This is a genomic window from Enterobacter sp. PL_is514, from assembly GCF_055816715.1.
This window is the reverse complement of the sequence record NZ_JBVPGN010000033.1, coordinates 1-57,671: the sequence shown is the minus strand read 5'-3', so window position 1 is coordinate 57,671 and position 57,671 is coordinate 1. Positions and strand designations below refer to the sequence as shown.

At 55.3% G+C, this 57,671-nt stretch carries 52 protein-coding genes (1 of these 52 running past the window's edge); 36 read left to right on the top strand and 16 right to left on the bottom strand.

The window, feature by feature from the left end; all coding sequences use genetic code 11:
- From AC0TNG_RS13335 to fhuB, 7 genes are all read left to right on the top strand, one after another.
- Positions 1–127: the final stretch of a fimbrial biogenesis chaperone gene (locus AC0TNG_RS13335; protein ID WP_417927856.1), read on the top strand. It extends 587 nt beyond the left edge of the window; only the last 127 of its 714 coding nucleotides appear in the window; its start codon lies beyond the left edge, outside the window; its stop codon occupies positions 125–127.
- 20 nt (positions 128–147) lie between these two features.
- Positions 148–2,625 (top strand): fimbria/pilus outer membrane usher protein, encoded by a 2,478-nt coding sequence (locus tag AC0TNG_RS13330; RefSeq protein WP_024907506.1) that lies wholly within the window; start codon positions 148–150, stop codon positions 2,623–2,625.
- A 12-nt stretch (positions 2,626–2,637) separates the two neighbouring features.
- Positions 2,638–3,642: a fimbrial protein gene (locus tag AC0TNG_RS13325; protein WP_473712518.1), complete on the top strand. Its 1,005-nt coding sequence runs from the start codon at positions 2,638–2,640 to the stop codon at positions 3,640–3,642.
- 205 nt (positions 3,643–3,847) lie between these two features.
- Entirely contained in the window at positions 3,848–6,097 is a 2,250-nt protein-coding gene (fhuA, locus tag AC0TNG_RS13320; protein WP_032649743.1) for a ferrichrome porin FhuA, read from the top strand.
- Positions 6,098–6,147: 50 nt separating this feature from the next.
- Entirely contained in the window at positions 6,148–6,945 is a 798-nt protein-coding gene (gene fhuC, locus AC0TNG_RS13315) for a Fe3+-hydroxamate ABC transporter ATP-binding protein FhuC (RefSeq protein WP_024907509.1), read from the top strand.
- Positions 6,945–7,835 carry a Fe(3+)-hydroxamate ABC transporter substrate-binding protein FhuD gene (gene fhuD / locus AC0TNG_RS13310; RefSeq protein WP_157188625.1) on the top strand — a complete coding sequence of 297 codons (891 nt, stop codon included), beginning with the start codon at positions 6,945–6,947 and terminating at the stop codon, positions 7,833–7,835. Before fhuC ends, fhuD begins: the two co-directional genes overlap by 1 nt.
- Positions 7,832–9,814 (top strand): Fe(3+)-hydroxamate ABC transporter permease FhuB, encoded by a 1,983-nt coding sequence (fhuB, locus tag AC0TNG_RS13305; RefSeq protein ID WP_473712517.1) that lies wholly within the window; start codon positions 7,832–7,834, stop codon positions 9,812–9,814. Before fhuD ends, fhuB begins: the two co-directional genes overlap by 4 nt.
- A 96-nt stretch (positions 9,815–9,910) precedes the next feature.
- Here the strand turns inward: fhuB and hemL are convergent, their stop codons facing one another.
- Positions 9,911–11,191, bottom strand: a complete 1,281-nt coding sequence (gene hemL, locus AC0TNG_RS13300) for a glutamate-1-semialdehyde 2,1-aminomutase (RefSeq protein ID WP_473712516.1) — start codon at positions 11,189–11,191, stop codon at positions 9,911–9,913.
- 177 nt (positions 11,192–11,368) lie between these two features.
- Between hemL and clcA the strand changes: the two genes are divergently transcribed.
- Both clcA and erpA read left to right on the top strand, forming a co-directional pair.
- Positions 11,369–12,769 carry a H(+)/Cl(-) exchange transporter ClcA gene (gene clcA, locus AC0TNG_RS13295; RefSeq protein WP_473712515.1) on the top strand — a complete coding sequence of 467 codons (1,401 nt, stop codon included), beginning with the start codon at positions 11,369–11,371 and terminating at the stop codon, positions 12,767–12,769.
- 85 nt (positions 12,770–12,854) lie between these two features.
- Positions 12,855–13,199 (top strand): iron-sulfur cluster insertion protein ErpA, encoded by a 345-nt coding sequence (erpA, locus tag AC0TNG_RS13290; protein ID WP_013095643.1) that lies wholly within the window; start codon positions 12,855–12,857, stop codon positions 13,197–13,199.
- Positions 13,200–13,292: 93 nt separating this feature from the next.
- Here the strand turns inward: erpA and AC0TNG_RS13285 are convergent, their stop codons facing one another.
- The 3 genes from AC0TNG_RS13285 to mtnN are packed head-to-tail and all read right to left on the bottom strand — an operon-like array spanning position 13,293 to position 15,429.
- Entirely contained in the window at positions 13,293–13,910 is a 618-nt protein-coding gene (locus AC0TNG_RS13285) for a TRIC cation channel family protein (RefSeq protein ID WP_024907514.1), read from the bottom strand.
- Positions 13,911–13,937: 27 nt separating this feature from the next.
- Complete coding sequence (btuF, locus tag AC0TNG_RS13280) at positions 13,938–14,738, bottom strand: vitamin B12 ABC transporter substrate-binding protein BtuF (protein WP_267217239.1); 801 nt, start codon at positions 14,736–14,738, stop codon at positions 13,938–13,940.
- Positions 14,731–15,429, bottom strand: coding sequence for a 5'-methylthioadenosine/S-adenosylhomocysteine nucleosidase (gene mtnN / locus AC0TNG_RS13275; RefSeq protein WP_024907516.1), 699 nt, complete (start codon positions 15,427–15,429; stop codon positions 14,731–14,733). The genes btuF and mtnN overlap by 8 nt, the downstream gene beginning before the upstream one ends.
- An 82-nt stretch (positions 15,430–15,511) precedes the next feature.
- On the opposite strand from mtnN, the gene dgt reads away from it, so the two are divergent.
- The 3 genes from dgt (at position 15,512) to cdaR (ending at position 19,898) form a co-directional block, all read left to right on the top strand.
- Positions 15,512–17,026, top strand: coding sequence for a dGTPase (dgt, locus tag AC0TNG_RS13270; RefSeq protein ID WP_024907517.1), 1,515 nt, complete (start codon positions 15,512–15,514; stop codon positions 17,024–17,026).
- Between the two features lie 131 nt (positions 17,027–17,157).
- Positions 17,158–18,594, top strand: a complete 1,437-nt coding sequence (gene degP, locus AC0TNG_RS13265; protein ID WP_024907518.1) for a serine endoprotease DegP — start codon at positions 17,158–17,160, stop codon at positions 18,592–18,594.
- 146 nt (positions 18,595–18,740) lie between these two features.
- A complete protein-coding gene (gene cdaR, locus AC0TNG_RS13260) occupies positions 18,741–19,898 on the top strand; it encodes a DNA-binding transcriptional regulator CdaR (protein WP_023334570.1) in 1,158 nt (385 codons plus the stop codon).
- Positions 19,899–19,957: 59 nt separating this feature from the next.
- On the opposite strand, the gene AC0TNG_RS13255 is transcribed toward cdaR, so the two are convergent.
- The 4 genes from AC0TNG_RS13255 to map form a co-directional block, all read right to left on the bottom strand.
- A complete protein-coding gene (locus AC0TNG_RS13255; RefSeq protein ID WP_008501916.1) occupies positions 19,958–20,347 on the bottom strand; it encodes a DUF3461 family protein in 390 nt (129 codons plus the stop codon).
- Between the two features lie 111 nt (positions 20,348–20,458).
- Complete coding sequence (dapD, locus tag AC0TNG_RS13250; protein WP_008501915.1) at positions 20,459–21,283, bottom strand: 2,3,4,5-tetrahydropyridine-2,6-dicarboxylate N-succinyltransferase; 825 nt, start codon at positions 21,281–21,283, stop codon at positions 20,459–20,461.
- A gap of 32 nt (positions 21,284–21,315) precedes the next feature.
- Positions 21,316–23,991 (bottom strand): bifunctional uridylyltransferase/uridylyl-removing protein GlnD, encoded by a 2,676-nt coding sequence (glnD, locus tag AC0TNG_RS13245; RefSeq protein WP_024907520.1) that lies wholly within the window; start codon positions 23,989–23,991, stop codon positions 21,316–21,318.
- A 63-nt stretch (positions 23,992–24,054) separates the two neighbouring features.
- On the bottom strand, positions 24,055–24,849 hold the full coding sequence (gene map / locus AC0TNG_RS13240; RefSeq protein WP_023310454.1) for a type I methionyl aminopeptidase: 795 nt from the start codon (positions 24,847–24,849) through the stop codon (positions 24,055–24,057).
- Between the two features lie 321 nt (positions 24,850–25,170).
- Here map and rpsB point away from each other — a divergent pair, with 321 nt between their 5' ends.
- The 20 genes from rpsB (at position 25,171) to tilS (ending at position 48,653) form a co-directional block, all read left to right on the top strand.
- Complete coding sequence (rpsB, locus tag AC0TNG_RS13235) at positions 25,171–25,896, top strand: 30S ribosomal protein S2 (RefSeq protein WP_003856207.1); 726 nt, start codon at positions 25,171–25,173, stop codon at positions 25,894–25,896.
- A 117-nt stretch (positions 25,897–26,013) separates the two neighbouring features.
- Positions 26,014–26,865: a translation elongation factor Ts gene (gene tsf / locus AC0TNG_RS13230; RefSeq protein ID WP_014830708.1), complete on the top strand. Its 852-nt coding sequence runs from the start codon at positions 26,014–26,016 to the stop codon at positions 26,863–26,865.
- A gap of 150 nt (positions 26,866–27,015) precedes the next feature.
- Positions 27,016–27,741, top strand: coding sequence for a UMP kinase (gene pyrH / locus AC0TNG_RS13225; RefSeq protein WP_008501910.1), 726 nt, complete (start codon positions 27,016–27,018; stop codon positions 27,739–27,741).
- 167 nt (positions 27,742–27,908) lie between these two features.
- Positions 27,909–28,466 carry a ribosome recycling factor gene (gene frr / locus AC0TNG_RS13220; RefSeq protein WP_014882629.1) on the top strand — a complete coding sequence of 186 codons (558 nt, stop codon included), beginning with the start codon at positions 27,909–27,911 and terminating at the stop codon, positions 28,464–28,466.
- A 95-nt stretch (positions 28,467–28,561) separates the two neighbouring features.
- Positions 28,562–29,761 carry a 1-deoxy-D-xylulose-5-phosphate reductoisomerase gene (gene ispC / locus AC0TNG_RS13215; protein WP_473712514.1) on the top strand — a complete coding sequence of 400 codons (1,200 nt, stop codon included), beginning with the start codon at positions 28,562–28,564 and terminating at the stop codon, positions 29,759–29,761.
- A 186-nt stretch (positions 29,762–29,947) separates the two neighbouring features.
- Positions 29,948–30,706 (top strand): (2E,6E)-farnesyl-diphosphate-specific ditrans,polycis-undecaprenyl-diphosphate synthase, encoded by a 759-nt coding sequence (ispU, locus tag AC0TNG_RS13210; protein ID WP_473712513.1) that lies wholly within the window; start codon positions 29,948–29,950, stop codon positions 30,704–30,706.
- Positions 30,707–30,718: 12 nt separating this feature from the next.
- Complete coding sequence (cdsA, locus tag AC0TNG_RS13205; protein WP_024907523.1) at positions 30,719–31,576, top strand: phosphatidate cytidylyltransferase; 858 nt, start codon at positions 30,719–30,721, stop codon at positions 31,574–31,576.
- 11 nt (positions 31,577–31,587) lie between these two features.
- Entirely contained in the window at positions 31,588–32,940 is a 1,353-nt protein-coding gene (gene rseP, locus AC0TNG_RS13200) for a sigma E protease regulator RseP (protein WP_024907524.1), read from the top strand.
- Positions 32,941–32,969: 29 nt separating this feature from the next.
- The gene (bamA, locus tag AC0TNG_RS13195) at positions 32,970–35,387 is read left to right on the top strand and encodes an outer membrane protein assembly factor BamA (protein ID WP_024907525.1); all 2,418 of its coding nucleotides are present in this window, start codon (positions 32,970–32,972) and stop codon (positions 35,385–35,387) included.
- A gap of 122 nt (positions 35,388–35,509) precedes the next feature.
- On the top strand, positions 35,510–36,004 hold the full coding sequence (skp, locus tag AC0TNG_RS13190; RefSeq protein WP_008501902.1) for a molecular chaperone Skp: 495 nt from the start codon (positions 35,510–35,512) through the stop codon (positions 36,002–36,004).
- 3 nt (positions 36,005–36,007) lie between these two features.
- Entirely contained in the window at positions 36,008–37,033 is a 1,026-nt protein-coding gene (gene lpxD / locus AC0TNG_RS13185) for a UDP-3-O-(3-hydroxymyristoyl)glucosamine N-acyltransferase (protein ID WP_032644136.1), read from the top strand.
- A gap of 102 nt (positions 37,034–37,135) precedes the next feature.
- A complete protein-coding gene (gene fabZ, locus AC0TNG_RS13180) occupies positions 37,136–37,591 on the top strand; it encodes a 3-hydroxyacyl-ACP dehydratase FabZ (RefSeq protein WP_010426706.1) in 456 nt (151 codons plus the stop codon).
- Between the two features lie 3 nt (positions 37,592–37,594).
- Entirely contained in the window at positions 37,595–38,383 is a 789-nt protein-coding gene (lpxA, locus tag AC0TNG_RS13175; protein ID WP_248166041.1) for an acyl-ACP--UDP-N-acetylglucosamine O-acyltransferase, read from the top strand.
- Entirely contained in the window at positions 38,383–39,531 is a 1,149-nt protein-coding gene (lpxB, locus tag AC0TNG_RS13170; protein ID WP_473712512.1) for a lipid-A-disaccharide synthase, read from the top strand. Before lpxA ends, lpxB begins: the two co-directional genes overlap by 1 nt.
- A complete protein-coding gene (gene rnhB, locus AC0TNG_RS13165) occupies positions 39,528–40,124 on the top strand; it encodes a ribonuclease HII (protein WP_473712511.1) in 597 nt (198 codons plus the stop codon). Before lpxB ends, rnhB begins: the two co-directional genes overlap by 4 nt.
- A 38-nt stretch (positions 40,125–40,162) precedes the next feature.
- Positions 40,163–43,645: a DNA polymerase III subunit alpha gene (dnaE, locus tag AC0TNG_RS13160; protein WP_024907529.1), complete on the top strand. Its 3,483-nt coding sequence runs from the start codon at positions 40,163–40,165 to the stop codon at positions 43,643–43,645.
- A gap of 12 nt (positions 43,646–43,657) precedes the next feature.
- On the top strand, positions 43,658–44,617 hold the full coding sequence (gene accA, locus AC0TNG_RS13155; RefSeq protein ID WP_008501895.1) for an acetyl-CoA carboxylase carboxyl transferase subunit alpha: 960 nt from the start codon (positions 43,658–43,660) through the stop codon (positions 44,615–44,617).
- A 100-nt stretch (positions 44,618–44,717) separates the two neighbouring features.
- On the top strand, positions 44,718–46,850 hold the full coding sequence (locus AC0TNG_RS13150) for a lysine decarboxylase LdcC (RefSeq protein ID WP_473712510.1): 2,133 nt from the start codon (positions 44,718–44,720) through the stop codon (positions 46,848–46,850).
- Between the two features lie 65 nt (positions 46,851–46,915).
- Positions 46,916–47,305: a VOC family protein gene (locus tag AC0TNG_RS13145; RefSeq protein ID WP_032649725.1), complete on the top strand. Its 390-nt coding sequence runs from the start codon at positions 46,916–46,918 to the stop codon at positions 47,303–47,305.
- Positions 47,306–47,363: 58 nt separating this feature from the next.
- Positions 47,364–48,653 (top strand): tRNA lysidine(34) synthetase TilS, encoded by a 1,290-nt coding sequence (gene tilS / locus AC0TNG_RS13140; protein ID WP_048990385.1) that lies wholly within the window; start codon positions 47,364–47,366, stop codon positions 48,651–48,653.
- Positions 48,654–48,681: 28 nt separating this feature from the next.
- On the opposite strand, the gene rof is transcribed toward tilS, so the two are convergent.
- Both rof and AC0TNG_RS13130 read right to left on the bottom strand, forming a co-directional pair.
- Positions 48,682–48,942 carry a Rho-binding antiterminator gene (rof, locus tag AC0TNG_RS13135; RefSeq protein ID WP_024907532.1) on the bottom strand — a complete coding sequence of 87 codons (261 nt, stop codon included), beginning with the start codon at positions 48,940–48,942 and terminating at the stop codon, positions 48,682–48,684.
- The gene (locus AC0TNG_RS13130) at positions 48,929–49,129 is read right to left on the bottom strand and encodes a YaeP family protein (RefSeq protein WP_008501889.1); all 201 of its coding nucleotides are present in this window, start codon (positions 49,127–49,129) and stop codon (positions 48,929–48,931) included. Before AC0TNG_RS13130 ends, rof begins: the two co-directional genes overlap by 14 nt.
- Positions 49,130–49,325: 196 nt before the next feature.
- Between AC0TNG_RS13130 and AC0TNG_RS13125 the strand changes: the two genes are divergently transcribed.
- From AC0TNG_RS13125 to nlpE, 3 genes are read left to right on the top strand one after another with little or no spacing between them, the layout of a single operon-like run.
- Positions 49,326–49,871 carry a YaeQ family protein gene (locus AC0TNG_RS13125; protein ID WP_473712509.1) on the top strand — a complete coding sequence of 182 codons (546 nt, stop codon included), beginning with the start codon at positions 49,326–49,328 and terminating at the stop codon, positions 49,869–49,871.
- On the top strand, positions 49,868–50,290 hold the full coding sequence (arfB, locus tag AC0TNG_RS13120; protein WP_024907534.1) for an alternative ribosome rescue aminoacyl-tRNA hydrolase ArfB: 423 nt from the start codon (positions 49,868–49,870) through the stop codon (positions 50,288–50,290). Before AC0TNG_RS13125 ends, arfB begins: the two co-directional genes overlap by 4 nt.
- A 34-nt stretch (positions 50,291–50,324) precedes the next feature.
- Complete coding sequence (nlpE, locus tag AC0TNG_RS13115) at positions 50,325–51,023, top strand: envelope stress response activation lipoprotein NlpE (protein WP_248166050.1); 699 nt, start codon at positions 50,325–50,327, stop codon at positions 51,021–51,023.
- A gap of 47 nt (positions 51,024–51,070) precedes the next feature.
- On the opposite strand, the gene proS is transcribed toward nlpE, so the two are convergent.
- From proS to metN, 6 genes are all read right to left on the bottom strand, one after another.
- Positions 51,071–52,789 carry a proline--tRNA ligase gene (proS, locus tag AC0TNG_RS13110; RefSeq protein ID WP_111963984.1) on the bottom strand — a complete coding sequence of 573 codons (1,719 nt, stop codon included), beginning with the start codon at positions 52,787–52,789 and terminating at the stop codon, positions 51,071–51,073.
- A gap of 112 nt (positions 52,790–52,901) precedes the next feature.
- Positions 52,902–53,609, bottom strand: coding sequence for a tRNA (N6-threonylcarbamoyladenosine(37)-N6)-methyltransferase TrmO (gene tsaA, locus AC0TNG_RS13105; RefSeq protein ID WP_032649713.1), 708 nt, complete (start codon positions 53,607–53,609; stop codon positions 52,902–52,904).
- Positions 53,606–54,010, bottom strand: a complete 405-nt coding sequence (rcsF, locus tag AC0TNG_RS13100; protein ID WP_032649711.1) for an Rcs stress response system protein RcsF — start codon at positions 54,008–54,010, stop codon at positions 53,606–53,608. The genes tsaA and rcsF overlap by 4 nt, the downstream gene beginning before the upstream one ends.
- A gap of 106 nt (positions 54,011–54,116) precedes the next feature.
- Positions 54,117–54,932, bottom strand: coding sequence for a methionine ABC transporter substrate-binding lipoprotein MetQ (metQ, locus tag AC0TNG_RS13095; RefSeq protein WP_014168729.1), 816 nt, complete (start codon positions 54,930–54,932; stop codon positions 54,117–54,119).
- Positions 54,933–54,972: 40 nt separating this feature from the next.
- Positions 54,973–55,626, bottom strand: a complete 654-nt coding sequence (locus AC0TNG_RS13090) for a methionine ABC transporter permease MetI (RefSeq protein WP_014168730.1) — start codon at positions 55,624–55,626, stop codon at positions 54,973–54,975.
- Positions 55,619–56,650 (bottom strand): methionine ABC transporter ATP-binding protein MetN, encoded by a 1,032-nt coding sequence (gene metN / locus AC0TNG_RS13085; protein WP_048990396.1) that lies wholly within the window; start codon positions 56,648–56,650, stop codon positions 55,619–55,621. The genes AC0TNG_RS13090 and metN overlap by 8 nt, the downstream gene beginning before the upstream one ends.
- Before the next feature lie 188 nt (positions 56,651–56,838).
- Between metN and gmhB the strand changes: the two genes are divergently transcribed.
- A complete protein-coding gene (gene gmhB, locus AC0TNG_RS13080; protein ID WP_473712508.1) occupies positions 56,839–57,405 on the top strand; it encodes a D-glycero-beta-D-manno-heptose 1,7-bisphosphate 7-phosphatase in 567 nt (188 codons plus the stop codon).
- Positions 57,406–57,671: the final 266 nt, after the last annotated feature.

The following is a 57,671-nucleotide window of genomic DNA, read 5'->3' as shown; positions in this document are numbered from 1 at the left end:
TTCAATGATGGTTGCACCGTTTAGCAAGCAGAGTTTCGCGCTACCAAAAGCGGCAAATGGCGCGGTGACCTGGACGGCTATTAATGATTTCGGCGCCCAGACTCCTCTACGCAAGCAGGCTCTTTAAATCGATCATGTTGGTAAGTTATGTCGTCATCTTTACTTCACAAACAGGTACTGTCCGGGATCGCGCTGGCGCTGCTCGCCGCGATCCAGCCTGCAAGTGCGGATGACGAATTCAACCTGCGGATCCTTGAACTGGATACCCCTCTCGAAAATACCTCCACGCTCAAAAAATTCATCAATGATAATGGCTTACTTGCGGGGAGCTACCCCACGACGATTATGTGGGATCGGGACGTGCTGGATACACGTACGCTCACCTATGTGCTTTCTGACGACAAACAGCATCTGCTGCCGGAGCTGACCAAAGCGGACCTGCGCGAATACGGCGTGAAAGTTGACACGATCCCTGACTTAAAGGGTCTTGACGACGAGGCTTACGTTCGGGACATCTCTCATTTTATTGAAAATGCACGCTACGATTACGATCAGGATAACCAGACCCTGAAGCTGGTCATTCCGCAGATCTATCGCGATCGCGCCGCCGCCGGAGCGATTAACCCGAAATTCTGGGATGACGGCGCGCCTGCCGCCTGGACAAGCTATCAGCTCAGCGGCTCTCAGCAACACTATAGCTCGGGCAAAGCCTCTTCAACCTGGCTGGGTCTGGAGTCGGGGATGAATCTTGGCGCGTGGCGACTGCGTAATAACAGCACCTGGAGCGATGCTTCCGGCTGGGAGGCTATCGCCAGCACTTTACAGCGTGACATCAAAGCGTTGAAAAGCCAGCTTGAGATGGGGCAGACGTATACCAATGGCGAGCTTTTTGACAGCGTCCAGATGACCGGCGTGAAGCTGGAAACGGACACCGCTATGCTGCCCGTCAGCCAGCAAGGCTTTGCGCCCGTTGTGCGAGGTATTGCGAATAGCGACGCGAAAGTCACCATCAAGCAAAACGGCTATACCATCTATCAGACAAACGTCTCGCCAGGGCCTTTTGAGATCCGCGACTTGAGCCAGGTGACTTCCGGAGCCGATCTGGAAGTGACCGTCGAAGAGGCGGATGGCAGCGAGCATAGCTTCATTCAGGCCAGCGCGTCGGTGCCGGTGTTACAGCGAGAAGGCGGTTTTAAGTACTCGCTGGCAGCAGGGCGCTATCGCGGTAATGAAGGTGAAGATGAACCCATCTTTGCGCAAGGTACGGCTATCTATGGTCTGCCTTACGGCGTCACGGCCTATACCGGCGCGCTGGGGGCGTCACTGTATCATGCGCTGCTGCTGGGGCTTGGTGCCGACCTGGGGCACTTCGGCTCCGCATCTGTCGACTTCACCGCCGCGCGTACCGCGTTTGATGACGGGCTTGACGATGCCAGCGGTTTATCGTGGCGGGCCCAGTACTCCAAAGATATCCCTGACACGGATACGACCGTCACGCTTGCCAGCTACCGCTACTCTACCTCGGGGTTTTATACCTTTCAGGAAGCTATCGATCGGCGTGACGGCGAGATCGATGACGGCATTTATACCTATCGCAGAACCAACAACCGCCGTAGCCGCATGCAGCTAAACCTTTCCCAGCGTATTTCAGACTGGGGCTCGGCTTATCTCAACGGCTATCAGCAGGATTACTGGGATATGGACGGCCATGAGCGCAGCGTCAGCGCGGGGCTGAGCTCCAGCTGGCGCAATATCACCTGGTCGATAAGCTACAACCTGACCCGCACCCCGGACGCCAATACCGACCGGCAGATGGCGTTGACGGTCAACATTCCGTTCTCAAAGTGGCTGCCTGACTCCTGGGCAACCTACAGCGCTAACACCGCCAGCGGTGGGTTTGTTTCACATCAGGTCGGGCTCGGCGGCACCGCGCTGGAGGACAATAAGCTGAGCTACAACCTCCAGCAGAGCTATGCCAATCAAAATACCGGCTACGGCGGCAGCCTGTCCGGGCGTTACCGTGGCGCTTCCGGTGAGGTCGGGATGAGCTACAGCTACAGCGGTGATAATAGACAGTGGAACTACAGCGCGCAGGGGTCGATCGTTGCCCACGAGCATGGCGTGACGCTGGGGCAACCCGTACGCGACGCTTTTGCCATTGTGCACATTAAGGATGGCGATAACATCAAAGTGCAAAACGGGCGCGGCATCTCTACAGACCGTTTTGGTAACGCCATAGTGCCCTCTATGACGGCCTATCGGCACAACGTCATCACCGTAAATACACAGGATCGGGAAGATATTGATATCGATGCGGCAACGCTCGATCTCGTGCCGACGAAAGGGGCGGCTCTGCACGCGACCTTCGATGCTCGCGTTGGACGACGCGCGCTGGTGACCTTGCTCTACGCAGGTAAGCCCGTTCCGTTTGGGGCTGTGGTAGCGCTGGAGAGTACCACCGCCATCGTCGGGGATGACGGTGAGGTTTACCTCACGGGGCTGTCCGGCAAAACAACGTTTAGCGTGCAGTGGGGGGAAGAACACGTTCATCAGTGTCATGGAGAGCTGGATCTTCCCTCCCAGGGCTCTGCAGGGATCGTGAAAGCCACGGTCAACTGTCATTAAAAGAGGTATTTCATGAATCTACACTTTTCCATGAAAACGTTTTTCTTACCCGTGCTGATGTTGCTGGCGACCGCCTTTTTCCATTCAGCTCGAGCAGACTGTACTTTTAACGGCAGCTCTGGCGTGGATGCTGTGGTGACGTTTCAACTTCCGCCGGTGATTATTGTTGCTCCTGATACCCCGAAAGGCACAATCATTTACGATGACAGCGTTGAAAGTAAAGAAGTGGCCATAGACTGCATCGGTGAAGCGCAAATACGGCGAGGCTATCTCTCCTTGACGGAAAGCGATGCGCGTGAAGATGTTATGCCTGGCGTTTATCAAACTAATGTCCCGGGGATTGGAATTCGGGCCGCTTCCTCGAATGAGCAGTTACCAAACTATAATGACGAGGATCTTGTCAGGCCAATGCACTATATTGGCTCAACACATGGCTATTCGCATGGAGTATCTACCTTTCGCGCCACTGCGCAGCTGGTGGTAACGGGCGATATTCAGGAAGGATATCTCGATACCTCACGATTAACCTCAATGGATATCCTGGGGAACGCGGTGATCGGTGAAATGCGCTTTTCGCCCACCAGCGTTCGCATTACGACCAACACCTGTAACCTGGTCGACCGTAACATTTATGTGCCTCTTAAAACGGTTAACGTTCAGGATTTTGACGGGCAATACTCAGAGATACTTACCGACAGCAGTTTTAAGATTGAAATCACCGACTGTTCTGCGGGGACAAAGATCGATTATCAGTTCACCAGCGCAGGCTCAACGGGCGTGAAGAACGGCAATATCCTCGGCATCGCTGCCGGAGATTCCGCCGCCGCGGGTGTCGGCATCCAAATTCTTGATAAGAATAATACGGTGCTGCAGTTTGATCAGAACTACACGGCGATAACCAGTACGCAGGACAAGATCCCAGTTGAAATCCCTCTCAAGGCGCGCTACGTCAAAACGGGGGAGGTTAAAGCGGGCAAAGTCGATTCCGTCGCCACGTTCGAGGTATTTTACCGTTAACCCTCTCTGCCCGTTTTGGCGGGCTTTAGCGATCATTTCGCTATCCTTATTAACCCACTCTTTTCATCTGGTTAATTCTTAAACCCTTAAATCTTGTAGGGCTGCTTACTGCTTGCTATGCAACCCGCGTTTCGCATATTATTCTGGCGCTCATAATAATAATTCTCGTTTACGTTATCATTCACTTTTCCATCAGAGAAACATCATGGCGCTTTCCAATACTGCTCAGCCAATGAACACGTCGCTGCGTAAACTCGCGGTCGTCGTCGCCACAGCGGTTGCCGGCATGTCCGCGTATGCTCATGCGGCCGAAACCCCGAAAAAAGAAGAAACTATCACGGTAACCGCAGCACCTGCGGCACAGGAAAGTGCCTGGGGACCGGCGGCGACCATCGCTGCACGGCAATCGGCGACCGGGACCAAAACGGATACTCCGATTCAAAAGGTTCCACAGTCTATTTCCGTGGTGACCGCTGAAGAGATGGCGCTGCACCAGCCACGCTCGGTGAAAGAAGCCCTGAGCTACACGCCGGGTGTTGCGGTGGGTACGCGTGGCGCGTCCAACACCTATGACTACCTGGTCATTCGCGGTTTCGCGGCCGACGGTCAGACCCAAAATAACTACCTCGACGGTATGAAGATGCAAGGCAACTTCTATAACGACGCGGTGATTGACCCTTATATGCTGGAGCGCGCCGAGATCATGCGCGGCCCGGTTTCCGTTCTGTACGGAAAAAGCAGCCCTGGCGGCTTGCTGAACATGGTCAGCAAGCGCCCAACCACCGAGCCGCTGAAAGAAGTTCAGTTCAAAATGGGCACTGACAGCCTGTTCCAGACCGGCTTTGACTTCAGCGATGCGATCGACGATGACGGCGTTTACTCTTACCGCTTAACGGGCGTTGCACGTTCGAACAACTCGCAGCAGGAAGGCAAAGGTGAGCAGCGTTATGCCATCGCGCCTTCTTTCTCCTGGCGTCCGGATGATAAAACCACCTTCACGTTCCTCTCATACTTCCAGAACGAGCCTGAGACAGGCTACTACGGCTGGCTGCCAAAAGAGGGAACGGTTGATCCGCTGCCAAATGGCGATCGTCTTCCGACGAACTTCAACGAAGGCGCGAAGAACAACACCTACTCCCGTAACCAGAAAATGGTGGGATACAGCTTCGACCACGCCTTCAACGATACCTTTACCGTGCGCCAGAATCTGCGCTTTGCTGAGAACAAAACCTCGCAAAACAGCGTATACGGCTATGGTGTCTGTACCGACCCGGCGAACAGCGGCAACAAGCAGTGCGCGGCGCTAGCGCCATCGGATAAAGGCCATTATCTGGCGCGTAAATACGTTGTCGATAATGAAAAACTGCAGAACTTCACCGTTGATACTCAGCTGCAGAGCAAATTCGCTACGGGTGAGGTGGACCACATCCTGCTGACCGGCGTTGACTTTATGCGTATGCGTAACGACATCAACTCCTGGTTTGGCTATGACGACTCTGTTCCGCTGCTGGATCTCTACCATCCGGTGAACAGCGATTTTGATTTTGGTGCAAAAGACCCAGCAAACTCCGGCCCGTATCAGATCCTTAACCGTCAGAAACAGACGGGACTCTACGTTCAGGATCAGGCGCAGTGGGATAAGGTCCTGGTAACCCTGGGCGGCCGTTATGACTGGGCCGATCAGGAATCCTACAACCGCGTGACGAACACCACTTCCAAACGTGATGACACCCAGTTCACCTGGCGCGGCGGCGTTAACTACCTGTTTGATAACGGTGTCACCCCGTACTTTAGCTACAGCGAATCGTTTGAACCGGCTTCGCAGACCGATGCCCAGGGTAAACTGTTCTCGCCTTCCAAAGGCAAACAGTACGAAGCGGGCGTGAAATACGTACCGAACGATCGTCCGATCGTTGTTACCGGTGCGGTATACCAGCTGACCAAAACCAACAACCTGATGGCGGACCCGGCGGGCTCCTTCTTCTCCGTTGAAGGCGGTGAAATCCGCGCGCGTGGCGTAGAGCTGGAAGCGAAAGCGGCCCTCTCTGCAAGCGTGAACGTCGTCGGCTCCTATACCTATACCGATGCGGAATACACCACCGATACGAACTACAAAGGCAACACGCCAGCTCAGGTGCCAAAACACATGGCATCCGTTTGGGGTGATTACACGATGTTTGATGGCCCACTGTCTGGCCTGACGCTGGGTACCGGCGTGCGTTACACGGGTTCCAGCTATGGCGATCCGGCGAACTCCTTCAAGGTGGGCAGCTACACCGTTGTCGATGCGCTGGTCAGATACGATCTGGCACGCGTTGGCATGGCAGGCTCGAACGTGGCGCTGCACGTGAACAACCTGTTCGATCGTGAGTACGTTGCCAGCTGCTTCAACACCTACGGCTGCTTCTGGGGTGCTGAACGTCAGGTTGTTGCTACCGCGACCTTCCGCTTCTAATCTCTGTCCGGGCACGGTTCGCCGTGCCCTTTTTATTTAAGTTGGCTGATATGCAGGATAATCAAACGCAACCCGACACCACCTTCACGCTCAACCATCTCTCCTTTCGCGTACCCGGGCGCACCTTGCTGCATCCGCTCTCTCTGACGTTCCCCGCCGGTAAAGTCACTGGCCTGATTGGTCACAACGGTTCCGGTAAGTCCACGCTGCTCAAGATGCTGGGGCGCCATCAGCCGCCTTCAGAAGGCGATATTCTGCTGGATGACCAACCGCTGGAGAGCTGGAGCAGTAAAGCCTTTGCGCGCAAAGTGGCCTATCTGCCGCAGCAGCTGCCGCAGGCGGAAGGAATGACGGTGCGTGAGCTGGTGGCGATTGGGCGTTATCCGTGGCACGGGGCGCTTGGACGATTTGGCGTGGCCGACAGAGAGAAGGTGGAAGAGGCGATTGCGCTGGTCGGGCTAAAACCGCTGGCGCACCGTCTGGTGGATAGCCTGTCCGGAGGCGAACGTCAGCGCGCGTGGATTGCGATGCTGGTGGCGCAGGACAGCCGCTGCCTGCTGCTGGATGAACCGACCTCTGCGCTGGATATTGCGCATCAGGTCGACGTCCTGGCGCTGGTGCATCGCTTGAGCCAGCAGCGCGGTCTGACGGTCATTGCGGTTCTGCACGATATCAACATGGCCGCGCGTTATTGTGACTACCTCGTCGCGCTGCGCGGGGGCGAGATGATTGCCCAGGGTACACCCGCAGAGCTGATGCGCAGCGAAACGCTGGAACATATTTACGGTATTCCAATGGGTATTCTGCCTCACCCGGCCGGGGCTGCACCGGTGAGCTTTGTCTACTGATGCTCGATAACACACGCATTAGCCGCCGTCGCCTGCTGACGGCGATGGCGCTCTCACCGCTGCTGTTAAAAATGAATACGGCGCGTGCTGCCGCCGTCGATCCGCACCGCATTGTCGCTCTGGAGTGGCTGCCGGTCGAGCTGATGATGGCGCTCGGCGTCACGCCCTACGGCGTGGCGGACATTCCTAACTATAACCTCTGGGTGAACGAGCCGAAGCTGCCGGACTCGGTGATCGACATCGGCCTGCGGACGGAGCCAAACCTCGAGCTGCTCACCCAGATGAAACCCTCGTTCATGTTCTGGTCAGCGGGTTACGGTCCGTCAGAGGAGACCATGGCGCGCATCGCGCCCGGACGTGGATTCGCCTTCAGTGACGGTAAAAAACCGCTGGCCATGGCGAAAAACTCGGTTAACGAGATGGCGCGTTTCCTCAACCGCGAGGTCGAGGCCAAAAAACATCTCGACGAATTTGATACCCTGATTGACTCCCTGAAGCCCCGCTTTGCTCACCGGGGCGATCGTCCGCTGCTGATGGTGACGCTGCTGGATGCCCGCCATATGCTGGTTTTCGGTAAAAACTGCCTCTTCCAGGAAGTGCTCGACAGCTTCGGCATTCGTAATGCCTGGGAAGGGGAGATGACGTTCTGGGGCAGTACCGCCGTGGGTATCGATCGTCTCGCGGCGTTTCGCGACGTGGATGTACTGTGCTTCGATCACGGCAACGAGCGCGCCATGCAGACCCTGATGGCTACGCCGCTCTGGCAGGCGATGCCGTTTGTGCGTGAGCAGCGCTTCCAGCGCGCCCCGGCGGTCTGGTTCTACGGCGCGACGCTGTCGGCCATGCATTTTGCCCGCGTGCTGGATAACGCGCTGGGAGGTAAAGCATGAGTACGCGTATCGCCCGCTTCCCGGCGCTGCTGCTATCCCTGCTTTTTCTGGTTGCGCTGGTATTAACCGGGTTCAACCTCTCGACGGCGTTACCCCGCACGCAGTGGGGGGCCGCGCTGGCCTCGCCGGATATCGATAATATTCAGCAGATGCTGTTCCACTACAGCCTGCTGCCGCGTCTGGCGATCTCCCTGTTAGTCGGCGCCGGTTTAGGGCTGGTGGGCGTGCTGTTCCAGCAGGTTTTGCGTAACCCGCTGGCAGAGCCAACCACGCTCGGCGTCGCGACCGGCGCACAGCTTGGGATCACCATTACCACGCTGTGGGCGCTGCCGGGTGCGTTAACCTCGCAGTTTGCGGCACTCGCGGGGGCGTGCGTGGTAGGTGCGCTGGTCTTTGGCGTGGCCTGGGGCAAGCGTCTTTCGCCGGTAACGCTTATCCTGGCCGGGCTGGTGGTGAGCCTCTACAGTGGGGCGATCAACCAACTGCTGGTGCTGTTCCACCACGATCAGCTGCAAAGCATGTTCCTGTGGAGCACCGGCACGCTGACCCAGACCGACTGGAGCGTGGTGCAGCGCCTCTGGCCGCAGCTGGCTGGCGGTGTTGTGCTGACGCTGCTGCTCCTGCGTCCTCTTACGCTCATGGGGCTGGATGATGGCGTGGCGCGTAACCTGGGGCTGGCGCTGTCGCTGGCTCGCCTGGCGGCGCTGACGCTGGCAATTGTATTGAGCGCCCTGCTGGTGAACGCGGTCGGCATCATCGGGTTTATCGGCCTGTTTGCGCCGCTGCTGGCGAAAATGCTCGGGGCGCGTCGTTTACTGACGCGTCTGATGCTGGCGCCGCTGATTGGGGCGCTGATCCTCTGGCTTTCCGATCAGCTTATTCTCTGGCTGGCGCAGGTCTGGCGGGAAGTCTCCACCGGCTCTGTGACCGCGCTTATCGGGGCGCCGCTGCTGCTGTGGCTGCTCCCGCGGCTGCGCAGCATGAGTGCACCGGCGATGGACGCGGGCGATAAAGTCTACGCTGAACGTCGGTCGGTGCTGTGGTTTAGCCTTGCCGGTCTGGCGGTGCTGATTATCGCCTCGTTCGCGGCGCTCTCATTTGGACGCGATGCCGCGGGCTGGCACTGGGCAACGGGTGATTTGCTCAATGAACTGCTGCAGTGGCGCTGGCCGCGTATCGTCGCTGCGCTGATCGCCGGGGTGATGCTGGCGGTGGCGGGGTGCATTATTCAGCGTCTGACCGGCAACCCGATGGCGAGCCCGGAAGTGCTTGGGATCAGCTCTGGCGCCGCCTTTGGCGTGGTGCTGATGCTGTTCTTCGTGCCGGGCAATGCGTTTGGCTGGCTGATGCCTGCCGGCAGTATCGGCGCGGCAGCCACGCTGATGATTATCCTGATAGCCGCCGGTCGCGGCGGCTTTTCGCCGCACCGCATGCTGCTGGCCGGGATGGCGCTCAGCACCGCGTTTACGATGCTGCTGATGATGCTGCAGGCAAGCGGCGATCCGCGTATGGCGAAGATCCTGACCTGGATTTCCGGCTCGACCTACAACGCCACCGGAAGCCAGGTGGTCTGGTCCGGGATGGTGATGCTCGTGCTGCTGGCGATGGTGCCGCTGTGCCGCCGCTGGATGACCATTCTGCCGCTCGGCGGCGAAACCGCGCGTGCGGTGGGGATGGCGCTGACGCCAGCGCGCGTGGCCTTGCTGCTGCTGGCAGCGTGCCTGACGGCGACGGCAACCCTGACGATTGGACCGCTGAGTTTTGTGGGGTTAATGGCGCCGCACATTGCCAGAATGATGGGGTTCCGCCGGACGATGCCGCATATCGTCATGTCGGCCCTGACGGGCGGGGTGATGCTGGTGTTCGCAGACTGGTGCGGAAGAATGGTGCTGTTCCCGTACCAGATCCCGGCGGGTCTGCTGTCGACCTTTATCGGTGCGCCGTACTTTATTTATCTGTTGAGAAAGCAGAGCCGGTAGTCAGGTGCGACATGATGCTCTCACCCCAGCCCTCTCCCACAGGGAGAGGGAGAACATCGTAGGCCGGGTAGGCGTTAGCGCCACCCGGCAATGACCTTAGAGCTTCGCAAACACCTTACGCGCCGCGTCGATGGTGTTATTGATATCTTCTTCGCTGTGCGCCACGGACATAAAGCCCGCTTCGAACGCTGACGGTGCCAGGTACACGCCTTCTTCCAGCATCAGGTGGAAGAAGCGCTTGAAGCGCTCAACGTCGCACTTCACCACGTCCTGATAGCAGGTCACGGTTTTCGCATCGGTGAAGAAGATCCCGAACATGCCGCCCACGTGGTTAACCACCAGCGGAATACCGGCTTCCTCTGCCGCTTCAAGCAGCCCGCTTGCCAGCTGCGTCGTCAGGTCGGTCAGGGTCTCGTGAATGCCAGGCTGGGCCACTTCGGTCAGGCAGGCAAAGCCCGCCGCCATGGCGATAGGGTTACCCGAGAGCGTTCCCGCCTGGTAAACCGGGCCGGTTGGCGCCAGGGCTTCCATCACGTCCTTACGACCACCGAATGCGCCGACCGGCATGCCGCCGCCGATGATTTTACCGAGGCAGGTCAGGTCCGGCTCAACGCCGTAGTAAGACTGGGCACCCGCCAGCGCTACGCGGAAGCCGGTCATCACTTCATCGATGATCAGCAGCGCACCGAACTCATCGCACAGGGCGCGCAGGCCCGGCAGGAACTCAGGCTGCGGTGGGATGCAGTTCATGTTGCCCGCTACCGGCTCAACGATGATGCAGGCGATCTCCTGCGGATACTGCTCGAACGCCGCGCGAACGGTAGCAAGATCGTTGTAGGTGCAGGTCAGGGTGTGCTTCGCGAAATCGGCCGGTACGCCAGGTGAGTTTGGCTGGCCGAGCGTCAGCGCGCCGGAACCGGCTTTCACCAGCAGGCAGTCCGCATGGCCGTGGTAGCAGCCTTCGAATTTGATGATTTTATCGCGACCGGTAAAACCGCGCGCCAGGCGGATGGCGCTCATAGTGGCTTCGGTACCGGAGTTCACCATACGCACCATGTCCATGGTCGGCACCAGTTCGGTCACCAGCTCCGCCATTTTCACTTCCATTTCGGTTGGCGCGCCGAAACTCAGGCCGCGCTGGGCAGCTTCAATCACCGCATTACGAATAGCCGGGTGGTTGTGCCCCAGCACCATCGGGCCCCAGGAGCCGACATAATCGATATAGGCTTTGCCATCGACATCATACAGATACGCGCCGTCAGCACGTTCGATAAACAGCGGCGTACCGCCCACGCCGGTGAAGGCGCGCACAGGTGAGTTCACGCCACCCGGAATAAGCTCGCGGGCTGCACTGTAGAGGTTTTCAGACTTGCTCATGGCGTCGTTCCTGGTTCGTATAAAATGATTAAGCCCACTATTCTAAGTGATTCGGGGAAGGTTATGAAATTTTTAGCCGGGTAATGCTTTAAGATTTGTTAAGTAATTTTCAGGAGACGGTGGGGCAGTCTCTGGTAAAATCCTCGCGGCTTTTTGTATGACGAATAAGAACAGGACATGAAATCAGATTCTCCGTCTTTTGAAGAACAACAGTTTACGCGCGCCCGGCACCGGGTCAGTATTCGGCGGCTGCTCAATCGCGATAAAACGCCGCTGGCGATCCTGCTGGCCGCTGCCGTGGTGGGGACTCTCGCGGGGCTGATTGGCGTGGCGTTTGAAAAAGCGGTTAATGCCGTACTCAACTGGCGAGTGGGCACTGTGGCCGGTTTCGCCGATAGCGAATGGCTGGTCTGGGTTTGGGCATTTGGGCTGTCTGCGCTGTTTGCCTTGGTGGGGTATTTTCTGGTGCGTAAATTCGCGCCGGAGGCGGGTGGGTCGGGCATTCCGGAAATTGAAGGTGCGCTGGAGGAGCTGCGTCCGGTGCGCTGGTGGCGGGTGATTCCGGTTAAATTCATCGGCGGCATGGGTACGCTGGGCGCAGGCATGGTACTTGGCCGGGAAGGGCCCACGGTACAGCTGGGGGGGAACGTCGGCCGCATGGTGGGCGATCTGTTTCGGATGCGCAGCGCCGAAGCGCGCCATACGCTGCTGGCTACCGGTGCGGCGGCGGGGTTGTCGGCGGCGTTTAACGCGCCGCTGGCGGGCATTTTGTTCATTATCGAAGAGATGCGCGCGCAGTTTCGCTACAACCTGATCTCCATTAAAGCGGTGTTTACCGGCGTCATTATGTCGAGCATCGTCTTTCGCCTCTTTAACGGCGAAGGGGCGGTCATTGAGGTGGGTAAACTGACCAACGCGCCGGTCAACACCCTGTGGCTTTACCTGATCCTCGGCATGATTTTTGGCGTGGTGGGGCCGCTGTTTAACACCTTTATCCTGCGCGCTCAGGATATGTTCCAGCGCATTCACGGCGGGAACACCACGAAATGGGTGCTGATGGGCGGTCTGCTGGGCGGAATGTGTGGCGTGCTCGGGTTTATCGAGCCGAATGCCGCAGGCGGCGGGTTCGGGCTGATTCCCATTGCGGCGGCGGGGAATTTCAGCGTGGGTCTGCTGCTGTTTATGTTTATCTCCCGCGTCATCACGACGGTACTCTGTTTTTCCTCCGGCGCGCCCGGCGGGATATTTGCCCCGATGCTGGCGCTGGGGACCTTGCTGGGCACCGCGTTTGGTATGGCGGCTGAAGTGGGTTTTCCCGCCTATCATCTTGACGCCGGGACCTTTGCCATCGCCGGAATGGGAGCGCTGCTGGCCGCATCCCTGCGTGCGCCGTTGACCGGGATCGTGCTGGTGCTGGAGATGACGGACAATTACCAGCTCATTTTGCCAATGATCATTACCTGTCTCGGCGCGACACTATTAGCCCAGTTCCTGGGTGGAAAGCCGCTATACTCCACCATCCTTGCGCGTACTCTGGCAAAACAAGAGGCTGAACGGGCCGCAGTGCAGAATACTTGAATGAATTACCAGGGTATTAGATAATGACACAAAGAATTGGGTGAATTTTACCCAATCGCAGTAGCAGTATTCATGGGAGCATATGATGAGTGATGATGTAGCGTTGCCGCTGGAATTTACCGAAGCAGCAGCCAACAAAGTGAAAACCCTGATTGCAGACGAAGACAATCCGGATCTGAAACTGCGCGTCTATATTACCGGTGGCGGCTGCAGCGGCTTCCAGTATGGTTTTACCTTTGACGATCAGGTTAACGATGGCGATATGACTATCGAGAAACAGGGCGTCGCGCTGGTGGTTGACCCGATGAGCCTGCAATATCTGGTGGGCGGTTCGGTGGATTACACCGAAGGTCTGGAAGGTTCACGCTTTGTGGTGACCAACCCGAACGCAACAAGCACCTGCGGGTGTGGTTCTTCGTTCAGTATTTAAGAGGGTGCGGGCTGTTGCCCTCACCCCGGCCCTCTCCCACAGGGAGAGGGAGAAAAGACTAAAAACGGTAACCGTCAGGTTACCGTTTTGCTTTTACCGGTCATCCAGCGCAAACGTCGGCAGCTTCAGGTGCCAGCGTATCGCCGCTAAACGTATCACCAGCGTCACGACCATCCCCAGCATCGCAGCGTTTTCCAGCGGAAGTGCAAACGTGTAGTACGCGGTCGCGTGGACAATGCCCCCCGCGATACAGGCCGTTGCGTAAATTTCAGTACGCAGGATCATTGGTACTTCACGCGCCAGAATGTCGCGAATGATCCCACCGCCCACACCGGTTAATACGCCCATACAGATTGCCACCATTGGACCGGTACCCGCATTAAACGCCTTATTGACGCCAATACCGACAAACACGGCCAGACCGACGGCATCCAGTACCGGCAATATCCATTTGGGTAATCTGCGGGGCTGGCGAACCAGCACAATGGTTAACAGACAGGTGACCATCGCGACCACCAGATCGGTAGGATCTTTCACCCAAAACACCGGGCCATTCGCCAGCGCCATATCGCGGATTGTCCCGCCACCGACGGCGGTCACGACCCCAAGCACCAGCACGCCAAACGGATCCATGCGTAGTTTTCCGGCGAGCAGGACGCCGGAGATAGCAAAAACGGCTGTGCCAAGAATATCCAGCCAATAAACGAGCATCGTTAAATCCTCGAAAAGGGTCTTATGTTAGTGACTCTCTGCCAGCGCGGCACAGAGCTGTTTTGCGGCGAGGATAATACGCGGGCTGGCGCGTTCAAACCAGTCGCTGTTAAGGGGAATTACCGGTATTTTTAGCTGCCGTTGCCAGAATTGTTCAATTTTGGGAATTTCGCTCGCATTTCCGACCACGACGATAGCCTGCGGCTGGCGCGCCAGGACCTGTTCACGGCTAACCTGGGGCCACGGCACCCGGCTGGCTGCAAAGATGTTTTCACCGCCACAGACTTCCAGCACCTGGTTCTGAATCGACCCTTTTCCGGTGGTGAACAGCGGCTGGCTGCCAAACTGCAGGAAGATGCGCTTTTTAACAGGGGTATCGTATCGGGATTTCAGCGCGGCATAGTCGCTCAGCATCTGTTTCGCCACCGCCTCGGCTTTTTTGGGCGTAGGGCTATAGGGTGCCAGGGCGCGTAGCGCCTGAGCGACTTGCTCAATGCTGACGGCATCAATCCACATCACTTTTATGCCAAGCGAGGTGAGCTGGTTGACCTGCCGCTCGGCGTTACCGCCGCGCCAGGCCAGCACGAGATCCGGTTTAAGCGCCACGATGCGCTCAAGGTTCATCCCTTGCCAGGTGGCGACTTGTTCAATTCCCGCGGCCTGCGGCGGATAATCCGAATAGCTACTCACGCCAACGGGCGTGATCCCGGCGGCAAACGCCAGTTCCGTATTTGCGGGAGAGAGTGTAATCACGCGCGGTACAGCATAGAGCCACAGCGGTGCGAGAAGAAGCAGGGCGGCCAGCGCCCTGACGGTATGTTTAGCCACGTGCCAGATTCTGCACCAGGCGTTCCACCATCACGGTGGACTGTTTTGCCGCAACGGTCAGGAACTCGTCGAAGCTGATGTGGGACTGCTGGTCTGCCACGTCAGAGATGGCGCGAACCACCACGAACGGTACGCTGAAGTTATGGCAAACGTGCGCAATCGCGGTCGCTTCCATCTCAACGGCAACCGCCTGAGGGAAGTTATGACGGATTTTCGCCAGCCCAACGGAGCCGTTGATGAACGCATCACCGCTGACAATCAGACCGCGTACCGCGTTGAGGTTGAGTTCTGCGATGCAGGTCTCCGCCGCCGCAATCAGTTTGTCGTCAGCTTTAAAAGCAGCAGGGCAGCCCGGGAGCTGACCGTACTCGTAACCGAACGCGGTGACGTCAGCATCGTGGTAACGCGCTTCGTCGGAGACAACGATATCACCCACCTTCAGCGTCGGCGCCAGGCCGCCCGCAGAGCCGGTATTCACGATCACATCCGGCTTGCAGCGCTCAAGCAGCAGGGTAGCACCCAGCGCAGCTGCCACTTTACCGATGCCTGATTTCAGCAGAGCCACGTCAACACCGTTCAGCTGGCCGGTATAGATCTCACAACCACCAAGAGAGAGGGTCTGACGGTTCTCAATTTTGTCACGCAGCAGCGTAACTTCTTCTTCCATTGCACCAATAATGCCGATTTTCATAGATTTACTCGCGATGTGCCTTGTTAAGATGCATAGTCTATCATGCGGTTAAGGGGAAACGCATTCTCACGCGGGGGAGCACATGGCACCAATCGATTTTCGCACCAAAATTAACTGGCACCGACGTTTCCGTTCGCCGCAGGGCGACAAGAGCGAACATGAGATCCTGCGTATCTTCGAAAGCGATCGCGGGCGGATCATTAACTCGCCAGCCATCCGCCGTCTGCAGCAAAAGACCCAGGTCTTTCCGCTTGAGCGTAACGCCGCGGTGCGCACGCGCTTAACCCACTCCATGGAGGTGCAGCAGGTCGGGCGCTACATTGCCAAAGAGATTTTAAGCCGTCTCAAAGAGCAGCGCTTACTGGAAACCTATGGTCTGGACGAGCTGACGGGGCCTTTTGAGAGCATCGTTGAGATGGCCTGCCTGATGCATGACATCGGCAACCCGCCTTTTGGCCACTTTGGTGAGGCGGCGATCAATGACTGGTTTAAGCAGCGGCTTTACCCTTCGGATGCGGTAAGCCAGCCGCTGAGCGACGACCGCTGCATCGTACGCGATTTACGCCTGCGTGAAGGCGAAGAGGGGCTGAACGATCTGCGTCGCAAAGTGCGCCAGGATTTGTGTCACTTCGAGGGCAACGCGCAGGGGATCCGGCTGGTCCACTCCCTGATGCGCATGAACCTGACCTGGGCACAGGTCGGCTGCATTCTGAAATATACCCGCCCCGCGTGGTGGATGGGAGATACGCCCGCGTCCCACAGCTATTTAATGAAAAAACCGGGCTATTACCTTTCCGAAGAGGCCTATATTGAACGGCTACGTAAAGAACTTTCATTGACGCCAAACGGCCGCTTTCCATTGACCTGGATTATGGAAGCCGCCGATGATATTTCCTATTGCGTGGCCGATCTGGAAGATGCCGTTGAGAAAAGAATCTTCAGTGTTGAGGAGCTTTATCAGCATCTTTATGCGGCCTGGGGTACTCATGAAAAAGGCTCGCTGTTTGCGCAGGTTGTCGAAAATGCCTGGGAAAAATCGCGCTCAAATACATTAAGCCGTAGTACAGAAGACCAGTTCTTTATGTATTTGCGGGTCAATACATTAAATAAACTGGTGCCGTATGCGGCGTCGCGCTTTATTGATAATTTACCGCTTATCTTCAGCGGGGAATTCAACCACGCGCTGCTGGAAGATGACAGCAGTTTCAGCCAACTCCTTGAGCTTTATAAACATGTGGCGATGCGGCATGTATTTAGCCATCCGGATGTCGAGCAGTTAGAGCTGCAGGGTTATCGGGTAATCAGTGGGTTACTGGAAATTTATTCCCCGTTGCTCCAGCTGTCGGTCGACGAGTTCAGCGAGCTGGTGGAACACGAGCGCGTGCGCAGAATACCTATCGAATCGCGGCTTTATCAGAAACTCTCTACCCGGCATCGTCTGGCGTATGTCGAAGCGATTGGCAAGCTGGATCGCCACTCTTCCCAATGGCCGGTGATGGAATATTATTATCGCAGCCGTCTAATCCAGGACTATATCAGCGGCATGACGGATTTGTATGCCTGGGATGAATACCGCAAGCTTATGGCGGTGGAATAATCCCGGAGTTTTGTAAAGACGGCCAATAAATTTTTACCTTTTCCATAAACTTATCGCCGGAACTAAGCGGTATAAAACGAATCTGAGTTACACAGCAATTTTGCGTTACCTGTAAATCGAGATTGAGAAACATGAAAAAAACCACATTAGCAATGAGTGCACTGGCTCTGAGTTTAGGTTTAGCGCTGTCTCCTCTGACTGCTACTGCAGCCGAGACCGCGTCGTCGGCAGCAACCGCGCAGCAGATGCCAAGCCTGGCACCGATGCTCGAAAAAGTGATGCCATCGGTGGTGAGTATTAACGTTGAGGGCAGTACGACCGTCAATACGCCGCGTATGCCGCGTAACTTCCAGCAGTTCTTCGGTGACAACTCGCCGTTCTGCCAGGACGGTTCGCCATTCCAGAGCTCTCCGTTCTGTCAGGGCGGTGGTGCCGGGGATGACAGCCAGGGCGGCGGCCAGCAGCAGAAATTCATGGCGCTTGGCTCGGGGGTAATCATTGATGCAGCGAAAGGCTATGTCGTCACAAACAACCACGTTGTTGATAACGCGAACAGCATTAAGGTTCAGCTGAGCGATGGCCGTAAGTTCGACGCCAAAGTGGTGGGTAAAGACCCGCGCTCCGACATCGCGCTGATCCAGATCCAGGATCCGAAAAACCTGACGGCGATTAAAATTGCCGACTCTGACGCGCTACGCGTGGGCGACTATACCGTGGCGATCGGTAACCCGTTCGGCCTGGGTGAAACCGTGACCTCGGGTATCGTCTCTGCGCTGGGTCGTAGCGGCCTGAACGCGGAAAACTACGAAAACTTCATCCAGACGGATGCGGCGATCAACCGCGGTAACTCCGGCGGTGCGCTGGTGAACCTGAACGGTGAGCTGATCGGTATCAACACCGCGATTCTGGCACCGGACGGCGGCAACATCGGGATCGGCTTTGCTATCCCAAGCAACATGGTGAAAAACCTGACCGCGCAGATGGTGCAGTATGGCCAGGTGAAACGCGGCGAGCTGGGTATCCTCGGGACCGAGCTGAACTCCGAACTGGCTAAGGCGATGAAAGTTGACGCCCAGCGCGGGGCATTTGTCAGCCAGGTGATGCCGAACTCCTCCGCGGCGAAAGCGGGTATTAAAGCGGGTGATGTCATCACCTCCCTGAACGGTAAGCCGATCAGCAGCTTTGCCGCCCTGCGTGCCGAAGTGGGCTCTATGCCGATTGGCAGCAAAGTGACCCTCGGCCTGCTGCGCGACGGTAAGCCGGTTAACGTGAGCCTGGAGCTGCAGCAGAGCAGCCAGAATCAGGTGGATTCCAGCACCATCTTTAGCGGTATTGAAGGTGCCGAGATGAGCAATAAAGGCGCAGACAAAGGCGTGGTGGTGAACAACGTGAAAGCGAATTCACCGGCAGCCCGTATCGGCCTCAAAAAAGGCGATGTGATCATGGGCGCTAACCAGCAGCCGGTGAAAAATATCGCTGAACTGCGCAAGATCCTCGACAGCAAGCCTTCCGTGCTGGCGCTGAATATCCAGCGTGGTGATACCTCGCTTTATCTGCTGATGCAGTAAACCTCTAAAGCCCCTGTTCGCAGGGGCTTTCTCTTTTCTGTGATTCTTGCCACAACTCCATACTTCTCCCTCTCTCTTTGTGCATTCGCACAATGCAGCCGTCGCTGAACTTCCCTATGCTTGAGCTCTGCTCACGGGAGGGTTCTATGGCTGGCTGGCATCTTGATACCAAAATGGCGCAGGATATCGTGGCGCGCACCATGCGCATCATTGATACCAATATCAACGTGATGGATGCCCGCGGGCGCATTATTGGCAGCGGCGATCGCGAGCGTATTGGGGAATTGCACGAAGGCGCGCTGCTGGTGCTTTCCCAGGGGCGGGTCGTGGATATCGACGATGCGGTAGCGAAACACCTGCACGGCGTCCGTCAGGGCATCAATTTACCGCTGCGCCTTGAAGGCGAGATTGTGGGGGTCATCGGCCTGACCGGCGAGCCCGAGTCACTGCGAAAATACGGTGAGCTGGTCTGTATGACGGCAGAGATGATGCTGGAGCAGTCGCGCCTGATGCACCTGCTTGCCCAGGACAGCCGCCTGCGTGAAGAGCTGGTGATGAACCTTATTCAGGCGGAAGAGCACACGCCCGCGCTCAGCGAATGGGCGCAGCGTCTGGGGATCGATCTGAACCAGCCGCGCGTGGTGGCGGTGATTGAGGTCGATAGCGGCCAGCTTGGCGTAGACAGCGCGATGGCCGAGCTGCAGCAGCTGCAAAATGCGCTGGCGACGCCGGAGCGCGATAACCTGGTGGCGATCGTTTCTCTGACGGAAATGGTGGTACTCAAACCGGCGCTCAATGCGTTCGGCCGCTGGGATGCGGAAGATCATCGTCGTCGCGTGGAGCTGCTGATCTCCCGGATGAAGGAGAATGGTCAGCTGCGTTTTCGCGTTGCGCTGGGCAACTACTTTACCGGGCCGGGCAGCATCGCCCGCTCCTGGCGTACCGCGCGCACCACCATGATGGTGGGCAAGCAGCGGATGCCGGAGAGCCGCAGCTATTTCTATCAGGACCTGATGCTGCCGGTGCTGCTCGACAGCCTGCGCGGGGGCTGGCAGGCCAATGAGCTGGCGCGACCATTAGCGCGTCTGAAAGCCATGGACAATAACGGCCTGCTGCGCCGGACGCTGCAGGCGTGGTTCCGTCATAACGTGCAGCCGCTGGCGACGTCAAAAGCGCTGTTTATTCACCGCAATACCCTGGAGTATCGGTTGAACCGAATTTCAGAGCTGACGGGGCTGGATCTGGGGAATTTCGACGACAGGCTGCTGCTGTATGTGGCGCTGCAGCTGGATGAACAGCGATAAGGGTTTCACCCTCTCCCTGTGGGAGAGGGCCGGGGTGAGGGCATCAGGCCGCACTCAACTTATTTGTTGCGGGTTAACTTCTCAAGATCCGCTTCAATCTCGCTGATCTTGTTGGTCACAACGCTTTCAAGGTGACGCAGATCGTCAAGGATCTTGCGCTTGAGATCGACTTCGGTGCGGTCGCGCTGGCAGATCTGATCGAGTTCATCGATCACATAGCGCAGGTTAGGGCTGATTTCCTGTACTTCTTTGTATCCCTGTCCTACACCGTCAGCAACAACGGTCTTACGCTGGCGTGGATATTTAAACTTCACGCTTTTGGCGAAAAACTCTCCTTTGTCCTTGTGAAAATAGATTTTCAGAATATCGTTATTGGCTTCCTGACGGAGGCTGTAACGATCAATTTCATCAGGATTGGTAATGCCCAGACTTTTCAGATTATCGTACATAGCGGTACCCTTGATCTCAACATAACCTTTGAATAATTAACGAAAAAATCTATTTTCGCCACCCTCAGATACAAAAAAAGCGGGGTTGCCCCCGCTTTTTGTTATACCCGATTAATCGATGGTGCGCAGCAACTCGTTGATGCCCACTTTACCGCGCGTTTTCGCATCCACTTTCTTCACGATAACCGCACAGTACAGGCTGTATTTACCATCTTTTGACGGCAGGTTGCCGGAAACCACCACGGAGCCCGCCGGAACGCGACCGTAGTGAACTTCGCCGGTTTCACGGTCATAAATACGGGTGCTCTGACCAATGTAAACGCCCATGGAGATCACGGAGCCTTCTTCAACGATCACGCCTTCAACCACTTCAGAGCGCGCGCCGATGAAGCAGTTGTCTTCGATGATGGTCGGGTTAGCCTGCAGTGGCTCCAGAACACCACCGATGCCTACGCCGCCGGACAGGTGAACGTTTTTACCGATCTGCGCGCATGAGCCGACCGTCGCCCAGGTGTCAACCATGGTGCCTTCGTCAACGTAGGCACCGATGTTCACGTAGGATGGCATCAGCACGGTATTACGTGCGATGAAAGCGCCCTGACGCACTGCCGCAGGTGGCACCACGCGGAAGCCTTCTTTCTGGAAACGCGCTTCGTCGTAGTCAGCGAATTTCATAGGGACTTTATCGAAGTAGCGGCTTTCAGCTCCGTCGATAACCTGGTTATCGTTGATACGGAAAGAGAGCAGCACGGCTTTCTTCAGCCATTGATGAGTGACCCACTGACCGTCGATTTTTTCTGCCACGCGCAGCGCGCCGGAATCCAGCAGGGAAATCACCTGGTTTACCGCTTCACGGGTCACGGTATCCACATTTGCCGGGGTAATCTCGGCGCGACGCTCAAAAGCGGACTCAATAACGTTCTGTAACTGCTGCATTGTTTACTCTTTCCATTTCACTAAAAAACATATCACCCTTTATCGTTTGGATTGAGGGCTGCTGTCAACCGTTGTTGCACTTCAAGCTGCAGGTCATTATTAAGGGCACGCCGGTCCGCTGTCGCGATTATAAATAAATCTTCTACTCGCTCGCCAATCGTTGTAATTCGGGCGCCATGGAGCGAAATTCCCAGATCGGCAAAAACCTGGCCGACGCGGGCGAGCAGCCCCGGCTGGTCGAGCGCGATCAGCTCCAGGAACGATTTACGGTCGGTGTGGGTCGGCAGGAAGTTGACCTCGGTATCGACGGTAAAGTGGCGCAATTTCGCCGGCTGGCGACGCGGCTGCGGGGGCTGCCAGCTGCGCTGGGTAATCGCCTGTTCCAGACCAAAACGTATCCCTTCATGCCTGTCCGACGACAGCGGGCTGCCGTCCGGCTCCAGCACGATAAAGGTGTCCATTGCCATGCCGTCGCGGGTGGTGAAAATCTGCGCGTCGTGAACGCTCAGGTTTCGCCTGTCCAGCTCGGCGCAGACCGCAGCAAACAGATAAGGTCGGTCCGGGCTCCAGATGAAAATCTCCGTTCCGCCGCGGGTGGCCTGAGGGCTCAGCAGAATCATTGGCTGGGACAGGTCGTGCTTCAGCAGGTGCCGCGCGTGCCACGCAAGCTGGTTTGGGCTGTGGCGGACAAAATAGTTGGCACGGCAGCGGGCCCATATCTGGTGTAGCGCCTCTTCATCAATGTTATCCATCCGCAGCAGCGCCAGCGCCTGCAGCTGGTGATGACGCACGCGCTCGCGCATGTCCGGGGTGTTTTGCATCCCGCGACGCAGCTGTTTTTCGGTAGCGAAGTACAGCTCGCGCAGCAGGCTCTGCTTCCAGCTGTTCCACAGCGTTTCGTTGGTGGCGCAGATATCGGCCACCGTCAGGCAGACCAGATAGCGCAGACGGTTTTCCGTCTGAACCGCTTCCGCGAACTGCTTGATCACCTCAGGATCCTGAATGTCACGACGCTGCGCGGTAACCGACATCAGAAGATGATGGCGTACCAGCCAGGCCACCAGCTGCGTTTCACGTGAGTTCAGGCCGTGCAGCTCGGCAAATTTCAGTACGTCCTGTGCACCTAGCACCGAATGATCGCCGCCGCGACCTTTGGCGATATCGTGGAACAGGGCAGCAATCAGGATAAGTTCCGGGTGGGTCAGGCGCGGCCATAGCTCCACGCACAGCGGATGGCGGGAGCGCGTCTCTTCTTTTGCAAAGCTTTCCAGCTTGAGCATCACGCGGATCGTGTGTTCATCCACCGTGTAGGCGTGGAACAGATCGAACTGCATCTGTCCGACAATGTGCGACCACTGCGGCATATAGGCCCACAGCACGCTGTGGCGGTGCATCGGCAGCAGCCCACGGCTGACTGCGCCCGGGTGGCGGAGCATGCTCAGGAACAGCGAGCGCGCCTCCGGGATATAGCACAGCGGCTCCGTCAGATGACGGCGCGCATGGCGCAGATGGCGCAGGGTAGTGGAGTAGATCCCGGTGATGGTGCTGTTGCGCACCATGGTATAGAACATCCGCAGAATCGCTTCCGGCTCGCGGATGAACAGCGTTTCGTCGCGCAGATCGATAAGCGTGCCGCGCAGCTGGAATTCGTCATCAATCGGGCGCGGTTTCTCATCCGCCGTCAGGGCCAGAATGGCCTCGTCGAACAGCTGCAACAGCATCTGGTTCAGCTCGGTCACCCGGCGGGTGACGCGGAAGAAATCCTTCATCATGTGCTCAACCGGCTCGTTGCCTTCGCCCTGATAATTCAGGCGCTGAGCCACGCTGAGCTGGCGGTCAAACAGCAGACGGTTATCGTAGCGGGTGACTTCCAGATGCAGGGCAAATCGAATGCGCCACAGCAGGTGCAGGCACTCGTTCAGCTCGTTACGCTCTGCCTCGGTTAAGAAGCCGAAGCCGACCATCTCGTCCATCGAGGTGGCGCCAAAATGGCGGCGAGCGACCCACTGCAGGGTATGGATGTCGCGCAGGCCGCCGGGGCTGCTTTTAATATCGGGCTCAAGATTATAGCTGGTGCCGTGGTAGCGCTGGTGGCGCTGGTTTTGCTCCTCGACCTTCGCGGCGAAGAACTTTTCTGACGGCCAGAAGCCATCGCTGAAGATGTGCTTTTGCAGCTCCAGAAACAGCGCGACGTCGCCAATCAGCAGACGGGTTTCAATCAGGTTGGTGGCGACGGTCAGGTCGGATAACCCTTCCAGCAGACACTCTTCCAGGGTGCGCACGCTGTGGCCGACTTCCAGCTTCACGTCCCAGAGGAGCGTCAGCAGTTCGCCAATTTTTTGCGCCTGTTCGTCCGGCAGCTTTTTGCGGCTTAAGATCAGGAGATCGATATCGGAAAGCGGATGCAGCTCACCGCGGCCATAGCCCCCGACGGCAACCAGCGCAACATCACTGATTTGCCCAAACCCGTAATCGATCCACAGGCGCTGCAGTAGCTGGTCGATAAATTCGGTGCGCGCTTCAATGAGCTGCTCGGCCGACACGCCTGCGTCGAACGCGCTGCCCAGCCAGCGATGGAAAACATCCATATGGGCTTTAATATGCGCGCAGGTCAGCTCGTGCGACGGCCAGACGCCCGGGTTATCGGGCTGGTCGGGAAGGGTGGGAAGTGCTGTGTTAGCATACTGTTCGGGTAAAAGATTACTCATCGTGCGCCACCCATAAGAAAAAGCTATAGCCATTAAAAAAGCCGGCATTTGCCGGCTTTTTTATCATTCGTCGTGCGTCAGTATCGCCGGGATGGTGTCATCCTTGCGCAACGTCATAATTTCGCAGCCGTTGTCTGTTACCACAATAGTATGCTCGTACTGCGCAGACAAGCTTCTGTCTTTGGTTTTCACCGTCCAGCCGTCTTTCATGGTACGGATGCGGTAGTCACCCGCGTTGACCATCGGCTCAATGGTAAAGGTCATGCCTTTTTGCAGCACCACGCCGCCGTCATCTGCATCATAGTGCAGAACCTGCGGTTCTTCATGGAAGACGCGACCAATGCCGTGACCGCAGTACTCGCGCACCACGGAGAAACCTTCTGCTTCCACAAACTTCTGGATTGCCGCACCGATGGTACGCAGGCGAATACCCGGTTTAACCATTTTCAGCGCCAGGTAGAGGCTCTCTTGCGTCACTTTGCACAGACGCTCGCCAAGAATAGTCGGCTTGCCAACGATGAACATTTTTGAGGTGTCACCGTGGTACTCGTCTTTAATGACGGTCACGTCAATGTTGACGATGTCGCCATCTTTCAGCAGTTTTTCATCGTCAGGAATGCCGTGACATACCACTTCATTAATAGAGATGCAGACGGATTTCGGGAAACCGTGGTAGCCGAGGCAGGCGGAAACCGCGTGCTGCTCGTTCACGATATAGTCGTTACAGATACGGTCCAGTTCACCGGTGCTGACGCCCGGCTTCACGAACGGCTCGATCATTTCCAGCACTTCCGCGGCCAGACGACCGGCGACGCGCATCTTTTCAATTTCTTCAGGTGTCTTAATAGAGATAGCCATGTAATCTGTCCATCGGTGTCGATTTTTTCGACAATACTAGTCTAAGTGTCGTCAATGGTATCAGTCAGGCACACCCCGTGCCAAATTGAGAATCATTAACAGCACACTCCGCCAACAACTGTTGGTTTCTGGTCGTGTTTTGTGGTATAAAGCGCGCCGGACTTCCGATCCATCTCAGATACACAGGCTGGACGGAAGCGACAAATCTCACTTTGTGTAACAACACACACGTATCGGCACATATTCCGGGGTGCCCTTTGGGGTCGGTAATATGGGATACGTGGAGGCATAACCCCAATTTTCAATATAGAGGTTTTAAACATGGCAACTGTTTCCATGCGCGACATGCTCAAGGCTGGTGTTCACTTTGGTCACCAGACCCGTTACTGGAACCCGAAAATGAAGCCTTTCATCTTCGGCGCGCGTAACAAAGTTCACATCATCAACCTTGAGAAAACTGTACCAATGTTCAACGAAGCCCTGGCTGAGCTGAACAAGATCTCTTCCCGTAAAGGTAAGATTCTGTTCGTTGGTACTAAGCGCGCTGCAAGCGAAGCTGTGAAAGATGCTGCTAACAGCTGCGACCAGTTCTTCGTGAACCATCGCTGGTTGGGCGGCATGCTGACCAACTGGAAAACTGTTCGTCAGTCCATCAAACGCCTGAAAGATCTGGAAACCCAGTCTCAGGACGGTACTTTCGACAAGCTGACTAAGAAAGAAGCGCTGATGCGCACTCGTGAACTGGACAAGCTGGAAAACAGCCTGGGCGGTATCAAAGATATGGGCGGCCTGCCAGACGCGCTGTTCGTAATCGATGCAGACCACGAGCACATCGCAATCAAAGAAGCTAACAACCTGGGTATCCCGGTATTCGCTATCGTTGATACCAACTCCGATCCGGACGGTGTTGACTTCGTTATCCCGGGTAACGACGACGCAATCCGTGCTGTTAGCCTGTACCTGAGCGCTGTAGCTGCTACCGTTCGTGAAGGCCGTTCCCAGGATCTGGCTTCTCAGGCGGAAGAAAGCTTCGTAGAAGCTGAATAATAAGGTTTTACCCCTTATTAGTACCGTGTATGAATAGGGGCCCATTACCGGCCCCTTTTTTCAATTTACACTGTTTGGCCCCCGGCCGGGCAGTTCACATCTCCCGAGGATTTAAGAATGGCTGAAATTACCGCATCCCTGGTAAAAGAGCTGCGCGAGCGTACTGGCGCAGGCATGATGGATTGCAAAAAAGCGCTGACTGAAGCGAACGGCGACATCGAGCTGGCAATCGAAAACATGCGTAAATCCGGTGCGATCAAAGCAGCTAAAAAAGCAGGCAACGTTGCTGCTGACGGCGTGATCATCACTAAAATCGACGGCACCTACGGCATCATTCTGGAAGTTAACTGCCAGACTGACTTCGTTGCTAAAGATGGTGGTTTCCAGGCATTTGCTAACAAAGTTCTGGACGCAGCTGTTGCTGGCAAAATCACTGACGTTGAAGTTCTGAAAGCACAGTTCGAAGAAGAACGTGTTGCGCTGGTTGCTAAAATCGGTGAGAACATCAACATCCGTCGCGTTGCTTCTCTGGAAGGCGACGTTCTGGGCTCTTACCAGCACGGTGCACGTATCGGTGTTCTGGTTGCGGCTAAAGGCGCTGACGAAGAGCTGGTTAAACAGCTGGCTATGCACATCGCTGCAAGCAAGCCAGAATTCGTTAAGCCAGAAGACGTGTCTGCTGAAGTGGTAGAGAAAGAGTACCAGGTTCAGCTGGACATCGCGATGCAGTCTGGTAAACCAAAAGAAATCGCAGAGAAAATGGTTGAAGGCCGCATGAAGAAATTCACCGGCGAAGTTTCTCTGACTGGCCAGCCATTCGTTATGGATCCAAGCAAGTCTGTTGCTCAGCTGCTGAAAGAGCACAACGCTGACGTAACTGGCTTCATCCGCTTCGAAGTGGGCGAAGGCATCGAGAAAGTTGAGACTGACTTCGCAGCAGAAGTTGCTGCAATGTCCAAGCAGTCTTAATGATTGAAAAGGAGCCGCCTGAGGGCGGCTTCTTTTTGTCACCCGTCACAGGAAATCAGACAGGCTCCAGTATCGCTGTGCTGATTTGCGGCATATCATGTCGCCAGAATTAACCCCCATCTTAATCGTTGACAGTCTCAGGAAAGAAACATGGCTACCAATGCAAAACCCGTGTACAAACGCATTCTGCTTAAGCTGAGTGGCGAAGCGCTGCAGGGATCGGAAGGCTTCGGTATTGACGCAAGCATCCTTGATCGCATGGCACAGGAAATCAAAGAACTGGTCGAACTGGGTATCCAGGTTGGCGTGGTCATTGGCGGTGGCAACCTTTTCCGTGGTGCTGGTCTGGCGAAAGCGGGGATGAACCGCGTAGTGGGCGACCACATGGGTATGCTGGCAACCGTGATGAATGGCCTGGCAATGCGTGATGCGCTCCATCGCGCCTATGTGAATGCCCGCCTGATGTCCGCGATTCCGCTGAATGGCGTTTGCGATAATTACAGCTGGGCAGAAGCTATCAGCCTGCTGCGCAATAACCGCGTGGTGATCCTCTCCGCCGGTACGGGTAACCCGTTCTTTACAACCGATTCCGCTGCCTGCCTGCGCGGTATCGAGATCGAAGCCGATGTGGTACTGAAAGCGACCAAAGTAGACGGCGTGTTTACTGCCGACCCGGCAAAAGATCCTTCTGCCACCATGTACGATCAGCTGAGCTACAGCGAAGTGCTGGATAAAGAGCTGAAAGTGATGGATCTTGCCGCCTTCACGCTGGCTCGCGACCACAAACTGCCGATCCGTGTCTTCAACATGAACAAGCCTGGCGCACTGCGTCGCGTGGTCATGGGCGAAAAAGAAGGCACTTTGATCACGGAATAATTTCCGTTGACGATAAATACAGGTAAGATTCCGCTTTATTTTGTAGTGGTATCTTACCCGGGCGCGCCTTTGGCGTTGTCATGAATTAAACGCGACTATACTTAGCACACCTGTAGCGCTGTGCTGGCGGATAGTCTGCCTGAGACAAGTTTTCAAGGATTCGTAACGTGATTAACGACATCAGAAAAGATGCTGAAGTACGCATGGAAAAATGCGTAGAAGCGTTCAAAACCCAGATCAGCAAAATCCGTACTGGCCGTGCTTCCCCAAGCCTGCTGGATGGCATCATCGTAGAATACTACGGTACGCCAACCCCTCTGCGTCAGCTGGCGAGCGTCACGGTAGAAGATACCCGTACGCTGAAAATCAACGTGTTCGATCGTTCTATGAGCCCGGCCGTTGAGAAAGCGATCATGGCCTCTGACCTCGGACTGAACCCAAGCTCTGCGGGTTCTGACATCCGCGTTCCACTGCCTCCACTGACGGAAGAACGTCGTAAAGATCTGATCAAAGTGGTTCGTGGCGAAGCTGAGCAGGGTCGTGTATCCGTGCGTAACGTCCGTCGCGACGCGAACGATAAAGTAAAAGCGCTGCTGAAAGAAAAAGAGATCAGTGAAGATGACGATCGTCGTTCTCAGGACGACATTCAGAAAATGACCGACGCTGCCATCAAGAAAATTGATGCGGCGCTGGCAGATAAAGAAGCGGAACTGATGCAGTTCTGATTTCTGTCGTACACTGATAAACGCCGTTCAGAGGGACTTCGGGTCTTGCTGGCGGCGTTTTGCTTTTATCTGGTCTAACTTTTTTCGGGCATCTCATGAAGCATTTAACACTCCTTGGCTCAACCGGCTCTATCGGTTGCAGCACTCTCGACGTCGTTCGCCATAATCCTGAACTCTACACCGTGACAGCGCTGGTGGCCGGTAAGAATGTGCAGCGAATGGTCGAGCAGTGCCTGGAGTTTGCGCCCCGCTATGCGGTGATGGATGACGAAGAGAGCGCGCGTCTGCTGAAAGCACAGCTGCTTGAACAGGGCAGTCGAACCGAGGTGCTGAGTGGCCAACAGGCGGCCTGCGAGATGGCGGCGCTGGATGAGGTGGATCAGGTGATGGCGGCCATCGTCGGGGCGGCAGGGTTATTGCCCACGCTTGCCGCGATTGATGCCGGGAAGGATGTTCTGCTGGCCAATAAAGAGTCGCTGGTCACCTGTGGACGCCTGTTTATGGATGCGGTGAAGCAGCGCGGCGCGCGTCTTTTGCCGGTCGACAGCGAGCACAACGCGATTTTTCAGAGTTTACCGCAACCTTTTCAACAGAACCTGGGGTACGCTGACCTGGAGCAGAATGGCGTGGTGTCTATTCTGCTTACCGGGTCTGGTGGCCCGTTCCGTGAAACGCCACTGTCTGAACTGCGCGCCATGACGCCGGATCAGGCGTGCCGTCATCCGAACTGGTCGATGGGGCGTAAAATCTCCGTTGACTCTGCCACCATGATGAACAAAGGTCTGGAATACATTGAAGCGCGCTGGCTGTTTAATGCGTCAGCGAAACAGATGGAAGTACTGATTCACCCGCAATCGGTGATTCACTCGATGGTGCGTTATCAGGATGGCAGCGTGCTGGCACAGCTGGGCGAGCCGGACATGCGTACGCCGATTGCCCATTCCATGGCGTGGCCAAATCGAGTGAAATCCGGCGTGAAGCCGCTTGATTTCTGCAAGCTAAGTTCCCTGACGTTCAGTGAACCGGACTATGACCGCTATCCTTGTCTGAAGCTTGCGATGACTGCCTTTGACCAGGGGCAGGCGGCGACGACGGCACTTAATGCAGCCAATGAAATTACCGTTGAGGCATTTCTGAATCAGCAAATTCGTTTTACCGATATCGCGTCGTTAAATTTATCGGTACTGGAGATGATGGATTTGCGCGAACCACAAAGCGTGGAAGAGGTGCTGGCGGTGGATGCAGCTGCGCGTAATATTGCGCGTCAACAGGTGACACGTCTCGCAAGCTGGTGATAAAGCAACCACTAGTCGTCGTGCTATTTGTTAGCGTTGGGCTTCAGTGATATAGTCTGCGCCACCTGATCGCAGGTATTTGACTTAATGTGGTCAGGTGAGCCGTGGTTTGACACGGCTTTTTTATGTATAGGCTTCAGTATTCCTGAGTACCGTTAAATCCTTTTCAGGGACAAAAAACGCGTTATGTTGTCTGCGAATCAACCAATAAGCGAAAATTTGCCAGCTCATGGCTGCCGTCATGTAGCAATCATTATGGATGGCAATGGCCGCTGGGCGAAAAGACAAGGGAAGATACGAGCCTTTGGGCATAAAGCGGGGGCGAAATCCGTTCGTCGCGCCGTTTCTTTTGCCGCCAACAACGGCATTGATGCGTTAACGCTCTATGCTTTTAGCAGTGAAAACTGGAATCGACCTTTGCAGGAAGTGACTGCGTTGATGGAATTGTTTGTGTGGGCGCTAGACAGCGAAGTAAAAAGCCTGCACCGCCACAACGTTCGCCTGCGTATCATTGGCGATACCAGTCGTTTTAACTCACGTTTGCAGGAACGGATTCGTAAAGCAGAAGCGCTGACGGAAAATAATACCGGTCTGACGCTGAATATTGCGGCGAATTACGGCGGACGCTGGGATATTGTCCAGGGCGTTCGGCATCTGGCCGAACAGGTTCAGGAAGGGTTGTTGAGACCCGACCAAATTGATGAAGAGGCGCTGAGCAAGCAAATCTGCATGAATGAACAGGCGCCTGTGGATTTGGTAATTAGGACAGGGGGGGAACATCGCATAAGTAACTTTTTGATATGGCAAATTGCCTATGCCGAACTTTACTTTACGGATGTTCTTTGGCCCGATTTTGATGAACAAGACTTTGAAGGTGCGCTGCATGCCTTTGCCAATCGAGAGCGTCGTTTCGGCGGCACCGAGCCTGGTGGCGACAAAGCCTGATGGGGGTAGCTTTTGCTGAAGTATCGCCTGATTTCCGCTTTTGTATTAATACCCATTGTCATTGCGGCGCTGTTTTTACTGCCCCCGGTGGGATTCGCTATTGTCACGCTGGTGGTGTGCATGCTCGCCGCGTGGGAATGGGGACAGTTTAGCGGCTTTACCTCGCGCACTCAGCGAGTATGGCTCGCGGTACTTTGTGGCTTTATCCTGGCCATAATGCTGTTTACGTTGCCTGAATATCACCATGATATTCATCAGCCCCTGGTTGCCGGCTCCTTGTGGATATCGTTGGTCTGGTGGGTTGCCGCGCTGTTGCTGGTCCTTTTTTATCCAGGTTCCGCGGCATTATGGCGTAATTCAAAAGTGCTACGACTGATTTTTGGTTTGCTCACTATTATTCCTTTTTTCTGGGGTATGGTTGCGCTGCGCGCCTGGCACTACGACGAAAACCACTACAGCGGCGCGATCTGGCTGCTTTATGTGATGATTCTGGTCTGGGGGGCTGATTCCGGGGCCTATATGTTTGGTAAACTGTTTGGCAAACATAAGCTGGCACCGAAGGTCTCCCCGGGTAAAACCTGGCAAGGATTCATCGGCGGCCTGTTTACGGCAGCGATCATCTCCTGGGGCTACGGCGTCTGGGCGAATCTTGAAGTGGCACCGTCAATACTGCTGGTGTGCTCGATTTTTGCTGCGCTTGCCTCCGTGCTCGGTGATTTAACCGAAAGTATGTTTAAGCGTGAAGCAGGGATTAAGGACAGCGGACACCTGATTCCAGGGCATGGCGGTATACTGGATCGCATTGATAGCCTGACAGCGGCTGTTCCAGTGTTTGCATGTTTGCTTTTACTGGTATTCGGGACGATTTAACGGAAGGTTTTATGCTAAGCATTCTCTGGAATCTGGCGGCGTTCATTGTTGCACTGGGTGTACTGATTACCGTGCATGAATTTGGCCATTTCTGGGTTGCTCGCCGCTGTGGCGTGCGCGTAGAGCGGTTTTCCATCGGTTTTGGCAAATCACTCTGGACGCGCACCGACCGCCACGGCACGGAATTTGTCATCGCCCTTATCCCGCTGGGCGGCTACGTCAAAATGCTCGACGAACGCGTCGAGCCTGTCGCACCTGAGCTGCGACACAGCGCTTTCAACAATAAAACCGTTGGACAACGCGCCGCCATCATTGCTGCCGGACCGGTAGCCAACTTCATCTTTGCGATTTTCGCTTACTGGCTGGTGTTTATCATCGGCGTCCCGGGCGTGCGTCCGGTGGTGGGGGAAATTGCTCCCAACTCCATCGCGGCGAGTGCGCAAATTACATCCGGGATGGAACTTAAAGCGATTGATGGCATCGAAACCCCTGATTGGGATGCCGTGCGACTGCAGCTGGTTGCCAAAATTGGCGATCCGCAGACCACCATCAGCGTATCGCCGTTTGGTTCCGATGCGCGTCAGGACAAAGTGCTCGATTTACGTCACTGGCGTTTCGAGCCAGACAAAGAAGATCCCGTCGCTGCGCTGGGTATTCGTCCACGCGGTGCGCAGATCGAGCCGGTATTAGCCGAAGTGCAGGCAAATTCGGCGGCGAGCAAAGCGGGTTTGCAAGCGGGCGACAGGATCGTTAAAGTCGATGGTCAACCATTAACAGAGTGGATGACCTTTGTTACTCTGGTGCGCGATAATCCGGGAACGTCTCTCGCGCTGGAAGTTGAAAGGCAGGGCAGTCCGCTTTCGCTGACGCTGATCCCGGATACGAAGTCGGTCGGCAAAAAGGCAGAAGGGTTTGCAGGCGTTGTGCCAAAAGTGATCCCGCTGCCAGATGAGTACAAGACAATACGCCAGTATGGGCCGTTCAGCGCCATCCTTGAAGCCACGGATAAAACATGGCAACTGATGAAGCTGACGGTCAACATGTTGGGGAAATTGATAACCGGTGATGTGAAACTGAACAACCTCAGTGGGCCAATTTCGATTGCCCAGGGGGCTGGGATGTCAGCGGAGTTCGGGGTGATTTACTATCTCATGTTCCTCGCGCTCATTAGCGTGAACCTTGGGATAATCAACCTGTTCCCGCTTCCCGTTTTAGACGGGGGTCATCTGCTGTTTTTAGCGATTGAAAAGCTAAAAGGCGGACCGGTATCCGAGCGAGTTCAAGACTTTAGTTATCGCATTGGCTCGATTTTGCTGGTGCTGTTAATGGGGCTTGCACTTTTCAATGATTTCTCTCGGTTGTAAGAGAGTGTTAGGAAGAACGCATAATAACGATGGCGATGAAAAAGTTGCTCATAGCGTCGCTGCTGTTTAGCAGCGCCACCGTATACGGTGCTGACGGGTTCGTAGTGAAAGACATTCATTTCGAAGGCCTCCAGCGTGTCGCCGTTGGTGCGGCCCTCCTCAGTATGCCTGTACGCCCCGGCGATACGGTTAATGATGATGATATCAGTAACACCATCCGTGCTCTGTTTGCCACCGGCAACTTTGAGGATGTCCGCGTCCTGCGCGATGGTGATACGCTGCTGGTACAGGTAAAAGAACGTCCAACGATCGCCAGTATCACTTTCTCCGGTAACAAGTCGGTGAAAGATGACATGCTCAAGCAAAACCTTGAAGCATCCGGTGTTCGTGTGGGGGAATCCCTGGACCGCACAACCCTTTCAGATATTGAAAAAGGTCTGGAAGACTTCTACTACAGCGTCGGTAAATACAGTGCCAGCGTGAAAGCGGTTGTCACTCCGCTGCCGCGCAACCGTGTTGACCTGAAGCTGGTCTTCCAGGAAGGTGTTTCTGCGAAGATCCAGCAGATCAACATTGTCGGCAACCACGCGTTCAGCACCGACGAACTGATCTCCACCTTCCAGCTGCGCGATGAAGTGCCATGGTGGAACGTGGTAGGCGATCGCAAATACCAGAAACAGAAACTGGCGGGCGACCTTGAAACTCTGCGCAGCTACTATCTCGATCGTGGCTATGCGCGTTTCAACATCGACTCGACTCAGGTAAGCCTGACGCCGGACAAGAAAGGGATCTACATCACGGTCAACATCACTGAAGGCGAGCAGTACAAGCTTTCGGGTGTTGAGGTGAGTGGTAACCTGGCCGGGCATTCTGCTGAAATCGAATCGCTGACCAAAATTCAGCCAGGCGACCTGTATAGCGGTTCCAAGGTAACCAAAATGGAAGACAGCATTAAGAAGCTGCTCGGCCGCTATGGTTATGCCTATCCGCGCGTACAGACTCAGCCTGAAATCAATGACGCGGATAAAACCGTTAAGCTGCACGTGAATGTTGACGCGGGCAACCGTTTCTACGTGCGTAAGATCCGCTTCGTCGGTAACGACACCTCCAAAGATTCCGTTCTGCGTCGCGAAATGCGTCAGATGGAAGGCGCATGGTTGGGTAGCGACCTCGTTGATCAGGGTAAAGAGCGTCTGAACCGTCTGGGCTATTTTGAAACGGTGGATACCGATACCCAGCGCGTACCGGGCAGCCCGGATCAGGTTGATGTCGTTTATAAAGTGAAAGAGCGCAACACCGGTAGCTTCAACTTCGGTGTGGGCTACGGTACCGAGAGCGGCGTCAGCTTCCAGGTCGGCGTGCAGCAGGATAACTGGCTGGGTACGGGTTACTCTGTCGGGATTAACGGCACCAAAAACGACTACCAGACCTACTCTGAGTTCTCTGTAACGAACCCATACTTCACCGTTGACGGTGTGAGCCTGGGCGGTCGTATCTTCTATAACGACTTTAAAGCAGACGATGCGGATCTGTCTTCTTACACCAACAAGAGTTACGGTGTGGACGGTACGCTTGGCTTCCCGGTTAACGAATACAACACCCTGCGTGCGGGCTTAGGTTACGTGCATAACGACCTGTCCAATATGCAACCGCAGGTGGCGATGTGGCGTTACCTGGACTCCATTGGTCAGTCAACCAGCAAAACTGGTCATGACAATGGCTTCGCTGCGGATGACTTCACCTTTAACTACGGCTGGACCTACAACCGTCTTGACCGTGGTTACTTCCCAACGGAAGGTTCTCGCGTCAACCTGAACGGTAAAGTGACCGTGCCGGGCTCCGATAACGAGTTCTATAAGGTCACGCTGGATACCGCGTCCTACTTCCCGATCGATGACGATCATAAGTGGGTGGTTCTGGGTCGTACCCGCTGGGGCTACGGCGACGGTTTAGGCGGCAAAGAACTGCCGTTCTATGAAAACTTCTATGCCGGTGGTTCCAGTACCGTTCGTGGCTTCCAGTCCAACAACATTGGTCCGAAAGCGGTTTACTACGGCGGGAACGACAAAGATAACTGTGATAAGTCTTCCTCTTCGGAAGTCTGTAGCTCTAATGATGCGGTGGGCGGTAACGCCATGGCCGTTGCCAGCCTGGAGTTCATCACGCCAACGCCGTTTATCAGCGATAAATATGCGAACTCGGTCCGTACGTCCTTCTTCTGGGATGCCGGTACCGTATGGGATACCAACTGGCAGAATACTGCTCAGATGCGCGCAGAAGGCATTCCTGACTACAGCGATCCGAGCAATATTCGCATGTCTGCCGGTATCGCATTACAATGGATGTCACCGCTGGGACCGTTGGTCTTCTCTTACGCCCAGCCGTTTAAGAAATATGATGGAGATAAGTCGGAGCAATTCCAGTTTAACATTGGTAAAACCTGGTAATAATCCGCTGCAAAGGAATGCGTTGGCAGTGTAGCGCTGACAACTGGCGATCGGTAACACGGTCGCCTTGCCACGCAAAGAACGGTACCTTCTGGTGCCAATGGGATGGTAAGGAGTTAATTGTGAAAAAGTGGTTATTAGCTGCAGGTCTCGGTTTAGCGATGGCAACTTCTGCTCAGGCAGCAGACAAAATTGCAATCGTCAACATGGGTAATTTGTTCCAGCAGGTTGCACAGAAAACAGGTGTTTCTGCGACTCTGGAAAACGAATTCAAAGGCCGTGCAAGCGAACTGCAGGGTATGGAAAACGATCTTCAGTCCAAAATGCAGCGTCTGCAGCGTGATGGTTCTACCATGAAGGCAAGCGACCGCAGCAAGCTGGAAAAAGACGTAATGGCTCAGCGCCAGGCGTTCTCTCAGAAAGCGCAGGCTTTCGAGCAGGATCGTCAGCGTCGTTCTAACGAAGAACGCGGCAAGCTGGTGACTCGCATTCAGACCGCTGTTAAAGCAGTGGCTGCCGATCAGAGCATCGATCTGGTTGTTGATGCGAACGCCGTCGCTTTCAACAGCAAAGATGTTAAAGACATCACTGCTGATGTTCTGAAACAGGTTAAATAAGTAATGCCTTCAATTCGACTGGCTGATTTAGCTCAGCAGTTGGATGCAGAATTACACGGTGATGGCGATATCGTCATCACCGCTGTTGCGTCCATGCAATCTGCTAAAGCTGGCACGATTACCTTCATGGTAAGCCCTAAGTACCGTGAGCAACTGGCTCAATGCCAGGCGTCAGCTGTTGTACTGACGCAGGACGATCTTCCATTTGCCACTGTAAGCGCGCTGGTAGTGAAAAACCCCTACCTGACGTATGCACGCATGGCTCAAATTCTTGATACCACGCCGCAACCGGCCCAGAACATTGCTGCCAGCGCAGCGATTGATGCGACGGCCAGGCTGGGTAACAACGTCGCCGTTGGGGCGAATGCGGTTATCGAATCCGGCGTTGTGCTGGGCGATAACGTCGTCATTGGCCCAGGCTGCTTCGTTGGGAAAAATACGAAAATCGGCGCAGGGACCCGTTTGTGGGCCAATGTGTCCGTTTATCATGACGTTGAAATTGGCGAAAACTGCCTCGTCCAGTCCAGCACCGTGATTGGTTCTGATGGCTTTGGTTACGCTAACGATCGCGGTAACTGGGTGAAGATCCCACAGCTTGGTCGCGTTATTATTGGCGATCGCGTGGAGATCGGCGCCTGTACCACCATTGACCGTGGCGCGCTTGACGACACGATCATTGGCAATGGTGTTATCATCGATAACCAGTGCCAGATTGCGCATAACGTTGTGATTGGCGACAATACCGCGGTTGCGGGTGGCGTCATCATGGCGGGCAGCCTGAAAATTGGCCGTTATTGCATGATTGGCGGTGCGAGCGTGATTAATGGCCATATGGAAATCTGCGACAAGGTGACCGTGACGGGAATGGGCATGGTAATGCGTCCTATCACTGAACCTGGCGTTTATTCCTCAGGCATTCCGCTACAGCCCAACAAGGTATGGCGTAAAACAGCAGCTCTGGTGATGAACATTGATGATATGAGCAAGCGCCTCAAGTCTCTTGAGCGTAAGATCGATCAACAAGACTAAGCGTCATCCGTTTAACGCTATTTTTCCCGGCCTGTCGGCTTTCTAATAAACCGGCAGGCCGTGTTATTATTGTTATCAGTACATTTTGACAGGAAGAGTATTTTGACTACTGACACTCATACTCTGCATATTGAAGAGATTTTAGAACTTCTGCCGCACCGCTACCCGTTTCTGCTGGTAGACCGCGTGCTGGATTTTGAAGAAGGTCGTTTTCTGCGCGCAGTGAAAAATGTTTCCGTGAACGAGCCGTTCTTCCAGGGGCACTTCCCTGGTAAGCCTATCTTCCCGGGTGTGTTGATTCTGGAAGCGATGGCTCAGGCTACCGGTATTCTGGCGTTTAAAAGCGTCGGCAAACTGGAGCCAGGTGAGCTGTATTACTTCGCGGGTATTGATGAAGCGCGCTTTAAGCGCCCTGTCGTGCCTGGTGATCAGATGATCATGGAAGTCACTTTTGAAAAAACGCGTCGTGGCCTGACTCGCTTCAAAGGCGTAGCACTGGTTGACGGTAAAGTTGTTTGCGAAGCGACGATGATGTGTGCTCGTAGCCGGGAGTCCTGATACGTGATTGATAAATCCGCCTTTATTCATCCTACCGCGATTGTGGAAACTGGTGCCATCATTGGTGCTAACGTCCACATTGGCCCGTTTTGTATTGTTGGACCCCATGTCGAAATTGGTGAGGGTACAGTACTGAAATCTCACGTTGTCGTGAATGGTCATACGACCATTGGCTGCAATAACGAGATCTATCAGTTCGCCTCCATCGGCGAAGTTAACCAGGATCTGAAATATGCTGGTGAGTCGACCCGTCTGGAAATTGGCGATCGTAACCGTATTCGCGAAAGCGTCACCATTCATCGTGGAACAGTACAGGGTGGTGGGTTGACGAAGGTGGGCAGCGATAACCTGTTTATGGTTAATGCGCATATCGCGCACGACTGTACCGTGAGTGACCGCTGTATTCTTGCCAACAACGCAACGCTGGCAGGACACGTATCGGTTGATGACTTCGCAATTATTGGCGGCATGACCGCAGTCCATCAGTTCTGCATCATTGGTGCGCACGTGATGGTTGGCGGCTGCTCCGGTGTGGCGCAGGACGTCCCACCGTATGTGATTGCGCAGGGCAACCATGCCACGCCGTTTGGCGTGAACATCGAAGGCCTCAAGCGTCGTGGTTTTAGCCGCGAAGCGATTACTGCCATCCGCAACGCGTACAAACTGCTGTACCGTAGCGGTAAAACGCTGGAAGAGGCGAAGCCGGAAATTGCCGAGCTGGCGAATAAGCACCCGGAGGTGAACGCGTTCATGGAATTCTTTGACCGTTCAACAAGGGGTCTGATTCGTTAATGGTCGACAGTCGTCCGCTTACGATAGCCCTGGTCGCCGGAGAAACCTCCGGCGATATTCTTGGTGCAGGTCTCATCCGCGCGCTTAATGCGCGTGTACCCAACGCTCGCTTTGTCGGCGTTGCTGGCCCGCTGATGCAGGCCGAAGGCTGTGAAGCCTGGTATGAAATGGAAGAGCTGGCCGTGATGGGCATCGTTGAGGTACTGGGACGGCTCCGCCGTTTGCTGCACATTCGTGCCGATCTCACCCGCCGTTTTACCGAACTCAAACCCGATGTGTTTGTCGGTATCGATGCACCTGATTTTAACATTACCCTCGAAGGGAATCTGAAAAAGCAGGGCATAAAAACCATTCACTACGTCAGTCCGTCCGTCTGGGCGTGGCGACAGAAACGCGTTTTCAAAATTGGACGGTCCACCAACCTGGTGCTGGCTTTTCTGCCTTTCGAAAAAGCGTTTTACGACAGATTTAATGTTCCGTGCCGTTTTATCGGTCATACCATGGCGGATGCGATGCCATTGGATCCGGATAAAAACGCGGCGCGCGACGTGCTGGGCATCCCCCATGATGTGCATTGTCTGGCACTGCTGCCAGGCAGCCGTGGTGCAGAAGTGGAGATGCTGAGCGCCGATTTCCTCAAAACAGCGCAAATTCTTCGCCAGAGCTATCCCGACCTTGAAGTGGTTGTTCCGCTGGTGAATGCCAAACGCCGCGAGCAGTTTGAGCGCATCAAAGCGGAAGTCGCCCCGGATCTCCACGTCCGTCTTCTGGACGGCAAAGGGCGAGAAGCGATGTATGCGAGCGATGCCGCATTGCTGGCTTCCGGCACGGCGGCGCTGGAATGTATGCTGGCGAAATGCCCGATGGTGGTCGGTTACCGCATGAAGCCGTTCACCTTCTGGCTGGCAAAACGTCTGGTGAAAACGGATTATGTCTCCCTGCCAAACCTGCTTGCCGGACGCGAGCTGGTGAAAGAGCTGCTGCAGGATGAGTGCCAGCCGCAGGCGCTTGCCGATGCACTGCTGCCGCTGCTGGCAAACGGCAAGACCAGCCACCAGATGCACGATACCTTCCGCGAACTGCATCAACTGATCCGCTGTAATGCTGATGAGCAAGCGGCGGATGCGGTGCTGGAGCTAGCAAAATGATGGAATTTGTTTATCCTCACACTCGCCTTGTGGCGGGCGTGGACGAAGTGGGCCGTGGTCCGTTAGTGGGGGCTGTGGTGACCGCCGCGGTGATCCTCGATCCGGCTCGCCCGATTATCGGGCTGAACGACTCAAAAAAACTGTCTGAAAAGTGCCGGCTGGCACTGTTTAGTGAGATTCAGGAGAAGGCGCTGGCCTGGAGCCTGGGGCGCGCTGAACCGCATGAAATTGACGAACTGAATATTTTGCATGCCACAATGCTGGCGATGCAGCGTGCGGTAGCGGGTTTGAAAATTTCCCCGGAATATGTCCTGATTGACGGTAACCGCTGTCCTGCATTGCCCATGCCTTCAATGGCGGTCGTCAAAGGCGATAGCCGGGTCGCAGAAATCAGCGCAGCTTCTATTATTGCCAAAGTGACGCGCGACGCTGAAATGGCCGCGCTGGACCTCACTTACCCTCAGTATGGTTTCGCCCAGCATAAGGGGTATCCCACTCCTTTCCATCTGGAAAGGCTGGCTGAACATGGCGCAACCGAACACCACCGTCGCAGCTTTGGCCCGGTGAAGCGCGCGCTGGGACGGGTGTCCTGAATCAATACGCAAGCAATTAAGTAACGCGGAATCTGAAGATGGCTGAACCACGTTTCGTACACCTGCGGGTGCATAGCGACTACTCCATGATCGATGGGCTGGCGAAGACCGGGCCGCTGGTAAAAAAGGCGGCCTCCCTTGGCATGCCCGCGCTGGCGATCACCGATTTTACCAACCTGTGTGGCCTGGTGAAGTTCTACGGAACGGCGCATGGCGCAGGGATGAAGCCCATCGTCGGCGCAGATTTTCATGTGCAGAGCGATCTCATCGGCGATGAAATGACGCAAATCTCCGTGCTGGCGATGAACAACACGGGCTATCAAAACCTCACTCTGCTTATCTCAAAAGCCTACCAGCGTGGATACGGTGCGCTGGGGCCGTGGATCGACCGTGACTGGCTGGCTGAGCTGAACGAAGGGCTGCTGCTGATCTCCGGTGGCCGTATGGGCGATGTCGGCAAATGCCTGCTGCGCGGCAATAGCGCGCTGGTGGATCAATGCCTCTCGTTCTATGAAGAGTATTTCCCGGACCGTTATTATCTGGAGCTGATCCGCACCGGCCGTCAGGACGAAGAGAACTATCTTCATGCCGCTGTGGCACTTGCAGAAGAGCGTGGGTTGCCTGTGGTGGCTACCAACGACGTGCGGTTCCTTGAGCCGGGGGATTTTGACGCGCACGAAATTCGCGTGGCGATCCACGATGGCTTCACGCTGGACGATCCTAAACGACCGCGCAACTACTCATCGCAGCAGTACATGCGCAGCGAAGAGGAGATGTGTGAGCTCTTTTCCGATATCCCGGAAGCGCTGGAAAACAGCGTAGAGATTGCCAAGCGCTGTAACGTTACCGTCCGCCTTGGCGAGTACTTCCTGCCGCAGTTCCCGACAGGAGACATGACCACGGAAGATTTCCTGGTCGCAAAATCAAAAGAAGGTCTGGAAGAGCGTCTGGAGTTTCTGTTCCCGGATGAGGCCGTTCGCAAAGAGAAGCGGCCGCCGTACGATGAACGCCTGGACATTGAACTCCAGGTGATCAACCAGATGGGCTTCCCGGGCTACTTCCTGATCGTCATGGAGTTTATCCAGTGGTCGAAGGATAACGGCGTACCGGTCGGACCGGGCCGAGGCTCCGGTGCTGGGTCGCTTGTGGCCTATGCGCTTAAAATTACCGACCTCGATCCGCTGGAATTCGACCTGCTGTTCGAACGTTTCCTTAACCCGGAACGTGTTTCCATGCCCGACTTTGACGTCGACTTCTGCATGGAGAAACGTGACCAGGTGATCGAGCACGTCGCCGATATGTACGGCCGTGATGCGGTATCGCAGATTATTACGTTCGGTACGATGGCGGCGAAAGCGGTTATCCGTGACGTCGGCCGCGTGCTGGGCCACCCGTACGGGTTTGTCGATCGCATCTCTAAACTGGTACCGCCCGATCCGGGCATGACGCTGGCAAAAGCCTTTGAGGCTGAACCACAGCTGCCGGAAATCTACGAAGCGGACGAAGAAGTCAAAGCGCTGATCGACATGGCGCGCAAGCTGGAAGGCGTCACGCGTAACGCCGGTAAGCATGCGGGGGGCGTAGTTATCGCCCCGACCAAAATTACCGACTTTGCGCCGCTCTACTGCGACGAAGCGGGTCAGCACCCGGTTACCCAGTTCGATAAGAACGACGTAGAATACGCCGGGCTGGTGAAGTTCGACTTCCTTGGTCTGCGTACGTTGACCATCATTAACTGGGCGCTGGAGATGATCAACGCCCGCCGCGAGAAGAACGGCGAGCCGCCGTTGGATATCGCGGCCATCCCGCTGGATGACAAGAAAAGTTTCGACATGCTCCAGCGCTCGGAGACCACCGCCGTCTTCCAGCTGGAATCGCGCGGCATGAAAGATCTGATTAAGCGCCTGCAGCCCGACTGCTTCGAAGATATGATCGCGCTGGTAGCCCTGTTCCGTCCGGGCCCGCTACAGTCAGGGATGGTAGATAACTTTATCGACCGTAAGCACGGGCGCGAAGAGATTTCCTACCCGGACGTTCAGTGGCAGCATGAAAGCCTGAAGCCGGTGCTGGAGCCCACCTACGGCATCATCCTGTACCAGGAACAGGTTATGCAGATCGCCCAGGTGCTTTCCGGCTATACCCTCGGCGGCGCGGACATGCTGCGTCGTGCGATGGGTAAGAAAAAGCCGGAAGAGATGGCCAAGCAGCGAGGTACTTTCGAAGAAGGCGCGAGAAAAAACGGCGTTGATGGTGAACTGGCGATTAAGATCTTTGACCTGGTTGAGAAATTCGCCGGGTACGGATTTAACAAATCCCACTCCGCCGCCTATGCTTTGGTGTCGTACCAAACGCTGTGGCTGAAAGCGCACTATCCTGCTGAATTTATGGCGGCGGTAATGACGGCCGATATGGACAACACCGAGAAGGTGGTGGGCCTGGTGGACGAGTGCTGGCGCATGGGGCTGAAGATCCTGCCGCCGGACATTAACTCGGGGCTCTACCACTTCCACGTCAACGACGACGGAGAGATCGTTTACGGGATCGGCGCGATCAAAGGCGTGGGTGAAGGTCCGATCGAGGCGATCATCGAAGCGCGTAACAACGGTGGGTATTTCCGCGAGCTGTTCGATCTTTGCGCCCGCACCGATACCAAAAAACTGAACCGTCGCGTGCTGGAAAAACTGATCATGTCCGGCGCGTTTGACCGGCTGGGGCCGCACCGCGCCGCGCTGATGAATTCCCTCGGCGATGCGCTGAAAGCGGCGGATCAGCATGCAAAAGCGGAAGCCATTGGTCAGGCGGATATGTTCGGGGTGCTGGCGGAAGAGCCGGAGCAGATCGAGCAATCTTACTCCAACTGCCAGCCGTGGCCAGAACAGGTGGTACTGGATGGCGAGCGTGAGACGTTAGGCTTGTACCTGACGGGGCACCCGATCAACCAGTACATCAAAGAAATTGAGCGCTATGTCGGCGGCCACAGGCTTAAAGACATGCATCCGACAGAACGTGGTAAAATCACCACGGCTGCGGGGCTCGTGATTGCTGCAAGGGTTATGGTCACCAAGCGCGGCAATCGTATCGGCATCTGTACGTTGGATGACCGTTCCGGGCGTCTGGAGGTGATGTTGTTCACCGACGCGCTGGATAAATACCAGCAATTGCTGGAAAAAGACCGCATACTTATCGTCAGCGGACAGGTCAGCTTTGATGACTTCAGTGGGGGGCTTAAAATGACCGCCCGCGAAGTGATGGACATTGACGAAGCCCGGGAAAAATATGCTCGCGGGCTTGCTATCTCGCTGACGGACAGGCAAATTGATGACCAGCTTTTAAACCGACTCCGTCAGTCTCTGGAACCCCACCGCTCGGGGACAATTCCAGTACATCTCTACTATCAGAGGGCGGATGCACGTGCGCGGTTGCGCTTTGGTGCAACGTGGCGTGTCTCTCCGAGCGATCGTTTACTGAACGATCTCCGTGGCCTCATTGGTTCGGAGCAGGTGGAACTGGAGTTTGACTAATACAGGAATACTATGAGTCTGAATTTCCTTGATTTCGAACAGCCGATTGCTGAGCTGGAAGCGAAAATCGATTCTCTGACAGCGGTAAGCCGTCAGGATGAAAAACTGGATATTAACATCGACGAAGAAGTGCATCGTCTGCGCGAGAAAAGCGTAGAGCTGACGCGCAAAATCTTTGCCGATCTCGGCGCATGGCAGGTGGCCCAGCTGGCTCGCCATCCACAGCGTCCGTACACCCTGGATTATGTCCGCCTGGCGTTTGACGAATTTGACGAACTGGCAGGCGATCGCGCATACGCTGACGATAAAGCTATCGTTGGCGGTATCGCGCGTCTGGACGGACGCCCGGTGATGATCATTGGTCATCAGAAAGGTCGTGAAACCAAAGAGAAAATCCGTCGTAACTTTGGTATGCCAGCACCAGAAGGCTACCGCAAAGCCCTGCGTCTGATGGAGATGGCTGAGCGTTTCAACATGCCAATCATCACCTTCATCGATACCCCGGGTGCATACCCTGGCGTGGGCGCGGAAGAGCGCGGTCAGTCTGAAGCCATCGCGCGCAACCTGCGCGAGATGTCTCGTCTGAAGGTGCCGGTCATCTGTACCGTTATCGGCGAGGGTGGTTCCGGCGGTGCGCTGGCGATTGGCGTGGGCGATAAAGTGAATATGCTGCAGTACAGCACCTATTCCGTTATCTCCCCGGAAGGCTGCGCGTCCATTCTGTGGAAAAGCGCCGACAAAGCGCCGCTGGCTGCAGAAGCAATGGGTATCATTGCGCCACGCCTGAAAGAGCTTAAGCTGATCGATTCCATCATCCCGGAACCGCTGGGTGGTGCACATCGTAAGCCGGAAGTGATGGCGGCTTCTCTGAAAGCGCAGCTGCTGGCTGACCTGGCGGATCTGGACGTGCTGAGCAAAGAGGATCTGCTCAACCGCCGTTACCAGCGTCTGATGACCTACGGTTACGCGTAAGCTTCACAATTATCTGAAAAGCCGCACACTGTTGCGGCTTTTTTTATACCTGCGGTTTAGCCGGACTATGCTTAGCTAATGTTTTTTAAGGAGGAAGCCCATGAATATCATTGCCATTATGGGGCCGCACGGCGTCTTTTATAAAGATGAGCCGATTAAGGAGCTGGAGCAATCCCTGCAGTCGCGCGGGTATCAGCTAATCTGGCCGCACAACAGCGCCGACCTGCTGAAGTTCATCGAGCATAACCCGCGTATCTGCGGCGTGATCTTCGACTGGGATGAATATGATCTCGAACTGTGCAGCGACATCAACAAGCTGAACGAATACCTCCCGCTGTATGCGTTTATTAATACCCACTCCACCATGGACGTCAGCGCCAATGATATGCGTATGGCGCTGTGGTTCTTTGAATATTCCCTCGGCGTGGCGGACGATATTGCGACCCGAATTCAGCAATACACGAATGAATATCTCGATAACATTACGCCACCGTTTACCCGGGCGCTTTTCACCTACGTGAAGGAGGGGAAATATACCTTCTGTACGCCGGGTCATATGGCGGGTACGGCTTATCAAAAAAGCCCGGTGGGCTGCCTGTTCTATGATTTCTTTGGTGGCAACACGCTGAAAGCGGACGTGTCGATTTCAGTCACCGAATTAGGCTCTCTGCTGGATCACACCGGCCCGCATCTGGAAGCCGAAGAGTATATCGCCCGCACCTTTGGCGCAGAGCAGAGCTATATGGTGACCAACGGCACCTCGACCTCGAACAAAATCGTCGGGATGTACGCCGCGCCTGCTGGCAGCACCCTGCTGATTGACCGTAACTGCCATAAATCGCTGGCTCACCTGCTGATGATGAGCGACGTCGTACCGCTCTGGCTGTCACCCACGCGTAACGCGCTCGGTATACTTGGCGGCATTCCGCGCCGGGAGTTCACGCATGAAGCCATTGAAAGCAAGGTCGCGTCAGTGCCTGGCGCAGGCTGGCCCGTCCATGCGGTGATCACCAACTCGACCTATGACGGTCTGCTATACAATACAGACTGGATCAAAAAGGCGCTGGACGTACCGTCTATCCACTTTGATTCCGCATGGGTACCGTATACCAACTTCCACCCGATATACGCGGGTAAAAGCGGCATGAGCGGTGAACGCGTGCCGGGTAAAGTGTTCTTCGAAACGCAGTCGACGCACAAAATGCTGGCGGCGTTTTCCCAGGCTTCGCTTATCCACATCAAAGGTGAGTACGACGAAGACACGTTCAACGAAGCCTTTATGATGCACACTACCACTTCACCGAGCTATCCGCTGGTGGCCTCTATTGAAACGGCCGCGGCGATGCTGCGCGGCAACCCGGGCAAACGTCTCATCAACCGTTCGGTGGAGCGCGCGCTGCATTTCCGCAAAGAGGTTCAGCGGCTGAAAGATGAAGCCGACGGCTGGTTCTTTGATATCTGGCAGCCGGAAGAGATTGATGAGGCGGAGTGCTGGCCCGTCTCGCCCGGCGAAGACTGGCATGGCTTCCGGGATGCAGATAGCGACCATATGTTCCTCGACCCGGTAAAAGTAACAATCCTGACGCCGGGCATGGATGAGCAGGGCAAGATGAGTGAAGAAGGTATTCCGGCCGCGCTGGTCGCGAAATTCCTTGATGAACGGGGTGTGGTGGTGGAAAAAACCGGCCCCTATAACCTGCTGTTCCTGTTCAGTATTGGTATTGATAAAACGCGGGCGATGGGGTTGTTGCGCGGTCTGATGGAGTTTAAGCGCGCCTACGATCTTAACCTGCGGGTGAAGAACATGCTGCCGGATCTCTACGCGGAGGATCCTGACTTCTATCGCAATATGCGTATTCAGGATCTGGCCCTGGGGATCCATAGGTTGATCCGTCAGCACGATCTGCCGCGTCTGATGCTTCAGTCGTTCGATGTGTTACCGGAGATGAAATTAACCCCGCACAAGGCTTGGCAGCGCCAGGTGAAAGGGGAGGTCGAAACCGTCGAACTGGAAAATCTGGTCGGGCGCGTATCGGCCAACATGATCCTGCCTTACCCGCCGGGCGTTCCGCTCCTGATGCCAGGAGAGATGATTACCGAGGAGAGTCGGGCCGTGCTCGATTTCCTGCTGATGCTCTGTTCGGTAGGGCGTCACTATCCCGGTTTTGAGACGGATATTCACGGTGCGAAGCGCGATGAGAACGGCGTTTACTGGGTGCGAGTCCTAAAATAAGGGTGACCGCTTGCAAGGTGCGGGTTTTCGGTTGTAACGTTCAGGCATCATAAAAAGGAGAAGCTATGCTGGGTTTAAAAGCTGTTCATCATATTGCGATCATTGCGACCGATTACGCGAAAAGTAAGGCCTTCTACTGCGACATCCTGGGCTTTACGCTCATGAGCGAGGCCTACCGTGAAGAGCGCGACTCCTGGAAGGGCGATCTGGCGTTAAACGGGCAGTATGTGATTGAGCTGTTCTCTTTTCCTTTTCCGCCTGCGCGTCCGTCCCGTCCGGAAGCATGCGGCCTGCGCCACCTTGCCTTCAGCGTCGATGATCTGGATTGCGCAGTCAAACATCTGGAAGCGCACGGCGTGACGTGTGAAGCGATCCGCGTCGATCCGTTCACCGACAAGCGCTTTACCTTTTTCAACGATCCGGACGGCCTGCCGCTGGAGCTTTATCAGCAGTAATCTTCGTCCTGTGTGATAATGCCCGCTCAGTTCGGGCATTTTTTATGTGTAATTCCCTATGACCTTACCCGCTATCGCACACGCCGTTTCACCGTACCGCCAGCTGCTGGTGGGGTTTAGCGGTGGCCTGGATTCCACCGTTCTGCTCCATCGTCTTAAACGCTGGCGCGACCGGGAACCTGACGTCCAGCTTCGGGCGATGCATATTCACCACGGATTAAGTCCTCACGCAGAGGAGTGGGTGGCGCACTGCGAAGCCTTGTGTGCGGCCTGGGCTATCCCGTTCATCGTTGAGCGCGTCACGCTTGCGGAGGAAGGGCTGGGCATCGAGGCGCAGGCGCGTAAAGCCCGATATGCCGCGTTTGCCGGGGCGTTACGTTCTGGAGAAGCGCTGGTCACGGCCCAGCATCTGGACGATCAGTGTGAAACCTTTCTGCTGGCGCTTAAGCGGGGCAGCGGACCGGCGGGGCTGTCAGCCATGCCGGCGCGTTCTGCATTTGCCGGCACAACGTTACTGCGTCCGCTACTCGGCGAGACGCGTGCCTCGCTTGAGGCCTGGGCGCGAGAACATCATCTGAGCTGGATTGACGATGAGAGCAACCAGGATGACGGCTATGACCGTAACTTTCTGCGTCTGCGCGTCCTCCCGCTTTTAAGCGAGCGCTGGCCGCATTTCGCCGACGCGACGGCAAGAAGCGCCATGCTGTGCGCCGAACAGGAATCGCTGCTGGACGAGCTGTTGAGCGACGAGCTAGCTGAACTGATTTCTAAAGACGGAGCGCTGGCCATTGCACCGCTGACAGCGATGAGCCCGGTGCGTCGCGCCGCACTGATACGACGCTGGCTGGCCTGTCATCACGCTGCGATGCCGTCGCGGGCGATGCTGAGCCGCATCTGGGACGAAGTCGCGCTGGCGCGGGATGATGCTTCCCCGTGTGTCCACCTGAACGGTTTTGACGTAAGACGCTATAAAGGGGAACTCTGGTGGATAAAATCCACGCCCTCACTGACCGATGTGGTGCTCGACTGGCTTTCACCTGACGCACCGCTGGTATTGCCCTGTGAGGCAGGACGCGTCTCTCTCCTGCCGTCTGGTCATGTGAGGTTGCCGAAGCCCGGTGAACCGGTCACCGTGCGCTTTAAGGCTGGCGGAATGCTGCATATCGTCGGGCGCAACGGGGGGCGGAAGCTGAAGAAAATATGGCAGGAGTGTAACGTGCCGCCGTGGCTGCGCGACACCACGCCACTGCTGTTCTACGGTGAAACGCTTATCGCTGCGGCAGGAGTTTTCATCACGGAAGAGGGGTGGTCAGAAGAGGGTGCCAGGTTTGAGTGGCAGAAAGCGTAACGGGCAGCCTGGCTGCCCGTTAATGTCATCAGGATTCGCTCACCACGACGGTGCCGATTTGCGGGTGGCTGAAGCTGGCTATTTTATCCAGACGCAGCTCACGCGTCGCACCGGCATCTTCCACTATCAGGTATTCCACATTCTTACGTGAAACCAGATCGTTGGCTTTCGCCTTCAACACTTCGCCATCTTTTAGCTCCAGCGTCAGTAATAAATGATGCTGGCAGGCGAGTTCGAGGTTGTCATAGTCATCACAATTGATGGGTTGATAAGTATCATTCATCGACATAATCGCTCACCAGTAAATTCGCCGCAGCATACGCTGCTTTTTCCCTGACCGACTCTGAAAGGCTCTCATCAGAGGCCACTTCATTAAGCACTTTCAATACACAGCCCAACGCGTCCGGGACATACCCCAGATCTCCGCTGGCGATTTCCGCATACCGTTTGCGAATTAACTCACAATAATTATTCACATCCCCTCCCGCCAGCGCACTGACTTACTGTGAGATATCATTAAGCCTACGAAGATAAACTCGGTTTAGCAAGGTGACTATACCATACTCATTTAAGCAATATCAGCGCCTTGATAGCGGTGTATTTATTACCCCGTAACAGCCTTTTGCCGCGGTTTTCGCTACAATGGGCGCCTGATTCGAATGGAGTTCTCTCATGGCGCTGAAAGCGACAATTTATAAAGCAGTGGTCAATGTGGCCGATCTGGATCGCAACCAGTTTCTGGACGCCTCGCTGACGCTGGCACGCCACCCCTCCGAAACCCAGGAGCGTATGATGCTGCGCCTGCTGGCGTGGATGAAGTATGCCGACGAGCGTCTGCAGTTTACCCGTGGCTTAAGCGCAGAAGACGAGCCTGAAGCCTGGCTGCGCAACGATCATCTGGGTATCGATTTGTGGATCGAACTCGGACTGCCGGACGAGCGCAGAATTAAGAAGGCCTGCACCCAGTCCGCTGAAGTGGCCTTATTCGCGTATAATCAGCGCGCTGCGGAGATCTGGTGGCAGCAAAACAAGAGCAAGTGCGGACAGTTTAAAAATCTTACGGTCTGGTATCTGGATGATGAGCAACTGGCGCAGCTGAGCGAGTTTGCCAGCCGGACCATGGTATTGCAGGCGACGATTCAGGACGGTGCAATCTGGCTTTCTGATTCTCAGAATAATCTGGAAATTCATTTGGCGGCGTGGCAACCGGCCTCATGATCGTCTTGTCCCGAAGCGTCAGCATTCCTGACAACGAGCTGGAGATCACCGCTATCCGTGCACAGGGGGCCGGTGGGCAGCACGTCAACAAGGCGTCGACGGCTATCCATTTGCGTTTTGACATTCGGGCCTCAAGCCTGCCAGAGTATTATAAAGAAAGTCTGCTTGCCGCCAGCCACCACCTGATCACCAGCGATGGTGTGATTGTGATTAAAGCCCAGGAGTACCGTAGCCAGGAGCTCAACCGGGAAGCGGCGATAGCCAGGCTGGTGGCGGTCATCAAAGAGTTAACGGCAGTACAAAAAAGCCGCCGGGCAACGCGGCCAACCCGCGCATCGAAAGAGCGTCGTTTGTCCTCGAAGGCCCAAAAATCCACAGTGAAAGCACTACGCGGTAAAGTTCGTCGCCCGACAGAGTGACGAAAGGGAACACACTTTTCATAAGGAATTCATTGTGAAAAAAGCATTATGGTCAGCGCTGGCAGTGAGTACGCTGTTTGCGCTTTTCGGGTGTAACAACCGCTCCGAAACGCAGGTTTTACAACCCACGCAAACGGAAGAATTAAAACCGATGCAGCAGAGCTGGCGTGGCGTATTGCCTTGCGCGGACTGTGAAGGCATTGAAACGTCCCTGTTCCTGCAAAAAGACGGCACCTGGGTAATGAACCAGCGCTATCAGGGTGCGAAAGAACCTTCTTCTTTTGCGACTTATGGAACATGGGCACGTACGGCGGAGAAGCTGGTCCTGACCGATACCACCGGTGAGAAAACCTGGTTCCGTCCTAAAGGTGACAGCATGGAGATGCTCGACCGCGAAGGTAACCCTATTCAATCCCAGTTAAACTACACGCTGGCGCCGGTGAAAGCGGCCCTGCCTGCCACACCGATGGCAATGCGGGGGATGTACTTCTATATGGCGGATGCGGCGATCTTTACCGACTGCGCAACCGGCAAGAAGATCAGCGTGGCAAACAATGCGCAGCTTGAACGTGATTACGCTGTGGCGCGCGGCAATGACAGCAAGCCGGTATTGCTGACGGTGGACGGTCACTTTACGCTGGAGCCAAACCCGGATAGCGGAGAGATGGTGAAAACGCTGGTGGCAGATAAAGACGCGAAATTTATTGCGGGCAAAGATTGTAACAGCAAATAAGCTGACGTAGCGCCATTAAAAAACCCCGCCTGAGCGGGGTTTTTTGTTTAGCCTTTGATGGCTTTCACCAGGTAATCAAGAATGTCGCCGGTCTTGATCATCTGTTTTTCGCCGCTGCGACGGTATTTGTATTCAATCTCGTCGCTGTCGAGGTTACGGTCGCCGATAACGACGGTGTGTGGGATACCGATCAGTTCCATATCGGCAAACATCACGCCCGGGCGCTCTTTACGGTCATCCATCAGCACTTCGATACCCTGAGCGCGCAGCTCGGCATAAAGCTTCTCGGCCAGCTCCTGCACGCGGTAAGACTTGTGCATGTTCATTGGCAGAATAGCAACCTGGAACGGCGCGATGTTGTCCGGCCAGACGATGCCGCGCTCGTCGTAGTTCTGCTCAATGGCGGCAGCTACCACGCGCGTCACCCCGATCCCGTAGCAACCCATGGTCAGGATCTGGTTACGGCCATCTTCACCCTGAACGGCGGCGTTCAGCGCGCGCGAGTATTTATCGCCCAGCTGGAAGATGTGACCCACTTCGATACCGCGCTTGATCATCAGGGTACCCTGGCCGTCCGGGCTTGGATCGCCTGCTACCACGTTGCGGATGTCAGCCACTTCCGGCGTCGCCACGTCGCGATCCCAGTTGATGCCGAAGTAGTGTTTACCGTCGATGTTCGCACCGGCGGAGAAGTCGCTCATCGCGGCTACCGTGCGGTCAATAACAACCGGAACCGGCAGATTGACTGGACCCAGTGAACCTGGACCCGCATTCACCACGGCGCGGATTTCCGCTTCCGTCGCGAACGTCAGCGGGCTGGCTACCTGCGGCAGCTTCTCGGCTTTCACTTCGTTCAGCTCGTGATCGCCACGCACCAGCAGGGCAACCAGCGGGTAAGCGCTCCCTTCGGTGGATTTCACCAGCAGGGTCTTAACGGTTTTTTCGATCGGCAGATTGAACTGCTCAACCAGCTCGGCAATGGTTTTCGCGTTTGGCGTATCAACCAGCGTCATCTCTTGCGTTGCCGCAGCACGCGGTTCTTTTGGTGCCAGCGCTTCTGCAAATTCGATGTTCGCGGCGTAATCAGAGGAGTCAGAGAAGATCACATCGTCTTCACCGCTCTGCGCCAGAACCTGGAATTCATGGGATGCGCTACCGCCGATGGAGCCGGTATCAGCCTGCACAGCGCGGAAGTCCAGACCCATGCGGGAGAAGATTTTGCTGTATGCCGCGTACATTGCGTCGTACGTCTCTTGCAGGGATTCCTGAGAGGTATGGAAAGAGTAGGCATCTTTCATCAGGAATTCGCGAGAGCGCATGACGCCGAAACGTGGGCGAACTTCGTCACGGAACTTGGTCTGGATCTGGAAGAAGTTCAGCGGCAGCTGTTTGTAAGAGCTCAGCTCATTACGAATCAGGTCGGTAATGACTTCTTCATGCGTTGGGCCGAGAACGAACGGACGCTCGCCGCGATCGACGAAGCGCAGCAGTTCTGGGCCATATTGTTCCCAACGGCCACTCTCCTGCCACAGGTCAGCGGGCTGAACCACAGGCATGGACACCTCGATAGCACCGGCGTTGTTCATCTCTTCACGCACGATGTTTTCGACTTTTTTCAGGACGCGCACGCCGGTCGGCAGCCAGGTGTATAACCCGGAGGCCAGCTTGCGGATCATCCCGGCGCGCAGCATCAGCTGATGGCTGATCACTTCGGCGTCGGCAGGCGTCTCCTTCAGAGTGGAGAGCAGATATTGGCTAGTACGCATGTTGTTACGGTTCCATTTCGACGATTGGAACAGGCTGAAACACCAGCCTGACACAAAAAAAGTGGTTTAGTTTACCAGTGTGGCAAAGATGCCAAAAGAGAGGAGAACAAAATTACCTGGGTTCAAGGGCAAACACTTCAAAACCTGCTCCGGTGACGCGCCAGCGAACGTTAAAATCAAGCAGCCAGACGGCGTATGATTTTCCTGCTTCCTCTTCTTTACGGTAGGCCGGACGCGGGTCCTGTGCCAGAACTTCGGTGATGAAATCCCGTAAGCGAGGATAGCGTTTCTCCAGTTGACCGAGCTGCGCGGTTATCTCAGGCGTAAAATAAACAGGCATGTCCGCCTGCGGTGCGTCCTGAGCATAACTTGCACGCGCGTCCGGGAGGGCTTCGGCGAAGGGCAAATAGGGTTTGATATCGATAACCGGCGTGCCGTCGACCAGATCCAGGCTACCTAACTCCAGTATCACCCGATCTTTCTGGCAGCGTATGCCTTTCAGTTCAACCAGCGACATGCCAACCGGATTTGGGCGGAAGGTCGAGCGCGTTGCAAACACGCCCATTCTCGCATTTCCGCCAAGACGAGGAGGGCGCACGGTAGGACGCCAGCCGCCTTCCATCGTCTGGTGAAACACGAACACCACCCATAAATGGCTGAAAGCCTCGAGCCCGCGTACCGCATCGGCCTGATTGTAAGGCGCAATCAGGTGAAGCTCACCGCGTCCACTGGTGACAAGACCGGGCTGGCGGGGGACGGCGAACTTCTCTTTATAGGGAGAGTGGATAACGCCTATCTGCTCGAACTGAAATGCACTCATTTCGCCGTGATGTTCAACGCAGAACCGATGCAAACCGCCTGACGGTAGCAACCCGGCGTGCCGCTGGTGACTTCGCAGCTGTGCAGCAGGACCGCGTTAGCTTTCATTTTTGCGGCATTGATCTGCATGCGTTTACGCGCTGTCGGAATATTCGGTGGTGAGTCCTGATTGGTCGCCTGACAGGAATCGCCGCTTACTTCGCCCAGTTCACGGAACGGTTTACCGACGAGTTCGTCCGCTTTCGTGATAATGCGAACTGGCGCAGGGCGAACCACTTTTGGTTTCGCAGGCTCTGTTTTTGGCGGGGTTGCCGTGCTTTGAACGGGTTCAACGGGAGATCTGCTTAGCATTGAACAGCCGCTCAGCATGAGTGCTAAAAGACAGATCGGTAAAGCACGCATAATATTTCCTCAATGGATAATCAAAACGTCAGATATTGAATCAGTTGACTGCACAAATGACAAGACGGGCATAAGCCCGTCCTGATGATATTACACTGAGGTGAGATTACCAGCCTTTAACAGCGCCACCGTTAAACACTTTGTTGGCTTCCTGGTAAACTTCATCAGACTGATAAGCCTGAACGAATTTCTTCACGTTTTCCGCGTCTTTATTGTCTTCGCGAGTCACGATCAGGTTAACGTACGGGGAATCTTTATCTTCAACGAAGATACCGTCTTTGGCTGGCGTCAGGCCAATCTGGCTGGCGTAAGTGGTGTTGATAACGGCCAGGGCAATTTGGGCATCGTCCAGAGAACGTGGCAGCTGAGGCGCTTCCAGTTCAACAATTTTCAGATTTTTCGGGTTCTCGGTGACATCCAGAACGGTTGGCAGCAGGCCAACACCGTCTTTCAGTTTGATCAGACCAACTTTCTGCAGCAGCAGCAGGGAGCGACCAAGGTTGGTTGGGTCGTTAGGCACGGCTACCTGAGAGCCCGGCTGCAGTTCGTCCAGCGATTTAATTTTCTTAGAGTAACCGGCAATTGGATAAACGAAGGTGTTACCGACACCCACCAGTTTATAGCCACGATCTTTGATCTGCTGGTCCAGGTATGGCTTATGCTGGAAGGCGTTCGCGTCGATATCGCCTTTGCTCAGCGCTTCGTTCGGCAGAACGTAATCGTTGAAGGTCACCAGCTCAACGTCCAGGCCATATTTCTCTTTTGCCACTTTCTGAGCAACTTCAGCAACCTGCTGTTCTGCACCCACGATAACGCCCACTTTAATGTGGTTTGGATCCTTTTCGTCCTGACCGCAACCCACCAGTGCCAGAGAGCCGATCAGCGCGCCTACTGCTGCAAAGGTCTTTAATTTAAACGCCATGTTTTATCCTTAACTCGTAGAGTTTGTGTTGTGTGTAACGTTATTTGTGAGTAACGGTCCGGACGATGCGATCGCCAGAGAACTGGATTAAGTAAACCAGAACAACCAGCAATACCAGAACGGTATTCATCACGGTAGCGTTATATCCAATATAGCCGTACTGGTAACCAATCTGACCTAAACCGCCCGCGCCAACTGCACCACCCATTGCCGAATAACCGACCAGGGTGATGAGCGTGATGGTTGCCGCATTCACCAGGCCTGGCAGTGCTTCCGGGAGCAGGACTTTGCGCACGATCTGCATCGGTGTTGCGCCCATCGCGCGGGAAGCTTCGATCAAACCGGTTGGAATTTCCAGCAGGGCGTTTTCCACCATACGGGCGATAAACGGCGCAGCCCCTACGGTCAGCGGAACGATCGCTGCCTGCAGACCGATAGACGTTCCGACGATCACGCGGGTAAACGGAATCATCCACACCAGCAGAATAATGAAGGGGATAGAACGGAAGATGTTCACCAGCGCAGAGAGCGTACGGTACAGTTTCGCGTTCTCAATGATTTGACCCGGACGCGTTACGTACAGCAATACGCCGACCGGCAGGCCAATCACAAAACCAAAGAAGCCAGAGACAAAGGTCATTGCCAGCGTTTCCCAAACGCCGCGAACCAGCAGCCACATCATCGGCTCAGACATAACCCAGTACCTCTACTTTTACATGGTGTTCTTGCAGCCAGGCAATCGCGGCCTGGGTTTCTTCTTGTGTGCCGTGCATTTCTGTCAGCATGATGCCGAACTTCACGCCACCGGCGTAATCCATCTGCGCGCTGATGATGTTGTTGTTCACGTTAAAGCGACGCGCGGTTTCGGAAAGCAGGGGAGCGTCAACGGACTGACCGGTGAACTCCATGCGCAGCATCGGGACGCTGTCTGCGGTGGATTCGGTTTTCAAACGCTCCAGATAGTCTTCCGGAATATCGAGATGCAGGGTGGACTGGATGAACTGCTGTGCCAGCGGCGTCTTCGGATGCGAGAACACTTCACTTACTGTGTCCTGCTCGATCAGTTCACCATTGCTGATGACCGCCACGCAGTCGCAGATGCGTTTCACCACGTCCATCTCGTGCGTAATAAGGAGGATCGTCAGGCCCAGGCGACGGTTAATGTCTTTCAGCAGTTCCAGAATCGAACGCGTGGTGGCCGGATCCAGTGCGCTGGTGGCTTCATCACACAGCAGTACCTTAGGATTGCTTGCCAGCGCGCGGGCAATGGCCACACGCTGTTTTTGCCCACCGGACAGATTTGCCGGGTAGCTATCATGTTTATCGCCCAGACCCACGAGGTCGAGCAGCTCGGTGACGCGACGCTTCACTTCTTCTTTCGGCGTGTTATCCAGCTCAAGCGGTAAGGCAACATTGCCGAACACGGTGCGGGAGGCCAGCAGGTTAAAGTGCTGGAAAATCATGCCAATCTGACGACGCGCTTTGGTGAGTTCTTTTTCTGAAAGGGCGGTAAGTTCCTGGCCGCCAACTTCTACGCTGCCCTGGGTTGGGCGCTCAAGCAGGTTAACACAACGGATCAGCGTGCTTTTACCTGCACCCGATGCGCCAATGACGCCATAAATTTGACCAGCAGGAACATGCAGACTGACGTTGTTCAGCGCCTGAATGGTTCGGTTCCCCTGCTGGAACACTTTGGTGATATTGGAAAGTTTAATCATTAGATTATTTTTATCGTATGTAAGTTAGCCGTGGCATTTTCTTCTGCCAGATACGGGTGATGACCGTAAACAAAACGGATGTTAAGGCATCCAGACGTCTAAATCAATCCAACTCTGTATGATGAGCACTTTATTGCGCTGCGATTCATGAGATACTAGTCGAACATGCCTTTTTCAGGAGCAAACCGGTGGCAAAATCAGTACCCGCAATTTTTCTCGATCGTGACGGCACTATTAATGTGGATCACGGTTATGTCCATGAGATTGATGAGTTCGAGTTTATCGAGGGCGTAATAGATGCCATGCGCCAGCTGAAAGAGATGGGCTATGCGCTGGTAGTTGTAACGAACCAGTCCGGTATTGCACGCGGTAAATTCACCGAAGCGCAGTTCGAGACGCTGACGGAATGGATGGACTGGTCGCTGGCCGACCGCGGCGTGGATCTCGACGGCATCTATTATTGTCCGCACCACCCGCAGGGAACGGTAGAAGCGTATCGCCAGACCTGTGATTGCCGTAAGCCGCATCCGGGGATGTTCATCTCTGCGCAGGAGTTCCTGCACATTGATATGTCTGCTTCTTATATGGTGGGCGATAAACTGGAAGATATGCAGGCAGCAGCAGCAGCGGGTGTAGGGACCAAAATATTAGTCCGCACCGGTAAGCCAGTAACGCAAGAAGCAGAAAATGCAGCGGATTGGGTGATTAATAGTCTGGCCGATCTGCCAAAAGAGATTAAAAAGCACCAAAAATAGCCTTTTTGGCGAAAAGATGAGCGGTTGAAATAAAAATGCATTTTTCCGCTTGTCATTCCTCGGCGGCCCCCTATAATGCGCCTCCATCGACACGGCGGATGTGAATCACTTCACAAACAACCCGGTCGGTTGAAGAGAAAAAATCCTGAAATAACGGGTTGACTCTGAAAGAGGAAAGCGTAATATACGCCACCTCGCAACGGTGAGCGAAAGCCGCGTTGCACTGCTCTTTAACAATTTATCAGACAATCTGTGTGGGCACTCAA

Excerpts from the sequence above, each read along its gene's own strand:
- map (WP_023310454.1), bottom strand. The coding sequence starts at position 24,849 with ATGGCTATCTCTATTAAGACACCTGAAGAAATTGAAAAGATGCGCGTC.
- accA (WP_008501895.1), top strand. The coding sequence starts at position 43,658 with ATGAGTCTGAATTTCCTTGATTTCGAACAGCCGATTGCTGAGCTGGAA.
- metN (WP_048990396.1), bottom strand. The coding sequence starts at position 56,650 with ATGATTAAACTTTCCAATATCACCAAAGTGTTCCAGCAGGGGAACCGA.
- rcsF (WP_032649711.1), bottom strand. The coding sequence starts at position 54,010 with ATGCGTGCTTTACCGATCTGTCTTTTAGCACTCATGCTGAGCGGCTGT.
- arfB (WP_024907534.1), top strand. The coding sequence starts at position 49,868 with ATGATCGTCTTGTCCCGAAGCGTCAGCATTCCTGACAACGAGCTGGAG.
- glnD (WP_024907520.1), bottom strand. The coding sequence starts at position 23,991 with ATGAGTAATCTTTTACCCGAACAGTATGCTAACACAGCACTTCCCACC.
- rpsB (WP_003856207.1), top strand. The coding sequence starts at position 25,171 with ATGGCAACTGTTTCCATGCGCGACATGCTCAAGGCTGGTGTTCACTTT.
- tsf (WP_014830708.1), top strand. The coding sequence starts at position 26,014 with ATGGCTGAAATTACCGCATCCCTGGTAAAAGAGCTGCGCGAGCGTACT.
- rnhB (WP_473712511.1), top strand. The coding sequence starts at position 39,528 with ATGATGGAATTTGTTTATCCTCACACTCGCCTTGTGGCGGGCGTGGAC.
- degP (WP_024907518.1), top strand. The coding sequence starts at position 17,158 with ATGAAAAAAACCACATTAGCAATGAGTGCACTGGCTCTGAGTTTAGGT.
- fhuD (WP_157188625.1), top strand. The coding sequence starts at position 6,945 with ATGCTCGATAACACACGCATTAGCCGCCGTCGCCTGCTGACGGCGATG.
- fhuA (WP_032649743.1), top strand. The coding sequence starts at position 3,848 with ATGGCGCTTTCCAATACTGCTCAGCCAATGAACACGTCGCTGCGTAAA.
- hemL (WP_473712516.1), bottom strand. The coding sequence starts at position 11,191 with ATGAGCAAGTCTGAAAACCTCTACAGTGCAGCCCGCGAGCTTATTCCG.
- dnaE (WP_024907529.1), top strand. The coding sequence starts at position 40,163 with ATGGCTGAACCACGTTTCGTACACCTGCGGGTGCATAGCGACTACTCC.
- bamA (WP_024907525.1), top strand. The coding sequence starts at position 32,970 with ATGGCGATGAAAAAGTTGCTCATAGCGTCGCTGCTGTTTAGCAGCGCC.
- pyrH (WP_008501910.1), top strand. The coding sequence starts at position 27,016 with ATGGCTACCAATGCAAAACCCGTGTACAAACGCATTCTGCTTAAGCTG.
- ispU (WP_473712513.1), top strand. The coding sequence starts at position 29,948 with ATGTTGTCTGCGAATCAACCAATAAGCGAAAATTTGCCAGCTCATGGC.
- dapD (WP_008501915.1), bottom strand. The coding sequence starts at position 21,283 with ATGCAGCAGTTACAGAACGTTATTGAGTCCGCTTTTGAGCGTCGCGCC.
- AC0TNG_RS13150 (WP_473712510.1), top strand. The coding sequence starts at position 44,718 with ATGAATATCATTGCCATTATGGGGCCGCACGGCGTCTTTTATAAAGAT.
- lpxB (WP_473712512.1), top strand. The coding sequence starts at position 38,383 with ATGGTCGACAGTCGTCCGCTTACGATAGCCCTGGTCGCCGGAGAAACC.
- metQ (WP_014168729.1), bottom strand. The coding sequence starts at position 54,932 with ATGGCGTTTAAATTAAAGACCTTTGCAGCAGTAGGCGCGCTGATCGGC.
- AC0TNG_RS13255 (WP_008501916.1), bottom strand. The coding sequence starts at position 20,347 with ATGTACGATAATCTGAAAAGTCTGGGCATTACCAATCCTGATGAAATT.
- ispC (WP_473712514.1), top strand. The coding sequence starts at position 28,562 with ATGAAGCATTTAACACTCCTTGGCTCAACCGGCTCTATCGGTTGCAGC.
- AC0TNG_RS13090 (WP_014168730.1), bottom strand. The coding sequence starts at position 55,626 with ATGTCTGAGCCGATGATGTGGCTGCTGGTTCGCGGCGTTTGGGAAACG.
- tilS (WP_048990385.1), top strand. The coding sequence starts at position 47,364 with ATGACCTTACCCGCTATCGCACACGCCGTTTCACCGTACCGCCAGCTG.
- tsaA (WP_032649713.1), bottom strand. The coding sequence starts at position 53,609 with ATGAGTGCATTTCAGTTCGAGCAGATAGGCGTTATCCACTCTCCCTAT.
- clcA (WP_473712515.1), top strand. The coding sequence starts at position 11,369 with ATGAAATCAGATTCTCCGTCTTTTGAAGAACAACAGTTTACGCGCGCC.
- AC0TNG_RS13325 (WP_473712518.1), top strand. The coding sequence starts at position 2,638 with ATGAATCTACACTTTTCCATGAAAACGTTTTTCTTACCCGTGCTGATG.
- mtnN (WP_024907516.1), bottom strand. The coding sequence starts at position 15,429 with ATGAAAATCGGCATTATTGGTGCAATGGAAGAAGAAGTTACGCTGCTG.
- proS (WP_111963984.1), bottom strand. The coding sequence starts at position 52,789 with ATGCGTACTAGCCAATATCTGCTCTCCACTCTGAAGGAGACGCCTGCC.
- rseP (WP_024907524.1), top strand. The coding sequence starts at position 31,588 with ATGCTAAGCATTCTCTGGAATCTGGCGGCGTTCATTGTTGCACTGGGT.
- lpxD (WP_032644136.1), top strand. The coding sequence starts at position 36,008 with ATGCCTTCAATTCGACTGGCTGATTTAGCTCAGCAGTTGGATGCAGAA.
- erpA (WP_013095643.1), top strand. The coding sequence starts at position 12,855 with ATGAGTGATGATGTAGCGTTGCCGCTGGAATTTACCGAAGCAGCAGCC.
- cdaR (WP_023334570.1), top strand. The coding sequence starts at position 18,741 with ATGGCTGGCTGGCATCTTGATACCAAAATGGCGCAGGATATCGTGGCG.
- AC0TNG_RS13125 (WP_473712509.1), top strand. The coding sequence starts at position 49,326 with ATGGCGCTGAAAGCGACAATTTATAAAGCAGTGGTCAATGTGGCCGAT.
- dgt (WP_024907517.1), top strand. The coding sequence starts at position 15,512 with ATGGCACCAATCGATTTTCGCACCAAAATTAACTGGCACCGACGTTTC.
- AC0TNG_RS13285 (WP_024907514.1), bottom strand. The coding sequence starts at position 13,910 with ATGCTCGTTTATTGGCTGGATATTCTTGGCACAGCCGTTTTTGCTATC.
- fhuB (WP_473712517.1), top strand. The coding sequence starts at position 7,832 with ATGAGTACGCGTATCGCCCGCTTCCCGGCGCTGCTGCTATCCCTGCTT.
- fhuC (WP_024907509.1), top strand. The coding sequence starts at position 6,148 with ATGCAGGATAATCAAACGCAACCCGACACCACCTTCACGCTCAACCAT.
- AC0TNG_RS13330 (WP_024907506.1), top strand. The coding sequence starts at position 148 with ATGTCGTCATCTTTACTTCACAAACAGGTACTGTCCGGGATCGCGCTG.
- rof (WP_024907532.1), bottom strand. The coding sequence starts at position 48,942 with ATGTCGATGAATGATACTTATCAACCCATCAATTGTGATGACTATGAC.
- AC0TNG_RS13145 (WP_032649725.1), top strand. The coding sequence starts at position 46,916 with ATGCTGGGTTTAAAAGCTGTTCATCATATTGCGATCATTGCGACCGAT.